Source organism: Pseudomonas sp. NPDC087626 (genome assembly GCF_044743405.1).
Classification (GTDB): domain Bacteria; phylum Pseudomonadota; class Gammaproteobacteria; order Pseudomonadales; family Pseudomonadaceae; genus Aquipseudomonas.
In genome coordinates this window covers 1-55,332 of the sequence record NZ_JBIUWJ010000038.1, presented here as the reverse complement: position 1 = coordinate 55,332, position 55,332 = coordinate 1, and the positions used below count along the sequence as shown (strand labels likewise).

The window sequence follows — 55,332 nt, the reverse complement described above, 5'->3', positions numbered from 1 at the left end:
GCCTTTTGCTTACTTTTGGGCTCCTCCAAAAGTGAGCCGCTGTAAAAGCGGAACCATAGGAGGCCGTTACCGCAAAAATGGATATGTACTCGGCCTAATCCAACACCCCGACTGCCCGCTCCCACAGGGGCTTGGCTAGAGGCGTTGTTCAGCCCTGGACCGACCAGGCGCTGACAAACTGCGACAGGTCGACCTTCTCGGCAACCCGCGGTTCTTTCTGCGGAGTGCCCAGGTACAGGAAGGCAATCACCTCCTCCCCCTCGGCCAGGCCCAGGCCCTTGGCCACGTGCGCCGAGTACGCCAGCTCGCCAGTGCGCCATACCGCGCCGATCCTCTGGGCATAGGCCGCCAGCAGAATCCCGTGGGCCGCGCAGCCCGCTGCCAGCAACTGTTCGGATTTCGGATACTTGGGGTGATCCTGCAAGCGCGCGATCACCACGACCACCAGCGGTGCTCGCAGCGGTCCGTTGCGGGCCTTGTCCACCACCGCCTGCGGGGCTTCGGCATCCTGCAACAGCGCGGCCTGGGCCAGGATCTCGCCCAATTGCTCGCGTGCCTCACCTTCGACCGTCAAGAAACGCCACGGCTGCAGATGCCCGTGATCCGGCGCGCGCATGGCGGCGCCAAACAGCACTTCGCGTTGTTCGGCAGTCGGTGCCGGATCAAGCAAACGCGGAACGGAAACACGGTTGAGCAAAGCGTCGAGAGCCTGCATCGGCCACCTCCTGAAAAAAAGTTTGGCTATTCTAGCGGTAAGTGCCCACCGGATGCCGGTTTACATGCCCCGCCCCGCAGGTAGAATGGCGCCCTCCCACATCAGCCCGAGCGGACTTCATGGCGTTGCCGACCTTACGGATCATTGGTTTCATCATCGGCATCTTCCTGATCACCCTGTCTATCAGCATGGTTGTGCCGATGGCGACGCTGGTGATCTACGAACGCACCAGCGACCTGCCCTCGTTCCTCTGGTCGAGCCTGATCACCTTTCTTGCCGGCCTGGCCCTGGTCATCCCCGGGCGCCCCGAGCATGTGCACCTGCGTCCGCGCGACATGTACCTGCTGACCGTCTCCAGCTGGGTGGTGGTGTGTATCTTTGCGGCGCTGCCGTTCCTGTTGACCCAGCACATCAGCTACACCGACTCGTTTTTCGAAAGCATGTCCGGCATCACCGCCACCGGCGCGACTGTGCTCAGTGGCCTGGACAACATGTCTCCGGGCATCCTGATGTGGCGCTCGCTGTTGCACTGGCTGGGCGGGATCGGCTTTATCGGCATGGCGGTGGCGATTCTGCCGCTGCTGCGCATTGGTGGCATGCGGCTGTTCCAGACCGAATCCTCGGACCGCTCGGAAAAGGTCATGCCGCGCTCGCACATGGTGGCGCGCCTGATCGTTGCCGCCTATGTCGGGATCACCATTCTTGGCAGCCTGGCGTTCTGGTGGGCTGGGATGACGCCGTTCGATGCCATCAACCACGCGATGTCGGCGATTTCCACCGGTGGTTTCTCCACCTCCGACCAGTCCCTGGCGAAATGGACCGCACCGGCGGTGCACTGGGTCGCAGTGGTGATCATGATTCTCGGCAGCCTGCCGTTCACCCTGTATGTGGCGACCTTGCGCGGCAATCGCCGGGCGCTGATCAAGGACCAACAGGTCCAGGGGCTGCTGGGCATGCTGCTGGTTACCTGGCTGGTCCTGGGGACCTGGTATTGGTGGACCACCAACCTGCACTGGCTCGACGCCTTGCGCCACGTGGCGCTGAACGTCACGTCCGTGGTCACTACCACCGGCTTTGCGCTGGGGGACTACAGCCTGTGGGGCAACTTCTCGCTGATGTTGTTCTTCTACCTGGGTTTTGTCGGCGGGTGCTCGGGCTCAACCGCCGGCGGGATCAAGATCTTTCGTTTCCAGGTCGCCTATATCCTGCTCAAGGCCAACCTTAACCAATTGATTCACCCGCGTGCGGTGATCAAACAGAAGTACAACGGCCATCGCCTCGATGAAGAGATCGTGCGTTCGATCCTGACCTTCTCGTTCTTTTTCGCCATCACCATCTGCGTCATTGCCCTGCTGCTGTCGCTGCTCGGCGTGGACTGGATGACCGCCCTGACCGGCGCGGCCAGCACCGTTTCCGGGGTTGGCCCAGGCCTGGGCGAAACCATTGGCCCGGCCGGCAACTTCGCCACCCTGCCCGATGCCGCCAAGTGGATTCTCTCGGTGGGCATGCTGCTCGGGCGGCTGGAGATCATCACCGTGTTTGTGCTGTGTATTCCGGCGTTCTGGCGTCACTGAGGACTTTTGGCGAGTCGACCAGGCGCAGCCGGTATTCACCGGGTGTGCTGTCGAACCAACGGCGGAAAGCACGGAAGAAGTTGCTCGGATCGGCGAACCCCAGCAGGTAGGCAATTTCCAGCAGGGTCATGCTCGGTTGCGCCAGGTACTGCTCGGCCAGTTCGCGGCGGGTATCGTCGAGCAGCGTCTGAAAGCTCGTGCCCTCTTCCTGCAGGCGCCGCTGCAAGGTGCGCTGGGACAGATGCAGGGTTTGCGCCACGGTGTCGCGCTTGGGTTCGCCCTGGGGCAACAGGCGACAGAGCACCTGCCGGGCCTTGTGGGTCACCCGGCTTTCGGAAAATCGCGCCAGGTATTCACCGGCAAACCGGTCATGCAGCACCGCCATCGCCTCATTGGCGGTAGGCAGCGGGGCCTCCATGTCTGCCCGTTCGAAGATCAACGCATCGTAGGGCGCATCAAATTCCAGCGGGGCATGGAAGGCTTCCTTGTAGGGCGCAAGGTTCAGCGGCAGCGCGCCCTGGAGCAACACCTTGCGCGGTTGCAGGGTACGTCCGGTCAGCCAGCCGCACAGGCCCAGGGCACAGGCCAGCGAGGCTTCGGCGCTTTGCCGGGTCGGTGGCAGATGGTCGCCGTGCACCGTCAGGATCAGTGCATAACCTTCGGGTAGCAGGCGAAAGCTCAGGTCAGCACTTTCGGCAATGATCCGCTGATAACGCACCAGGCGCTGAAATCCTTCGGCCAGGGTCTGGCTGGACATCAATGCATAGCCGGCGACATGAAAGGACGCCGGGCGCACCACCTTGCCCATGTTCAGGCCAATCGCCGGATTGCCGGACAGCTCGACCGCCAGCTGCCAGAGCCGGGTCATGGAGTCCTGTGGAAAACGCGCATCGGGATCGTCCAGCGCTGCAAAGTCCAGCCCCAGCTGCTGGAACAGGGCCCGGCAATCCAGGCCGTCCATTTCCAGTGCCTTGACAATCCCCATCGCCCAACTTGCAGAAGTCGTTCGTTCGCTCATGGGATTTTCTTACTTGATAAGTCGCGTTTCACGGCCGATTTCCCAAGGATACTAATGTGGCGCCTATTGTCACTGGCCGATGCCAATGATCACTCTAGACTCAATTAAGCTGCCCGTTGCACATCCGCTTGGCCATACCGTCCTTCACAGAGATTGCAGTCGTGGAAAACGTCAGACGATTCAACAGCTTCGCCGAGTTTTACCCCTATTACCTCGACGAACACAGCAACAGCACTTGCCGACGACTGCACTTTATCGGGACCACCCTGGTGATTTTCATTTTTGCCCTGGCCATTGCCAAGGGCGCTTTCCTGTTATTGCTGGCGCTGCCACTGGCCGGCTACAGCTTCGCCTGGGCGGGGCATTTCTTCTATGAGAAGAACCGTCCAGCAACCTTCCAGCACCCGCTCTACAGCCTGCTCGGCGATTTTGTCATGTACCGCGACATGATCGTCGGCAAGGTGCCGTTCTAGGCCCGCCGGGCCATCAAGCCGTCCTGCGCGGCCACTGTGCGCCCGCAGCCAGGCCTTACACTCAGACTCATCCCGGCAAGAGAACAAGAGGATAGCCGATGAATGCCCACGCCCGTTTCACCCACATGAAAGACGGTACGCAGGAAGACTGGAGCATCATCGCGGCCGACTTCAGCGCCTACGCCAAGCAGTTGCCAGGCCGGATCGTGGCGCACCTGAAATTGCTCGAGGGTGATTTTGGCGGTTTTCCCGTGGACCGCTTGACCCACTCCCTGCAAACCGCCAGCCGGGCCTGGCGCGACGGACGTGACGAGGAGTACGTGCTGTGCGCGCTGCTGCACGACATTGGCGACACCCTCGGCAGCTACAACCACCCGGACATTGCCGCGGCCATCCTCAAGCCTTTTGTCAGTGCCGAGAACCTGTGGATGGTGGAACAGCACGGGATCTTCCAGGGCTACTACTTCTTCCATCACCTGGGCATGGACCGACACCTGCGCGAGCAGTTCAGCGAACACCCGCAGTACCGCCAGACTATCGAGTTCTGCGCCAAATACGACGCCGCGGCGTTTGACCCCAGCTATGACACCCTGCCCCTGAGCTTCTTCGAGCCGATGATGGAGCGCTTGTTCGCACACCCAAAAAACTCCATCTACAGCGCGGCGATGGTGTAGGAGCGAGCTTGCTCCGGCGGCGTTCCGACGATAGCGGTGTGTCAGGCCCCCCGGTGATGAATGTGCCGGCCTCATCGCGGGCAAGCCCGCTCCCACAGGGTTTTGGAGGCTCGCGGATTTTTCATACACCCAATCCCGTAGGAGCGAGCTTGCTCCGGGCGGCGTTCCGACGATAGCGGTGTGTCAGGCCCCCTCGGTGGTGAATGTGCCGGCCTCATCGCGGGCAAGCCCGCTCCCACGGAGACTGGGTTGTTTACAGACAACGAGCGGGGTCAGGCCGGTTCGGCGACCTTGATGGCATTGAGTTGGGCCTCGCGCGCCTGGGCATCGGCCAGGCGGTACAGTTCGATCGTGCCGTCCCAGTGTTCGATCAGCGCGGTGCAGGACTCCACCCAATCGCCACAATTGAGGTAGTCCACCTCGCCCACCTTGCGAATCTCGGCGTGGTGGATATGCCCGCACACCACCCCGTGCAGCCCGCGCTTGACGCACTCGTGGGCAATCGCCTGTTCAAAATCGCTGATAAAGCTGACCGCCGTCTTGACCTTGTGCTTGAGGTACGCCGACAACGACCAGTAACCGTAGCCATAGCGGGCACGCCAGTGGTTGAGCCAGCGGTTGAGGGTCAGGGTGAGTTCGTAGGCCCAGTCCCCGAGGAACGCCAACCAGCGGTGATAACGGGTAATCACGTCGAACTGATCACCATGGATCACCAACAGATGCCGCCCATCGGCCGTGACGTGGATCGCCTCGTCCACCAACTGGATATTGCCCAGGATCAACCGGGAGTAGCGCCGCAGGAACTCGTCGTGATTGCCGGTGACATAGATCACCTCGGTCCCACGCTTGCTCATGGTCAGCAGGCGCCGGATTACGTTGGTGTGCGCCTGGGGCCAGTACATGCCACTGCGCAGCTTCCAGCCATCGATGATGTCGCCGACCAGGTACACCTTGTCGGCGTGATAGCCCTTGAGAAACTGCGACAGATGCTCGGCCTGACAATCCCGAGTGCCCAGGTGCACATCGGAGATCCATAAGGTGCGCACGCGTTGTTTACGGCTGGGCTTGGCGAGTTCGGCACGGGTCATGGGCAACCTCTGCGAGAGTTTTCGCAAGCTTGCACCGCAGCGATTAATGGCCCATGACACAAATACGCCAATCCGATGACAGCCCGGAACAGGACCCAGCCGGTGTAAACTGCGGTCCTGCCCAGGAGACCGTGATGAGACCGATCCTCACGCTACGCCAATACAGCCACGACCTGATCGTCCACAGCCACGACCACGCACAACTGGTGTTCGGCCTGTCGGGCGCACTCGATTTCGAGGTCGGCGGCCAGGGCAGCCAAGTGCAGCAACAGAGTTTTGTGGTGATCCCCCAAGGCGCCCACCATGCCTGCGGCAGCCCGAAAGGCAGCCGCTGCCTGGTGCTCGACGTGCCAAGTGAACAATGGCTGGTGCAATCGTTGGGTGAGCACGCCGAGGCCAGTCGGCGCCTGCTCGACACCCCGGGCCGGCTGCCGCTCGATGCCGGGCAGAGCCAACTGGTGAGCTGGCTGGCCAGCAGTCCGGTGCAGGATCCGCTGATTGCCCAGCAAGGCGCGATTTTGCTATTGGCCAGTCTCAACAGTGCGGCGCCACACCAGGTCGCCAGCAAACGCTTGCCCTACGCCGCCCTCAATGGGCACATCGACCAGTACGCCGCCTACCCGCTGCAAGTCGCTGACCTGGCCCGAATCGCAGGATTGTCCAGCGCCCGGCTGCATGCCCGGTTCGTCGCCGAGTGCGGGCAGACCCCGATGGACTATATCCGCAGTCGGCGCCTGCATATCGCGGTCAAGTTGCTGCGCGAAACCGCGCTGCCCATCGGTGAGGTCGCCTGCCGGGTCGGCTATGCCTCGCAAAGCGCGTTCGCCGCTGCGGTGCTGCGCGAATTCGGCTCATCCCCCGGCGCGTTGCGACGCACGGTGAACGAACGCTAGGCTGGCGCTAGAAAACGCGAGTCTGGCGACAGACAGCCCCGCACCTGGCGCGCTTCAATAGCACGACTGCGTTCTTCTGTTTAAGGATTGAAATGACTCCCCGTTCCGCCCTTGGCGCCCTGCACATCGGTGCACTGATGTTTGGCCTGACCGGTGTCCTCGGCAAACTCGCCGCCGCCTCCCCCGCCATCATCGTCTTCGGCCGCGCGACCTTTGCCGTGCTCGCCCTGGCATTTTTTGCGCGGTTCGCCAGCAGCACCGGCTGGCGCCAACTGCAGGCCCGGGATCTGCGCCGCCTGTTGCTCAGCGGCCTGTTGCTGGCCGGGCACTGGGTGAGTTTCTTCATTGCGGTCAAGGTTGCCGGCGTGGCGATTGCCACCCTGGGTTTCGCCAGCTTCCCGGCGTTTACCGTGATCCTCGAAGGGCTGATTTTCCGCGAACGGATTCGCCTCAACGAAATCCTCCTGGTGCTGCTGGTGAGCATCGGCCTGGTGTTGGTGACCCCGGATTTCGACCTGGCCAGCCAAGCCACCAGCGGCCTGCTCTGGTCGGTGGCATCCGGCTTGCTGTTCTCCTTGCTGTCGCTGACCAACCGCGCCAGCGCCGGGCGCATTCCGCCGGTGCAGGCGGCCCTGTGCCAGAACGTGGTGGTTGCGTTGTGCCTGTTGCCGGTGGCCGCGCCGGGGCTGAGCGAAGTTCGCGCCCTCGACTGGCTGTGGATCGGCCTGCTCGGGGTGTTCTGCACCGGCCTGGCCCATAGCCTGTTCGTCGCCAGCCTGGCGGTGATCAAGGCACGCACGGCGGCGGTGGTGTTTGCCCTGGAGCCGGTCTACGGGATCAGCGTGGCCTGGCTGCTGTTCAACGAAAACCCCAGCCTGCGCATGCTCCTGGGAGGCGCGCTGATCATTATCGCCATCGTCGCCTCCAGCCTGCTGGGCAGCCGCAGCACCGGCCCCAAGCCCCGCCAAGTGGCGAGTGCCCAGTGAGCGTCGCGCTCAACTGCGATCGTTGTGGCCCAGGTCGCGCTGCGGATCGATCTGGTCGCGCAGCCGCTGCTTTAGTACCTTGGCTTCGGGGAAACCGCCGTCAGCCTTGCGCTCCCAGATCTGCACGTCGTCACAGGTAATCTGGAACACCCCGCCGGTGCCGGGCACCAACGACACTTTGCCCAGCTCGTCACTGAAGGTGCTGAGCAGTTCCTGAGCCAGCCAGGCGGCGCGCAGCAGCCATTGGCATTGCGTGCAATAGGTGATGACCACTTCCGGTTTACGGGCAGACATGGTTTGCGAGACTCCTGAGTTCGATGGCGTCGCTATAATAGCCGCCTTTACCGCTCACCCGAGATACCCGATGCGCCGCCTGCTGTCCTGCCTGCTTCTGTGTTTACTGCCCTTGTGCGTCGTGGCGGCTGAAAACCCACGACCGAAAATCGGCCTGGTCCTGTCCGGCGGCGCTGCTCGCGGGCTGGCCCACATTGGGGTGCTCAAGGCGCTGGAAGAACAAGGTATCCATATTGATGCCATCGCCGGCACCAGCATGGGCGCGGTGATCGGTGGGCTGTATGCCTCAGGGTACAAGGTCGATGAGCTGGAAAAACTGGCGCTGGGGATTGACTGGCAACAGGCGCTGTCGGACGCCCCGCCGCGGGCCGACGTGCCGTTTCGACGCAAACAGGACGACCGCGATTTCCTGGTCAAACAGAAACTGAGCTTTCGCGACGACGGCAGCCTCGGCCTGCCTCTGGGCGTGATCCAGGGGCAGAACCTGGCACTGCTGCTGGAAAGCCTGCTGGCCCACGCCAGTGATACCCGTGACTTCGACAAGCTGCCGATTCCGTTCCGCGCCGTGGCCACCGACATTGCCAGTGGTGAAAAGGTGGTGTTCCGCAAGGGCCACCTGCCCCAGGTGATCCGCGCGAGCATGTCGATCCCGGCGGTGTTCGCCCCGGTCGAACTCGACGGCCGGCTGCTGGTGGACGGTGGCATGACCGACAATATCCCGCTGGACGTGGCCCGCGAGATGGGCGTCGATATCGCCATCGTGGTCGACATCGGCACCCCGCTGCGCAGCCGTAAACAACTGACAACCGTGGTCGATGTGCTGAACCAGTCGATCACCCTGATGACCCGCAGCAACTCCGAAGAACAACTGGCGACCCTGCACCCCGATGATGTGCTGGTCCAGCCGGCCCTGGCCAGCTTCGGCGTGACCGACTTCGGCAAGGCCCAGGAAATGATCGACGCCGGTTACCGCGCCACGCGCATCCTCGATGCCCGCCTGGCCCGCCTGCGCCCCACTGACACAGTGGATGCCGAACTGACGGCCGCCCGCGCACCCGGTCAGCGCACCCCGATCATTACCGCGATCAAGGTCGAAAACGATTCGAAAGTCGGCGATGACGTGATCCGCTACTACATCCGCCAGCACATCGGCGAACCACTGGACATGGGCCGGCTACAGACCGACATGGGCACCCTGTATGGCCTGGATTACTTCGAGCAGGTGCAGTACCGGGTGGTCCACAAGGGCGCGGACAACACCCTGGTGATCCGTGCGCGCGGCAAGCGCACCGGCACCGACTACCTGCGCCTGGGGCTGAACCTGTCCGACGACATGGAAGGCGACAGCGCCTTCAACATCGGCGCCAGTTACCGCATGAACGGCATCAACCGCCTCGGCGCCGAGTGGCTGACCCGGGTGCAGATCGGCGACCAGCAGGAGCTGTACAGTGAGTTCTATCAACCCCTGGACGTGGGCTCGCGCTACTTCATTGCGCCTTATGCGGCGATCGAGTCGCAGAACGTCGACGCCATCCTCGACAACGACCCGGTGGCCGAGTATCGCCTGGAGCGCTACGGCTTTGGCCTGAACGTGGGGCGGCAGATCGGCAACAGTGGCGAGATCCGCCTGGGGGTCGGCGAGGCCTGGGGCAAGGCGGACGTGCGTATCGGCGACCAGGACCTGCCCAGCGAAAGCTTCAATGAAGGGTTCTATGAGCTCAAGTACTCGTTCGACTCGCTGGATAATGTCTACTTCCCCCACGCGGGTGAAGACATCGGCCTGTCATTCCGTGAGTTCGAGCCGGAACTGGGCTCGGACCAGCGCTATCGCCAGTGGGAGTTCAAACTGGACAAGGCCTTGAGTTTCGGCCCGGACACCTACATCCTCGGCGGTCGCTACGGACGCACCCTGGACCAGGCCAATGTGGTGACTTCCAGCTTCCTGCTGGGCGGTGCGCGGCAACTGTCGGGCTTTCGCGAGGACTCGATCTCCGGCCAGAACGTCAGCCTGGCCCGGGCAGTCTATTACCGGCGCCTGACCCCGCGCGCCTACCTGCCACTGGACTTCCCGCTGTACGCCGGCGGCTCGCTGGAACGCGGCCGGGCGTGGAACAACGACAACGAGTTCGACAGCGGCTACATCAACGCCGTCAGCATATTCCTGGGGTTTGATACGCCACTGGGGCCGCTGAACTTCAGCTACGGGTTCAACGACGATGACGAACAGGCGATCTACATGAACCTGGGGCAGACCTTCTAATCAGGAGCGGGTGCCCCGGGCCTCAGGGTTTTTCCAGGTTTGCCAGGATGCGCCCGTGGACACGCATGCACAAAGCCAGATCGGCTTCGTCCACGCCCTCGAACAGTTCCTGGCGCAGTGCGTTGGCGATGGTTTCGATTTGTTCGATCAACGGGCGGGCGGTGTCACACAGGACAATTTTTTTCGCCCGGCGGTCTTCCACCACTGCCTGGCGCTGCACCAGCCCCTGGCTTTCCAGGCTGTCGAGCAGTCGGGCCAGGGTGGGACCTTCAACACCCACGCTTTGTGCCAATTCCCGCTGGGTCGGCGCGTCTTCGAAACGGGCCAGGTGCAGCAGCACCAACCAGCGCGCCTGGGACAGACCGAGCCCGGCAAGGCGGCGATCCAGTTCGGCGCGCCAGCCACGAGACATTTGCGCCAACTGCATGCCAAAACGGTGTTGTTCGGTTAACGACATAAAGAACTCATGATTAGACTGAAATAGGGTGAAACTAATTATTAGTCAGCTAAGCATGACCCTTGATACGAAGCAAGGGTGACTCTGTACTGAATCGTTACATCTTGCGAAGTGCTGCTCAGATCTCGAATTCCGACTGCAAGGCCGCCCGGACGCAGTACAGGACACCCTCAGGCACCCGACCGACAAACAACGGTGCGATCTCTGCCACCGGCGGCAATTCGCCCTCGCCGTCGAGGAACGCGTCCTGGATTTCGCCCAACAGGTCTTCGGGCAGATCCAGTGCCTGCTCCAGGGACAACTGCTGTTTGCCAATGGCTTCCGCCAGCAGGGTATAGACGTTTTTCTCCGAACATTGCAGTTGGCCGGCAATCTGCAGCGGGGTCATGCCCGCGCGTGCCAGGGTGATCAGTTCGTGGCGCAGGTCGGCCACCACTTTCGGCGCCTCCGCCTGGCCGCCGAGCACTTCGAGGAACGCCTCGCCATAACGCTCGAGCTTGCGGGCACCGACCCCGCTGACCCGGGCCATTTCCGCCAGGGTACCGGGCTGGCTGCGAAGCATTTCCAGCAGGGTCGAGTCCGGGAAGATGACATAGGGCGGCACGCCATGCTCTTCGGCGAGTTTGCGCCGCAGGGCGCGCAAGGCTTCCCACTGTTCGCGCTCTTCGCCGCGTACCAGTTGGCTGGCATGGCTGGAGCTGCTCTTGGCGGTGGTTTGCGGTTTCAGGTCGCGGCGCAGCTCCAGGGTCACTTCGCCCTTGAGCAGCGGTCGGCAACTGTCGCTCAGGCGCAGGCCGCCGTAGCCTTCGAGGTCGATGTCGGCCAGGCCACGGGCCACCAGTTGGCGGAACAACGAGCGCCACTCGCCTTCCGCCCGCCCCTTGCCGACGCCAAACACCGACAGGTGTTGATGCCCGGCGCCGCGGACCTTCTCGTTGTCCTTGCCCAGCAGCACCTCCACCAGATGGCCGACGCCATAACGCTGGCCAGTCCGGTAGATGGCCGACAGCGCCTGGCGCGCCGGTTCGGTGGCGTCCCAGGTTTGCACGCCGTCGACGCAGTTGTCGCAGTGACCGCAGGGTTGCGGCATGTCTTCGTCGAAGTAGGCCAACAGGGTCTGCCGGCGGCAGCGGGTCTCTTCACACAGCGAGAGCATGGCATCGAGCTTGTGCTGTTCCAGGCGCTTGTGACGCTCGTCGCCCTCGGAGTTCTGCAGCATTTGCTTGAGCATCACCACGTCCTGCAGGCCGTAGGCCATCCAGGCATCTGCCGGCAGGCCATCACGGCCGCCACGACCGGTTTCCTGGTAGTACGCTTCGAGGGACTTGGGCAAGTCCAGGTGCGCGACGAACCGCACGTTGGGCTTGTCGATACCCATGCCGAACGCCACGGTCGCGACCATGATCAGGCCTTCCTCGTTGAGGAAGCGCTTCTGGTTATGGGCTCGGGTTTCGTTGGGCAGGCCGGCGTGATACGGCAGCGCCGGGAAGCCCTGCTCACTGAGGAACACCGCCACTTCGTCGACTTTCTTGCGCGACAGGCAGTAGACGATGCCGGCATCGCTGCGGCGTTCAGCGAGGAACGCCAGCAACTGCTTGCGTGGCTGCTCCTTGGGGACGATGCGGTAGAAGATGTTCGGTCGGTCGAAGCTCGACAGGAATCGTTCGGCGTTCTGCAAATGCAGACGGTCGACGATTTCTTCGCGGGTGCGCTTGTCGGCGGTGGCCGTCAGGGCGATACGCGGGACGTTGGGGAACAGTTCGGCCAACTGGCCCAGCTGCAAGTACTCGCGGCGGAAGTCGTGGCCCCATTGCGACACACAGTGGGCTTCGTCGATAGCGAACAGGGCGATTTCCAGGCTCTGCAGGAAGGCCAGCATCCGCGGCTGGACCAGGCGTTCCGGCGCCAGGTAGAGCATCTTCACTTCGCCACGCTTGATCCGCGTCGCCAGGTCACGCTGCTGCTCGGCGCTCAAGGTGGAGTTGAGTGACGCCGCGGCCACACCCAGCTCTTCCAGGGTGGCGACTTGATCGTCCATCAGGGCGATCAACGGCGAAACCACCACTGCCAACCCTTCGCGCAACAGGGCCGGGACCTGGAAACACAAGGACTTGCCGCCACCGGTAGGCATCAGGACCAGGGCGTCGCCACCACTGGCCACGCGCTCAATAATGGCACCCTGGCGGCCACGGAAACTGTCGTAGCCGAAGATGTCCTTGAGGACGCGTTGAGCCTGTTCGAGCATGGAAAACTCCGATGGGTGCTGAATATCCCTGGATGCAGGCTGGATCAAAACACCGAGTAGTTCACGGACAGATCCGTTAGCGGATTTGTCCGCAGTGCGCGGGCAGCTGCAGGGCATGCAAAACGCGCGAGTATACCCGAGCCCTGCCCGGCAATGGACACCACTGACGAATAGCTGCCTTTGATCGCCCCGTATCCTTATCCAGCAGCTGCCGATTGTGGGCAAATCCGCCGCGCGGCTGGCCTGAGCGCTCAAGAACGCCTAGAATTGTTCATCGTATATTCCCAAGGTAGCCCCCCTAATGTCCTTCGCTGAGCAACTAACCCGCCTGCAAGCCTTCCTCGACGCCGACGAGCTGCATGACGAGGCGCTGGACTACGTGGCCGCCCACGGCTATCTGACCGCCCTGTCGATCTGTTCGGAAACCGTGCCGGACCGCGAATGGATCGACGCCCTGTTTGCCGAAGAACCGCACTACAGCAGCGACGCCCAGCGCGAAGAAATCGAAGCGACCTTGCTGGCCCTCAAGGCCCACATCGCTCGCCAGCTGGCGGCCGATGAAGAATTCGAGCTGCCGTGCGACCTCGACCTCGGCGAAGAGCCGGACGACTCCGACCTGCGCGGCTGGTGCATCGGTTTCATGGAAGGGGTGTTCCTGCGCGAAGAAGCCTGGTTCGAAACCGCCGAAGACGAAGTCAGCGAAATGCTCCTGCCAATCATGGTCGGTTCGGGTCTGTTCGACGAGCAGCCGGAGTTCTCCGACATCGCCGCCGACGCCAACCTGATGGACGACATGATCGTCCAGATCCCGGAAGCCCTGACCGCGCTGTACCTGCTGTGCAACGCCCCTGACGAAAAACCGGCGATCCTCAAGCCTCGTCACCACTGAGTCCCTGCCTGTGGCTGATCCCATAGGCAACCGCTCCCTGATGCTGCGCTACGTGCTCCTGGCCATCGGCTGGTTGAGCGTAGCGTTGGGAGTGATCGGCATCTTCCTGCCTGTCCTGCCCACCACCCCGTTCCTGCTGCTGGCGGCCGCCTGTTTTGCCCGCAGTTCGCCGCGTTTCTACCAGTGGCTGGTGCAGCACCCGCGCCTCGGCCCCTGGATCCGCGACTACCTGGACGGCAATGGTATTCCCCTCAAGGGCAAGGTCTACGCCATTGGCCTGATGTGGTTGAGCATCGGCCTGTCGTGCTACCTGGTGCCCCTGCCGTGGGCTCGTGGCTTCATGCTGACCAGCGCGGTGCTGGTGACGGTGTACATCCTGCGCCAGAAAACCCTGCCCAGGACCTGAGCCCGCCCCGCGGAAAATATCGCCTAGACTTCACCCATCTGCATTTGAGCAGCCAGACATGTCCCGCAGTCGGCGTCGCCCAGGATGGTCAACGCTCCGACTTTGGCTCGGCGGATGGCTGCTGTTGAGCGTTTTTTGGCTGACAGGGCCAGGCAATGTCCGGGCGAACTGGAATTTCGCCCAGATCCTGCAAACGGCCGAGCAACGCTACGGCCCTCTGGGCAGCGCCCAGGGACGGATCGAGGCATGGAACCAGATGCTGCAAGGCGAAACCCGACAACCCGAACGTGAGCAGCTGACCGCCGTCAATCGCTTCTTCAACCAGCAATTGAGCTTTCGCGACGACACTCGCATCTGGCGCCAGACTGATTATTGGGCAACCCCCATCGAATCCCTGGTCAAGGGTGCCGGCGACTGCGAAGACTACGCCCTGGCCAAGTATTTCAGCCTGCGCAACCTCGGCGTGCCCAGTGAAAAACTGCGCATTACCTACGTCAAGGCCCTGACCCGCAATCAGGCGCACATGGTGCTGACCTACTACGCCACCCCCAGCGCCGACCCGCTGGTGCTCGACAACCTGATCAGCGACATCCGCCCCGCCTCGAACCGCAAGGACCTGCTGCCGGTGTACGCCTTCAATGCCGAAGGCCTGTACATGCCGGGGGCGGACGGCGGCAAACGCAAAGGCGACGCCAAGCGCCTGTCACGCTGGCAGGATGTGCTGCAGAAGATGCAGGCCGAAGGTTTTGCCGTGGGCGACGGCTAACATCGCCGATCAACAAGGAGCGTCCTATGTCGCTACTCAAACAGTTGTTCCTGGCCATCTGCCTGTTCTTGCTGGTGGCCTTCAGCGGCAGTTTTTTTGTCAGCCTGGAGAGCTCGCGCGAGCAGATGCTCGGTCAATTGCGCTCCCACGCCCAGGACGCCGCCACGGCGCTCGGCCTGTCTCTGACCAGCCAGGTGGACGACCCGGCGATGATCGAGTTGATGGTCAGCTCGATTTTTGACAGCGGCTACTTCGCCAGTATCCGGGTGGTCAACATCGAGGACGAGCAACTGCTAGTCGAGCGCACCAGCGCGGCCACAACCCAAGGAGTGCCCCACTGGTTCGTCAGGCTGGTCGACCTGCGCCCCCAGGGCGGTGACGCGCTGATCATGCGCGGCTGGGAACAGGTAGCCCGGGTCGAAGTGCAGAGCAACCCGCAGTTTGCCCTGGCCAAACTCTGGGACAGCAGCCTCGGCAGCCTGCTCTGGTTGCTGCTGTGTGGCTTGCTCAGCGCGGTGTTCGGCGGCTGGCTGCTGCGCCGCCAATTGCGCCCGCTCGACACCCTGGTGACCCAGGCGCAGGCCATCAGTAACCGGGAGTTCCTCAGTACCGCCAGACTGCCCAGGACCCCGGAGCTCAAGCGCGTCATGCTGGCGATGAACCAGATGGTCGAGAAACTCAAGGGCCTGTTTGCCGAAGAAGCGGCGCGCAGTGAAAAACTGCGCGCCGAGTCCTATCAGGACAACCTCACCGGGCTGGCCAACCGACGCTTGCTCGACGAACAACTGGCCGAGCGCCTGCTGGTCACCGAGCAAAGCAGCGCCGGTCACCTGCTGATGTTCCGGATCAATGACCTGGCCGGTCTCAACCAACGCCTGGGCGGGCAGCACACCGATGCGCTGATCACCACCATCGGCCAACTGCTCAAACGCCTGACCCAGTCACCCGAGCGGCGGGCCTGGTTGGCCGCACGCAACCGTGGCGGCGAGTTCAGCCTGCTGACCCCAGGGCTGGACAGCCAGGAAGCGGCACGCCTGGCCGGGGAAATCAGTGCCACCCTGGAAAACCTGCGCCTCACGGGTGCCAGCGATTGCATGCCCGTCGCGCACCTGGGCGTGGTGCCCTTTGTCCCCGGCGAGCGCACCAACAGCGTGCTGATGCGCCTGGATCAGGCGCTGACCCAGGCGCAACTGCAACCGGAACGGCCGTGGGTGTACCTGGCACAGTCCAGCGCCCCGCAGCACCAGACCCAGCACGACTGGCGCAGCTGGATCGACGACGCCCTGAGCCACGGCAAGCTGCAACTGTACTTTCAACCGGTGGTGCAATGCGCCGACACCCGCCAGGTGTTGCATCACAAAGTCCTCGCGCGCCTGCTCGACCCGCAAGGCGAAGCCATTGCCGCCGGGCACTTCCTGCCCTGGATCGAACGCCTGGGCTGGGCCGCACGCTTTGACCTGGCGATGCTCGAACACACCCTCGAGCACCTTGCCGAACATCGCCAGCCGCTGGCCCTGAGCCTGTCCGGCAGCACCCTGCGCGACCCCGCACAGTTGCGCATCATCCAGGACACCCTCAATGCCCTGCCGGACCTGGCGCCGTTGCTGACCCTGGAAATCGACGAACACCAACTGCCACCGCCCGACGCCCTGCGCCAGTTGTGCCTGAGCCTGCGCGACACGGGTTATCGCATCGGCCTGCAGCACTTCGGCGGCAGCTTCAGCCAGATCGGCAACCTGACTCAACTGGGCCTGGCCTACCTGAAGGTCGACGGCAGCTACATCCGCGCCATCGATGAGCAAAGCGACAAGCGCCTGTTCATCGAAGCCATCTACCGCGCCACCCACAGCATCGACCTGCCGCTGATTGCCGAACGGGTCGAGACCCAAGGCGAACTGCAAGCGCTCAAGGAACTAGGGCTGTTTGGCGCGATGGGCCGATTGATCGGGCACCCGCAACCGTTGTGAGGGGGATCGAGAGCCCAGGAGTGCTCACTCCTGGACCCTCGCTTGCGCTCAGACCGTATCGACCTTCAACGAATGGTCGTTGAGCATGCCGTTGATGATGGTCGCCGTATCATGCCCACTGGCGATCACCCCGCCGGCCCCCGGCGTGACGCCATAATGCTCGGCCAGGTTGACGCCCGCCAGGTCGATGGTCTGGGTCGAAGGCGCACCGATCGTGGCCTTGACGTCGATGCTGGTGAGCAGTGACGCACCGCTGCCGGTGACGCTGAAGTGCAGGTAATCATCCAGCGAGGACGCGGTGGCGGCTTCACCTTGCAGCAGTTGCGACAGGTCGAGCTTGTCGGTGCCCAGGGTGAAGTCGGTGACCACGTCGTGCCCGCTGTTGCCGTGTAACCACTGGAAGGTATCGGCCCCTCCGCCGCCAGTCAGGGTGTTGTTGCCCAGGCCGCCGGTCAGGGTATTGGCGTTGCTGTTACCGATCAGGGTGTCGTCGAACGTCGAACCGATCAGGTTCTCGATCCCCGTCAGGGTATCCAGGCCCGCCCCGCCCGTGTTCTGCGCCCCGAGCAAGCCGAGGTTGACCACCACCCCGGCGCTGGCATGGGCGTAGCTGGCGGTGTCGATGCCATCACCGCCGTCCAGCAGGTCGCTGCCCAGGCCACTGAACAACAGGTCGTTGCCGGCCCCGCCATGCAACTGGTTATTGCCGTTGCCGGCGGTGAGCACATCATTGCCGTCGCCGGCATTCAGCAAGTTGTCGCCGCCACCGGCCAGCAGCACGTCGTCGCCGGCAGTGCCGGTCAGGGTATGCCCTGCCTGGTAGGAGATACCGACGGAGGCCGAGTCGCTACCGCCGTGGTTGTCGCTGGCGGTATAGCTACCGACAAAGTCCGGCGAACTTTCATGGGCGCCGGCGTAGTTGACCGTCAGGTCCAACTGATAGTTTTCCGCGGCATTGACGTGGCTGCCGCTGCTATTGCTGAGGTTGCTCACGTGGATGCGGTAGGTGCCGTCCTCGGCGGCGTTGAGGGTGCTGTGATTGTCGATGCCGAGGAACCCGCCACCGTTGAGCGAGTACTCCAGACTGATGTGCCCCGCCGCCAGGTTGTGGTCCAGGTTGAGGGTCTCGCCCTTTTTCAGGGTGACGGTGATGAAGTCCTCATCGTTGGCATTGCCGTTGCTGACCTGGCCCAGGTAACCACTGATCACCAGCAGTGCGGTCATCGCGGCGGTGTCCGCCGCGAAGGCACTGCGCACATCCGCCAGGTTCCGGTTGCCGAAGTTGTTCTGGTGGCCAGCGAAGTTGATCGCGCCGCTGCCGGTAAAGTCCTCGCCCTTGGCAATCCAGCCCGTATTGAACGTGGTGGGCGTGGCGCTCAGGCGGTCGCCATTGGCGTCCGTGTCATTGGCCAGCAAGCCTTCAACCGGTACCGCAAGGTGTTTCGACAGGACGTTGGTGATCACCTGGTCATCAACCGCCACCGGCGCCGCGTTCGGCAGGATGTTGATGGTCAGGGTGCGGCTGGCCAGGTCGCCTTCGTAGTCACTGGCGGTGAAGGCAATCTGCTCGGTGAGCACCACTGAGGTGGTGGTCTGCGAGGTGTAGGTGAACTCGCCCGTGTCGAGGTTGATCACCAGGGTGCCGCCCTTGGTGGTGGCAATGCTCAGGCTGTTGTCCAGGGTGTTGAAGGTGCCGCGATTGAAGCCTTCGAGCACCGTCAGCGCGCCCTTGTGGTTGTCGCCGGTGGGATCGAAGCTGTAGGTGGTGCCCTCGATGATGATGGTCTTGATAAAGCCGCCATCGGCGCCAAAACTACCGCCCTCACCCATCAGCAAGCCGCTGATCGGCGCACCACCCACGGTGCCGGACAGCACCGCGTTGAGCTGGTTGAGGTCAGTGACTACTTGCGCATTGGTGTTGACATGGTTGCTGCCGTCATAGGCCAGCGGGTTGAGGTTGCCACTGCTGACACCGTCGCCCAGGCCGATCGCATAGTTCTTGATCCCGTTGGCCTCGAGAAAAGCCTTCCAGGCGGCCTCGTCCGACGGATCGGTTTCCCAGCCTTCGTTGGGTTTACCGTCGGAGAAGAAGTAGCCGACGTTTTGTGCCCCGGCCAGTTTGCCTTCGGTGATGAACGCCAGCTTGGCCGCAGCCAGGGCGTCGTCGTAGTTGGTCCCGCCGTCGGCATGCAGGGTGGAAATGATCCATTTGGCGGTGGCCACGTCGACCCAGATCGAAGTCTGCTCGGTGGCGCTGCTGCTGAAGGTGACGATCTGCACTTTCACGTCACCCATGGCATCGTACTTGTCGAGCAAGGCGCTGATGGCCTGCTTGGCCAGGTCCATGCGCGACAGCCCCGAGACACCGGAGTGGTCGGCCATGCTGCCGGACACATCGATCACCAGCAGCAGGTTGGAGTCGATCCCCACCGCCGTAACCGAACGCTCGGAGTGCTGGGCCCGGGGCACGTCATCGACGATGTTGACCACCACGCTGCTGGTGGCGGTATTGCCCAGGGCATCGGTGACCTTGTAGGTGAAGCTTTCGGTGAGGATGTTCGGCCCGTCGTTGCCCCCGGCGGTTTTCGGAGCCGAAGTCAGGGTGTAGGTGTAGGTGCCATCGGGGTTGAGCAGGATTTGCCCATAGGTGCCGGTAGCGCTGCCCACCAGGGTGTAGGTGAGTGTCCCGCTGCCTCCGCTGACCGAGCCGACCAACGAACCGTGGGCGGTTTCGCCAGTTGACGTCGGGTCGCTGCCGATGACCAGGCCGGGGGCCAGGTCCTGGCCGTCCTGGCTGAGGTCCAGGGCTTTTTCGTAGACCGTCAGGCAGGCGTCGACGCAAGCGATCAACCCACTGTCGGTGACATTGATGGTGATCGTGGTGGTGCTTTCGTCGCCATCGCCATCGCGGATGGTGTAAGTGAACACGTCCGTTGCCCCGGGCGGGCAGACCCCGTTCGCGGTGCTGTGGTAGACCGCATTGCCGGCGGCATCCAGCGTCAAGTAGCCGTAGGCACCCTGGATCTGATCGCCCAGGCCACCGAGGGCCGAGGTCGCCGTATTGCCACCCGCCCGCACACCGATCACCGCACCGCCCGTGGCAGCTCCGTCGGCGCCATTGACGTCGTTGCCGAGCACCGAAATGTTCACTGTCGCGCCCTCGCCCACCGTGGCGCTATCGGGGCTGGCGGTTGGCAGGTCATCGACGATGTTGACGTCCAGCGTATCGCTGGCGGTGGTGCCATTGCTGTCGGTCACGGTCACCGTGAAGTGTTCGCTGAGGCTGTTGGCACCATTGGCCGTCGGGTGGTCCTCATTGTCGTTGAGGGTATAGCTGTAGCTCACCACGCCGCTCGCCGAATCGTAGCCGGTGATGGTCAGGGTGTTGCCCAGCAGGGTAGTGAAGGTTTGCGGGAAGCCAGCGATGAGGCCACCGCTCACCACATTGATCCCGCCCACGGTCAGGGTCTGCACGCCGTCCAGCGCGGTGACGGTGAAGGTGCCGCTTTGGGTCAGTGCCGGAGTGCCTGGAGTCGAGCCGTCGCTGAGGGCTTTTTCATAGACCGTAAGTTCTCCGCCGCACACGTTCAGGCCGTCGATCACTACCGGATCGTCATTGTTGTGCACGGTCAGGGTCAAGGTCGCGGTGCTGGTGTCGCCGTCGGCGTCGGTCAGGGTGTAGGTGAAGGTTTCGTGCGCATCGGCCTTGAGCGCCAGGAATGCCGGGCTGGTCGGGTCGACGGTGTAGGTATAGGAACCGTCCGCCGCCAAGACCAATTGGCCATAGGCGCCTGCCAACGTGCCGGCCGTCACCGGACCAGTGATCACTCGGTCGGCGCCTTGCACGTCGTTGTCCAGCACATTGCCGGTGAGGACCGTGTGCAGTTCCGTGGCGGTCACGGCGTTGCCGTCATCCTTGGCCTGCGGCACGTCGTCGACGATGTTGACGTCCAATGAGTCGCTGGCGGTGGTGCCATTGCTGTCGGTGACCGTGACGGTGAACGACTCGCTGAGGCTGTTGGTGCCGTTGGCGGTGGGATGAGCTTCGTTGTCGTTGAGAGTGTAGCTGTAGCTCACCACCCCGCTCGCCGCGTCATAGCCGGTGATGGTCAGGGTGTTGCCCAGCGCAGTGGTGAAGGTTTGTGGGAAGCCGACGGTGACGCCCGCGGTCACCACGTTGATCCCGCCCACGGTCAGGGTCTGCACGCCGTCCAGCGCGGTGACGGTGAAAGTGCCGCTTTGGGTCAGTGCCGGTGTGCCTGGGGTCGAGCCGTCGCTGAGGGCTTTTTCATAAACCGTCAGCTCCCCGCCCAGGACCTTGAGGCCGTCGATCAATATTGGGTCGTCGTTGTTGTGCACGGTCAGGGTCAAGGTCGCGGTGCTGGTGTCGCCGTCGGCGTCGGTCAGGGTGTAGGTGAAGGTTTCGTGCGCATCGGCCTTGAGCGCCAGGAATGCCGGGCTGGTCGGGTCGACGGTGTAGGTATAGGAACCGTCCGCCGCCAAGACCAATTGGCCATAGGCGCCTGCCAACGTGCCGGCCGTCACCGGACCAGTGATCACTCGGTCGGCGCCCTGCACATCGTTGTCCAGCACATTGCCGGAGAGGACCGTGTGCAGTTCAGTGGCGGTCACGGCGTTGCCGTCATCCTTGGCCTGCGGCACGTCGTCGACGATGTTGACGTCCAATGAGTCGCTGGCGGTGGTGCCATTGCTGTCGGTGACCGTGACGGTGAACGACTCGCTGAGGCTGTTGGTGCCGTTGGCGGTTGGGTGGTTTTCGTTGTCGTTGAGGGTGTAGCTGTAGCTCACCACCCCGCTCGCCGCGTCATAGCCGGTGATGGTCAGGGTGTTGCCCAGCGCAGTGGTGAAGGTTTGCGGGAAGCCGGCGGTGACGCCCGCGGTCACCACGTTGATCCCGCCCACGGTGAGGGTCTGCACGCCGTCCAGCGCGGTGACGGTAAAGGTGCCGCTTTGGGTCAGTGCCGGTGTGCCTGGGGTCGAGCCGTCGCTGAGGGCTTTTTCATAGACCGTCAGCTCCCCGCCCAGGACCTTGAGGCCATCGATCAATACTGGGTCGTCGTTGTTGTGCACGGTCAGGGTCAAGGTCGCGGTGCTGGTGTCGCCGTCGGCGTCGGTGAGGGTGTAGGTGAAGGTTTCGTGGGCATCGGCCTTGAGCGCCAGGAATGCCGGGCTGGTCGGGTCGACGGTGTAGGTATAGGAACCGTCCGCCGCCAAGACCAATTGGCCATAGGCGCCTGCCAACGTGCCAGCCGTCACCGGACCAGTGATCACTCGGTCGGCGCCCTGAACATCGTTGTCCAGCACATTGCCGGTGAGGACCGTGTGCAGTTCAGTGGCGGTCACGGCGTTGCCGTCATCCTTGGCCTGCGGCACGTCGTCGACGATGTTGACGTCCAGCGAGTCGCTGGCGGTGGTGCCATTGCTGTCAGTGACCGTGACGGTGAACGACTCGCTGAGGCTGTTGGTGCCGTTGGCGGTGGGGTGAGCTTCGTTGTCGTTGAGGGTGTAGCTGTAGCTCACCACCCCGCTCGCCGCGTCATAGCCGGTGATGGTCAGGGTGTTGCCCAGCGCAGTGGTGAAGGTTTGCGGGAAGCCGGCGGTGGCGCCCGCGGTCACCACGTTGATCCCGCCCACGGTCAGGGTCTGTACGCCGTCCAGCGCGGTGACGGTGAAGGTGCCGCTTTGGGTCAGTGCCGGTGTGCCTGGGGTCGAGCCGTCGCTGAGGGCTTTTTCATAGACCGTCAGCTCCCCGCCCAGGACCTTGAGGCCATCGATCAATACCGGATCGTCGTTGTTGTGAACGTTGAGCACCAGGTTGGCGCTGCTGCTGTCGCCATCAGCGTCGGTCAGGGTGTAGTTGAAGGTCTCGGTGACGTCGCCCTTGAGCGCGAGAAAAGCCGGATCGCTGCTGTGCAGGGTGTAGCTGTAGCTGCCGTCGGCGGCCAGCACCAGAGTGCCGTAAGTACCGGTGAAGGTCCCAGGGGTGATCGGCCCAGTCACGACCCGGTCGGCCCCTTGCACATCGTTGTCGAGTACGTTGCCGGTCAGGATCAAATGCGCTTCGGACGCGGCAACGCCATTGCCGTCGTCAAACGCGTGGGGCACGTCGTCGGTGATATTGATGTCCAGGGTGTTGCTGGCCGTATCGCCATTGACGTCGCTGGCGACCACGGTGAAATGCTCACTGAGGTTGTTGCTGCCATCCCCGGCCGAGTGGGTTTCATTCCCCACCAGGGTGTAGCTGTAACTGACCACGCCGGTGGCCGGGTCATAACCGATGATGGTCAGGGTGTTGCCCAGGGCCGAGGTGATCGTCTGTGGGAAACCCACCGCCACGCCGCCACTGATGATGCTGACTCCACCGATGCTCAGGCTCTGCAAGCCATCCGGCGCGGAAATGCTGAAGGTCCCGTTCTGGGTCAAGGCCCCCGGGTTGCTGGCCGAGCCCTTGGCCAGGTTGGCTTCAAACAAGGTCAGCTCACCGCCCGCCACCGACAGGCCGGACAAGGTCACCGGCTGGTTCTCCGGCAACTGCGGGGTCACCGGTAATTCGGGGTTGATGGGCGTCACGGGAGTCAACGGGTTGATCGAAGGCCCAGTGCCCGTGTCGTCACCACCGTCCTCAGGCGAACCCGCCACACGTTCCGGGACAAACTCGGGAATGCCGTTGAAACCGGCGGTCGGGAATCCGATGACCGGGTCGACCCGCCCCGCCACCTCTTCGAGCAGGACAAACGAGTGACCGCCGCCGGCAGTTCCGGGCGCCCCTGTACTGCCCGGCCCGGCAGCAGTGGCTTCAGCGACCTGGGTCGGGTCGGCACCGGCAGCGATGGCTTGCTGCACTTGCTCGACATCGCTCAATTGCGCCTGGCTGGGCGTCAGCGCTTCGGCGGAGTCGACATGTGCCGGTTGATTGGCCAGCAGTTGCGGGCTCAGAAGCATGCTGCTGCCGCGTCCCAGCGTCAGTTCCTGGCCGTTTTGCAGGTGCGCCGCGACGGCGCCCTCGGCCCCGGTCACCAGTTGTTCACCGGCAAACAGCCGATCCCCTTCGACCAGGGCGCGTCGGGTTCCATCACCCGCTACAGCGAACACCTGACCTACGACCTTGCTGACGGTTGCGATGAGCGTTGCCATGAGCCTTCCTCCGCTGCCGACGTCCATCGGCATCTGGGTTGTGCAGAGAAAGCATGCAGGGCCTTGCCGGGGTGCGGGACGGACCTTCTGCCCGGCAGCACTCGCACTTCAAGGTGCAAGCCCTTGCCTGACGTTGATCTCGCCTCGCGTGCCTACGCAGGCGGGCTGATGATCGCGGGACAAAACTGAATGAAATCATTCACTCAGCGCCGCCTAGCCGTTCTACGAGGGTGGCTGACGATGGATCTTCGGCAACATGCCAATATTTTGTCGCCTAAAAACCGTTCAGCCTCCATCCCCTCCAGCGCTTCTCCACCCTATGTTGCAAAAGTGTTGGAACCTTTTCCAGCCTCGCCAAGCTCCCTAGAGCTCATAAATACAAGGCTTGTGCAGGGAACAATGTGCCGGTTTTTTCGAGGCGCATAAGTTTTTTTCGACATATGCGTTATGAGAAATCCTTCTTAGCTTCTGCCTAGGATGTTCTTAGCTCTGTTGTTACATGCTTGATACGGTTTTTGCCGAAAATAACGCCAAATTATTGGCGACAGTCAAGCACCATTAGTCACAGGGAGAGGCACCCCATGCGCGTATTTACCCCGCTCTGCAGTGCGATTCTGATCGCCATGGCCTGCGCACAACAGGCCCAGGCCATGTCGCTGACCGAGGCGATTCAAAGCACCCTGGACAACCACCCGGAGCTGCACGCCAGTGAGAACAATCGTCTGTCTGCGGATGAAGACGTAAAAGTCGCCAAGGGCGGTTTTTATCCTTCACTCGATCTGAACGCCGGTTATGGCCGTGGCTACAGCGACAACACCAACACCCGCGCGCAGGGCAATCACCACACAGAAATCGATTGGTACACCCAGTCGGAGCTGCGCCTGCGGCAAATGCTGTTTGACGGGTTCAACACCGCCAACGAAGTCGGGCGCACCCAGGCCATCGTCAACTCCCGGGCCTACTACACCCGCGGCACCGCCGAGAGCCTGGCCCTGCGCACCATCGAGGTGTACCTGGAAGTACTCAAGCGCCGGGAACTGGTGACCCTGGCCACCAACAACCTGCAGGCGCACTTGCGGGTCAACGACCAGATCGGCCTGCGCACCGAGCGCGGCGTCGGCAGCAATGCCGACCTCGATCAATCCAAGGCGCGTCGCGCCCTGGCGGAAAACAACCTGGACACCGCCCAGGTCGATCTCGCCGATGCCGAAGCCAACTTCTTCAGCGCCGTGGGGCGCATGCCCGACGAACTGGAAAGCCTGCCCTCGATTCGCGGCGAGGTTCCGCAGAGCCTGCCGGATGCCCGCCAGGCAATGATGGAAAACAACCCCTACCTCAAGTCCGCCCAGGCCGACGTGAACTCCGCCGAGAGCCAGTACGAAGTCGCCAAGTCGCCGTTCTACCCGCGCTTCGATGCAGAGGCGGCGGTGGGTGCCAACAACAACATCCAGGGCGACCAGGGGCACGACAACGAGTGGCGCGTCGGTGTGATCATGAACTACAACCTGTTCCGCGGCGGCAGTGACAAGGCCCGCCTGCAATCGGATGCGCACAAGATCAACCAGGCCATGGACATCCGCAACAACGCCCTGCGCATGCTCAACGAGAACATCACCCTGGCCTGGAACGCCATGGTCAATGCCAAGAAACAAACCCCCACCGCCCGCGAATACGCCGATACCACCATGCGCGTGCGCGCCGCCTACCAGGATCAATTCGGCCTCGGCCAGCGCACCCTGCTCGACCTGCTGGACAGTGAAAACGAGCTGTACAACGCCAATCGCCGCTACACCGAAGTGCGCTACACCGAGGAGTTTTCCATGTACCGGATCCTGGCGAACATGGGCGAGCTGTTGAGCAAAGCCAAGGTGGTGGTGCCGGCCGAGGCGATTGCGCAAAGCGAAGTGAAAAGCCAGGCCCGTCTGCCAGAGATGCGCTAGCGAACCGGGGTACCCGAATTGACCAGCATGCAACCCGGCAACACTGGCGCCGACCCACGCCTGAGCTTTGATGATCCGTTGCTCGATGGCTTGCTGATCCTGTGCAAGCTGCACGGCTGCAATGTCAGCCGGGCCAGCCTGAGCGCCGGTCTGCCGCTGGACAAGCAACGCCTGAGCCTCGACCTGCTGCCCCGCGCCGCCGCCCGGGCCAGCCTGCAAGCGCGCTTGCTGCGCCGTGAACTGGGGTCGCTGTCGGCGCTCAACCTGCCGGTCCTGCTGATTCTCAAGGACCGCCGCTGCGCGGTCTTGCGCCGCTGGGGCGAAGATGGCCAGGCCCTGATCCTGCCCAGCGAGGCCGAAGGTGGCGAACAATGGGTCAGCCGCGAAGAACTGGCCGAAGCCTACAGTGGCCAGGCGCTGTTCGCCCGCCCCCGGCATGAACTCGAAGAGCTGCGTTCACCCCTGGTGCCACGGGTCGACGCTTGGTTTCGCGACACCCTCAAGCTGTCCCGCTGGCTGTACAGCGACGCGATCCTGGCAAGTTTCCTGATCAACCTGCTGGGCTTGATGGTACCGCTGTTCGTCATGCAGACCTACGACCGGGTGGTGCCGAACCAGGCCACCTCGACCCTGTGGGTGTTGGCCATCGGCCTGTTGATCGGCACTGGTTTCGAACTGGTGCTGCGGGTGGTGCGCGCGCACTTGCTGGACACCGCAGGGCGCAAGACCGACGTGATCCTGTCCGCGACCCTGTTCGAGCGCATCACCGGCATGGCGATGAAAGCCCGGCCAGCGACCATCGGCGGCTTTGCCCAGAGCATCCACGACTTCCAGGGCCTGCGTGAATTTCTCACGGCGGTGACCCTCACCAGCCTGATCGACCTGCCGTTCGCCGTGCTGATGCTGGTGGTGATCGGCCTGCTCGGCGGCTGGCTGGTGGTGATCCCGATGCTCGCGTTTCCCATCACCATCATCTTCGCCCTGCTGATCCAGTCCCGCCTGCGCGACACCGTGCACAAGAGCCTGGCCTTGGGCGCCGAACGCCAGGCGCTACTGATCGAAACCCTCGGCGGCCTGGAAACCCTCAAGGCCTGCAGCGCCGAGAGCGAACGCCAGCACCGCTGGGAAAGCACCCACGGCGCCCTGACCCGCCTCGACAGCCACGCGCGCAACCTCGCGGCGCTGGCCACCAACGGCACCCTGTTCATCCAGCAATTCTCCGGTATGGCGACCATCGTCGCCGGGGTCTACAGCATCATCGCCGGCAACCTCAGCGTCGGCGCACTGGTGGCGACCTACATGCTCGGCAGCCGGGTGCTCGCGCCGCTGGGGCAGATTGCCGGGTTGATCACCCGCTACCAGCAAGCCCAACTGACGATGAAGAGCACCGATGCGCTGATGTCCCTGCCCCAGGAACGCGACGCCGGCCAGCGGCCCCTGGAGCGTACGCAACTGCAAGGGGCGCTGGACGTCAGCGGCGTGACCTTCCACTACCAGGGGCAAAGCGCCCCGGCGCTGGCCACGGTCAGTTTCAGCCTCAAGCCTGGCGAGCGGATCGGCATCATCGGTCGCAGCGGATCGGGCAAAAGCACCCTGGCGCGCCTGGTGATGGGCTTCTATGCCCCGGACGAAGGCCAGTTGCTGCTCGATGGCCTGGACCTGCGGCAACTGGATGTCGCCGACCTGCGCCAGCAGATCGGCTATGTCGCGCACGACCTGCCGCTGCTGGCCGGCAGCCTGCGCGATAACCTGACCCTCGGCGCACGCTACATCAGCGATGCGCGCATGCTCGAGGTCGCCGAACTGACCGGCGTCACCGACCTGGCCCGCCAGCATCCCCAGGGCTTTGACCGCCCCGTGGGCGAACGCGGCCAACTGCTGTCCGGCGGTCAGCGCCAGGCGGTCCTGCTGGCCCGGGCCCTGTTGCTCGACCCGCCGATCCTGGTGCTCGACGAACCTACCAGCGCCATGGACAACAGCAGCGAAGACGTCCTGCGCCAGAAACTGCAGACCTGGGTCCAGGGCAAGACCTTGCTGCTGGTGACCCACCGCACCTCGATGCTCAGCCTGGTGGACCGGCTGCTGGTGCTGGACAACGGCCGCATCGTCGCCGACGGTCCGAAAGAAGCGGTTATCGATGCACTGCGCAAGGGCCGTGTCGGCTCTGCGGCCGTCTAGGAGTGGCACATGTCCGGGCCTACAGGTGATCGCGGCTACTTTGGCAGCTTCGGTAAAAGTGCCGAAAGCGAGTTCATGCCGGAAACCGCCAGCGCCTCGCTGCAGGATTCGCCGCGCTGGTCGCGGGTCACCGTGTGGCTCGCCGCCGCGCTGATCATCAGCGCCGTGGTCTGGGCCAGGTTCGCGGTGCTGCAGGAAGTCACCATGGGCGAAGGCAAAGCGATTCCCTCGAGCAAAGTGCAGGTGATCCAGAACCTCGAAGGCGGGATTGTCACCGAGATCTTCGTGCGTGAAGGCCAAATGGTGAACAAGGGCGACACGTTGCTGCGCCTCGACGACACACGGTTCCTGTCGAACAAGGGCGAAAGCGAGGCCGATCGGTATGCCTTGACCGCCCAAGTCGAGCGTCTGTCCGCCGAAGCCGAGGGGCGGCCGTTCAAACTCTCCCCCGAGGTGATCGCCAAGGCCCCGCAAGTCGCCGAAGACGAACGCTCGCTGTTCGAACAACGGCAACGGCGCCTGGCCAGCGAACAGCGGACCCTCAGCGAGCAACTTCGGCAAAAAACCCAGGAGCTGGCGGAGTTTCGCTCCAAGCAGGGGCAATACAGTTCGAGCCTGGCACTGCTCAACCAGGAAATGAATATGTCTGCGCCGCTGGTCGGCACCGGTGCGGTGTCGCCGGTGGAGATCCTGCGGCTCAAGCGCAGTGCGGTGGAAATTCGTGGCTCGCTGAACGCCACCACCCTGGCCATTCCCCGCGCCGAGTCAGCCATCGACGAGATCAAGAGCAAGCTCGACGAATCGGTACAGAGCTTTCGCTCGGACGCGGCCAAGGAGCTCAACGAGAAGCGCACCGAACTGTCGAAAATCACCGCCACCAGCATCGCCATCGACGATCGGGTCACCCGCACCACCGTGGTCTCGCCGGTGCACGGGATCATCAAGGTGCTCAAGGTCAACACCATCGGCGGCGTGGTCCAGCCCGGCAGCGACATGCTGGAAATCGTGCCCCTGGAAGACAACCTGCTGATCGAGGCCAAGGTCCGCCCGCAGGACGTGGCCTTCCTGCATCCAGGACAGAAAGCCATGGTCAAGTTCAGCGCCTACGACTACACCATCTACGGCGGGCTGAGCGCCAAACTAGAACTGATCGGCGCCGACACCATCACCGACGACAAGGGCAACAGCTTCTACCTGATCCAGGTGCGCACCGACAAAAATCACCTGGGGGGCGACGTCAAGCCGCTGCTGATCATTCCGGGGATGGTGGCGACCGTGGACATCATTACCGGCGAGAAGAGCGTGCTGGACTACCTGCTCAAGCCGGTGCTCAAAGCCCGCACCGAAGCAATGCGCGAGCGCTAGAAACCCCGCTGCAAGCCCCCTCTAATAATGTGGGAGCGGGCTTGCCCGCGATGGTCGTCAACGATGATGCATACGGTCTGACACCCAGCAGCGCCCTCAGGCTTTTCGCGAGCAGGGCTCGCTCCTACAATGGAGACGGTCAACCGCTTCGTCTGTGGTGCCTCGGTTCTCTTTGTAGAAGCGAGCGCCCGCTTCTACGGTGACAGGTGGTTCTTCTGGTAGGTTTCCAGCCCCATCGCCGCAATCTGCCCCTCGATCAACGCTTCGAAGGGTTTTAGCAGCGGCTCGAACGAGCTCGGGGCCTCCAGCACCTGCAACGCCTGGACAATCGCCTCCACCGTCGACAAGGCGCCCGGTCCCGGGGCTTTGCGCAAGCGATAGCGCGACACTCCACCCTCAGCCAGGGTCACCCGTGGCAACGCCGCCAGCAGCGGATTGAGGTGGAGCATTTTGCGCGCCTTGCGCCATGTGCCATCCGGCACCACCAGCAACATTGGCTCCTGCGAGGACCCGTAAGTCTGCAGCGGCTGTGCGTCGTCCGCCGGAAACAACAGGCGCGCGCAATAGCCCGGCTGATTAAGCAACTCGGACAAATCCTCGAACACCTCACCGACCACCAATTGCGCATTGTTCAAGCCCAACGCCGCCAGCCGCGCGGTGTTCAAGGCGTGGTTGACCTCGCTGGGATGCTGCAGCAGCAGCACCCGGGTGCGGCTGTCGAGGCTGGGGATCAGCGGGCACAGGCAATGGGTTTGCGGGCGCAGGCAGCGCGGACATTGAATTCTGGACATGGTCTTCAGGCCTGATTCAGTTGGGCTTTAAGCAAGTCACGGAAGGTCTGGATCAGCGGTTCGCGACTGCGGCCACGCCGCACAATCATCGAAAACGGCGCCTGGTAGCCGAAGGTGGCCGGCAGCAACACCCGCAGATCGCCCTTGTCGGCCCAGGCCTGGGCGTAGTGCTCCGGCAGGTAACCGATGTAGGCGCCGGACAGCACCAGAATCAACTGCGCCTCCATACTGTCCACGGTCGCGGCGCTGTGCTTGAAGCCGTGGCGGGCCAGTTCGGCCTGGCTCCAGTAGCCACGCCCGACCATGCGTTGCTGGGTAATCAACTGTTCGGGTATGCGCCGCTCGGTGAACAGCGGGTGGCGGTTGCTGCAATACAACCAGTGCTGCTCACGATAGAGCGGCATGTAGACCAGGCCGCTCATGCGGGTCGAGAACGCGCCGATAGCCAGGTCCAGGCGGTTGTCCTGCACCCCGAGTTGCAATTCGTAGGGGCTCATTACCGACAGGTGCAAATGCACCGCCGGGTGCTCCAGGGTGTAGGCGCCGATGGCTTCGGCGAACGGCAAGGCCTTGTCGCTGACGGTGGAGTCGATCACCCCCAGGTTGAGCGTACCGCGCAACTCGCCCTTGAGCGCGGCGGCGTATTGCTCGAAGCCTTCGAGCTCGCCGAGCAGGCGCAAGGTCTCCTGGTGAAACAGCTCGCCCTTGCTGGTCAGGCTGAACCCGCCCCGCCCACGATGGCAGAGCACCAGGCCCAACGCGGCTTCGAGCTGGCTCATGTAGGTGCTGATGGCCGAGGTCGACAGGTTGAGCTCGTGCTGGGCATTGGCGAACCCCTGATGACGGACCACGCTGACGAAGATGCGCAATAGTTTCAGGTCGGGTAAAGCGTTGGCCATGGCAGAGCTCCGAGTGACGTCGCGACACAGTCCCTGTAGCAGCTGGTGCAGCCTGCGTTCGGCTGCGAAGTCTATCGCCCCCGTCAGCATTAGTTTAGAAAAATCTGAACTAAGTATTTGCCGGTAGCGATTCTTCTACGCAACTACATTTCGCAGAATCCGCCCAACAGGTGCCCGTGCATTCCCGATGCGCTGCGCAACCCCATAAATAAAACAAAGACGATGAGGCCATACCCGTGGACAAAATTCTTCACCAACCACTGGGCGGCAACGAAATGCCGCGCTTCGGCGGCATCGCCACCATGATGCGACTCCCCCACTTGCAAACCGCTGCCGGCCTGGACGCTGCCTTCATTGGCATCCCGCTGGACATCGGCACCTCGCTGCGCGCCGGCACCCGCTTCGGGCCCCGGGAGATCCGCGCTGAATCGGTGATGATCCGCCCGTACAACATGGCCACCGGTGCCGCGCCGTTCGACTCGCTGTCGGTTGCCGACATCGGTGACGTGGCGATCAACACCTTCAACCTGCTGGATGCCGTGCGCATCATCGAAGAGTCCTACGACGAGATCCTCGAACACGACGTGATCCCGCTGACCCTCGGTGGCGACCACACCATCACCCTGCCGATCCTGCGGGCCATCCACAAGAAGCACGGCAAGGTCGGCCTGGTGCACATCGACGCTCACGCCGATGTCAACGATCACATGTTCGGCGAGAAGATCGCCCATGGCACCACCTTCCGCCGCGCCGTCGAAGAAGGCCTGCTGGACTGCGACCGTGTGGTGCAGATCGGCCTGCGCGCCCAGGGCTACACCGCGGAAGACTTCAACTGGAGCCGCAAACAGGGGTTCCGTGTGGTCCAGGCCGAAGAGTGCTGGCACAAATCCCTGGCGCCGCTGATGGCTGAAGTGCGCGAGAAAGTCGGCGGTGGCCCGGTGTACCTGAGCTTCGACATCGATGGCATCGATCCGGCCTGGGCCCCTGGCACCGGCACCCCGGAAATCGGTGGCCTGACCACCATCCAGGCGATTGAAATCGTCCGTGGCTGCCAGGGTCTCGACCTGATTGGCTGCGACCTGGTAGAAGTCTCGCCGCCGTACGACACCACCGGCAACACCTCGCTGCTGGGCGCCAACCTGCTGTACGAAATGCTCTGCGTACTGCCGGGTGTGACCCACCGCTGAGGGTCCCCACAGGATCAGTTGCTCAAGGCTGGCGCCGACCGGATGACAGCCTTGGCCTGAACCGGTCGCGGGGCCTGGAGCAACGCATTAGCCAGGCGGGCGAAACCATCGTGTTTCGCCAGCAACCAAAGGCCATTGGCTGGCCTGCAACGAACACTTATCCGCCATGCCGCAAGGGCATGGCGTTGCGGGTTACACCGGTCATGCGCCAAACCGCCTGGCTAACGCACTCCCTTGCGCCGACAGATTGATTATTGCCTCACCATAAAAAAGACAATCGGAGACACGCCATCATGGCTTTAGATTTATTCGTCGTACTCATCTACGCCGCCGCGATGCTGATACTCGGCTACTACGGCATGCGCAAAGCCAAGACCAACGAGGACTTCCTGGTCGCCGGCCGCAACCTCGGCCCGAGCCTGTACATGGGCACCATGGCCGCCACCGTCCTGGGCGGCGCGTCCACCGTGGGCACCGTGCGCCTGGGCTACGTGCATGGCATCTCCGGTTTCTGGCTGTGCGCCGCACTGGGCTGCGGGATCGTGGCGCTGAACCTGTTCCTCGCCAAACCGCTGCTCAAGCTGAAGATCTACACCGTTACCCAGGTCCTGGAAAAACGCTACAACCCGATGGCCCGCTCCGCGAGCGCGATCATCATGCTGGCGTATGCGCTGATGATCGGCGTGACCTCGATCCTGGCGATCGGCACTGTGCTGCAAGTGCTGTTCGGCCTGCCGTTCTGGATCTCGGTACTGCTGGGTGGTGGCGTGGTGGTGATTTACTCGGCCATCGGCGGCATGTGGTCGCTGACCCTGACCGACATCGTCCAGTTCGTGATCAAGACCGTGGGCCTGATGTTCATCCTGCTGCCGATCTGCCTGTACCGCGTCGGCGGCTGGGACGAACTGGTGTTGAAACTGCCGGCGTCGAACTTCAGCTTCACGACCATCGGTTGGGACACCATCATCACCTACTTCATGATCTACTTCTTCGGCATCCTGATCGGCCAGGATATCTGGCAACGGGTGTTCACCGTGCGCACTGCCAAAGTGGCCCAGTACGCCGGAACATTCGCCGGGTTCTATTGCATTCTCTACGGCCTGGCCTGTGCCCTGATCGGCATGGCGGCACACGTGCTGATTCCGGACCTGGACAACGTCAACAACGCCTTCGCCGCCATCGTCAAACTGTCGCTGCCTGACGGTATCCGTGGCCTGGTGATTGCCGCAGCCCTGGCTGCCATGATGTCCACCGCTAGCGCCGGCCTGCTTGCCGCCGCCACGACCCTGACCGAAGACCTGCTGCCGAAACTGCGTGGTGGCAAACAGTCGAGCCTGAGAATCAACCGCCTGTTCACCGCACTGACCGGGATTGCCGTACTGGGCATCGCCCTGGTGGTGAACGACGTGATCAGCGCCCTGACCCTGGCCTACAACCTGTTGGTGGGCGGCATGCTGGTACCGCTGATCGGGGCAATTTTCTGGAAACGCGCGACCACCGCCGGTGCCATCGCCAGCATGGGCCTGGGCTTCGTCACCGCCCTGGTGTTCATGTTCAAGGATGGCCTGGATGCCAATACGCCGATCTACTACAGCCTGGCGGTCGGCCTGGTGAGCTTCATCGTGGTCAGCCTGGCGTCCCGTCGCCCGGCCTCCCTGGCCAACGCGATCTGACCTCAGGTCAGACGCCGTACACCTTTCTTCGGCGGGTGCAGCGTCGGTCGCTGCATCCGTTTTTTTTCGTCTGGGGAAAAGTAAGTCAGAAGAAAGTGGAGGCTTTCGAGCGGCGGAAAATGGGCCGCAGATGGAGGATCTGCGGCATAGTGATTACGCCTGCTGCGCAGGCGGACGCAGCCTGCGGCAGCTGCTACGACAACATGCGCTTTACCGGCGGCGCGGTTGGCGGCGGCGTTGTTCGTCGTCAGTGCGAATAGGCACGGGTTGCAGAGGTGGTTCGATCAAACCTAGCGCGACACCGAGGTCATGGAGCCAGTTTTGCAATTTCTCTTTCATGGTGCCCCCCTTCAGGGTAATGCCCAGCGACCGGGTTCTGTAAACGCTTCATACAGATAGTAGTCCGAACTCCTACGCAATGCTCGCCTCAGTACGCAAAGATCTGTTACCGAATTGATCCAAATCAACTTGCGCCCGGTCAGTGTTGCCCAAGGGCTTTGCGTAAACGACGGCGAACCCACTGTTCGGCGCTGACAAAGGTGATGCCCAGCAACACCAGCACTGCGCCGATGACAAAGTTGAGGGTTAGTTGTTCGCCGAGCAACAGCACGCCGAACGTGACACCGAACAGCGGCGTCATGAACGAAAACACCGCCAGGTTGGCGGCCAGATAGCGGCGCAACAACCAGAACCAGATCAGGTAACTGCAGAACGACACCACCAACCCCTGGAACAGCACGCTGGTGACCGCCACGGCGCTCAGGTGTACGTGGGTCACCTGGCCGCTGAGTATGGCGATCAGCAACAGGCCGACAAAGCCGACGATCAACTGATAGAACAGGGTCAGGGTCACTGGCGCTTCCGACAGGCGCGAAGCCCGCACCACCACCGTGGTCGCCCCCCAGGCGGCTCCGGCCAATACACCGAGCGCATCGCCCAGCAGCATGCGCCGGTCCAGGTTGTCCCAGGACACGCCCCCGGCAAACGCCACGCCGATGCCAATGAAGGCCAGCAGGATCCCCAGCCATTGCACCGCCCGTAAACGCTCGCTGGGCAATAGCCAGTGCACGCCCAGCGCGGTGAAGATCGGCGCGGTGTAGAGGAACACCGACATGTGCGCCGCGGTGGTCAGTTGCAGGCCTTCGGAAATGAACAGGAACTCCAGGCCGAACAGACTGCCGGCCAGCAAGCCGCCACGCCAGGTCGCACTGACCTGATTCCAGCCGCCTTTCCAGCAGATCAGCAACCCCACCAGCAACGCCGAGATCCCCGAGCGACCGGCCGCCTGCATCACCGGCGCGATGTCCGCCGCCGCCCACTTGATCATCACCTGCTGGATGCCCCACACCAGGCACAGGCCAAACATCACTTGCAGGGCAAAGCCATCGACACTGCGCCGAGTGGCAATCATCAGGCAACCTCACACAGGGTCGAGGACATGGCAGTTACTCAAAAACCAATGGTGCAATGAACCCATGGAGACATGTAGGAGCGAGCTTGCTCGCGATGGTCGTCAACGAATACGCAATACTTCCTGAAACTTCGCGCAATATTTGAGTTCATCGCGAGCGAGCTCGCTCCTACATCATCAAGCCATCACCCAGTTTGAGGGTCAGCTCAGTTCAATGCGGTCCGGGTGAATGACGATCTGGCCGTTCTTGTAGAGCGCGCCGATGGCCTTCTTGAAGTTGCCCTTGCTGACACCGAACAGGCTGCTGATCAGTGCCGGGTCGCTCTTGTCGCTGACCGGCAAGGTGCCGTTGTTGTCACGCAACTTGGCGAGGATCTTCGAGTTCAGGCTGGTGGCGGCCTCTTCTCCGACCGGCTGCAGGCTCAGGCTGATCTTGCCGTCGGCCCGCACTTCCTTGATGAAACCCTTCTCTTCCTTGCCGGCGCGCATGAACTTGAAGATTTCGTTCTTGTGGATCAGGCCCCAGTGCTTGTTGTTGATGATCGCCTTGAAGCCCATGTCGGTCGCTTCGGCCACCAGCAGGTCAACTTCCTGGCCGGGCGTGTAGTTGGCCGGGGTTTTATCCAGGTAACGGTCCAGGCGCGCGGTCGCGGTGATACGACGGGTGTGCTTGTCGAGATAGACATGCACCACGCAGTATTCACCGGCGGTCATCTGGCGTTTTTCTTCGGAATACGGCAGCAGCAGGTCCTTGGGCAGGCCCCAGTCGAGAAACACGCCGATGCTGTTGACTTCAACCACTTTCAGGCTGGCAAATTCACCGACCTGAACTTTCGGTTTTTCTGTGGTGGCAATGAGTTTGTCATCGCTGTCCAGATAAACAAATACGTTGAGCCAGTCTTCATCTTCGCTGGGAATATCTTTTGGAATATAACGATTGGGCAACAGGATTTCGCCATCCGCGCCGCCGTCCAGATATAAACCGAAGTTAGTGTGTTTAACCACTTGCAAACTGTTGTAGCGCCCGACTAAAGCCATTTCCAATACCCTCATTGCGTGGGCGGCATTCTACCCGTTTTTGCCGCCGCCGTTGGGTGGCCGCAGGACCGGCTGTGAATTTTCCGCTGCAAGGTGCGATTTTCCTGGGTTTGGCCTGGCCGCTCGACCCCGCTCGTCAGGCCAGTTAACCCTCCGTCACGCCTGACAAGGTGCCAGACTGACCTTCTTGCACACCCAGGTTGTTATTTAAAACAGTGGCTTAGGGGAATATTTACAACTGCAACTTGGTATTGACCAAGCTTTCCCCCTGGTTATTCCAGAGGATATTTACCAAGCAATTGTCAAGTATTTCCTGTACGATGCCTGGCCAAGTTAATTTTCTACAGGTTAATGGCCGCCATGCGCGTAAAAGCATCCAACAGCAAAGCAAAGCCAGCTCCAGCCGTTGAAACCAGCGAATCGATCAACGACCAGATTGCTGCTTTCCTCAAGTCCGGTGGCGAGATCCAGCAAATTGCCAAAGGCGTCAGCGGCCAGACATTCGGCCCATCCAAGCAGATCACCCTGGGCAAAAAGTAATACCCCCGCGCGTTACCCTGGTCCCTAAGCGCTTTGGCTATCGAAGCGCTAGGACTGGAACACTCCCCGCAGTACCCGTAACCTCCCCCGTATGTTCAAACCGACGATTTTCCTGATCAGCCTGCTGGCTTGCATGCACGCCGACGCGCAGATATTCCAGCGCGAACTCGGTGACTACGACCTCAAGCTAGGCACCAGCCCGAGCCGCAGCATGGCCCAGGGCCTGGTCAAGCCGTCCAGCAGCGGGTCCTTCCATGGCGGCCTGGACCTGAGTCATGACAGCGGCTGGTATGTCGGCCAGTGGGCGCCGAGCATGGGCCTGTCGCCAGCCAGCAACCTGGAGGTCGACTCCTACCTGGGCTTCAAACACCCCTTCGACGAGACCCTGGGCTATGAAGTGGGCATGATCCACTACAGCTACCCGCAACTGGACACCCTCGACAGCCAGGAGTTTTTCGGCGGCCTGACCCTGCTCGGCAGCCGCTTCGGCGCCGCCTTCAGCAACGATCCCGACCGACGCAATAGCACGCTGTTCGCCAATCTCAGTGGTAACGAACCCTTCGGCATCGGGCTCAGCCTCAAGTACACCAGCCACCGGCTAAACAGCCCGGTGTCGATCGCCGACGGCGGTTACATCTCCACCTTCAACGACTGGTCGGTCAAGCTTTCGCGACCGTGGTTGGGCATCGACCTGAACCTGATCTACAGTGATTCAAACCTCAATGGCAACGGGTGCAGCGCCTATTCCGGGCACAACAGCCAATGCGACGGCCTGCTCACCTTCAAGGCTGAACGCTCGTTCTATTGAAGGGCTGAACTGCCACCCGGTTTACGCGTTCAGATACCAGGACAACACCTTCGCAAGGATTGGCCCATGACGCGCTGGTTGCACCACCTGAGTCTGCTCCTGAGCCTGTGCCTGGCACTGACGGCCTGCAACCGTGTGGACCTGGCCTATCGCAACCTCGACGTGCTGATTCCCTGGACGCTCGACGACTACCTGGACATGAACAGCCAGCAGAAGGACTGGCTCGGCACACGCCTCAAGCAAACGCTAAGCTGGCACTGCTCGACCCAGATGCCGGGTTACCTCGAATGGCTGGGCCAGCTGCAGCAGATGGTCGCCAGCAACCAGGTCAGCGACAGCGCGTTGCAAAGTCGCACCCTGGAAGCCAGGCAGGCAATCGCCCTGACCGCCCGGCAAATCACCCCCTCGGCGGTTGAGCTGTTGCAGGGCATGAGTGATCAACAGGTCAAGGAGATGAACCAGGCCTTCGCCAAAGACTTGCGTGAACGCCAGGACAAATACCTCAAGCCACCGCTGGCCCAGCAAATCCGTCAACGCGGCGCACGCATGGACAAGCGCCTGAGCGACTGGCTAGGGCCTCTCAATCAAGCGCAGAAAGCACGCGTGGTGGCCTGGTCCACCGCGCTCGGTGAGCAGAACCAGCAATGGATCGCCAACCGCGCCCATTGGCAAGCGCAGTTCAGCGCCGCCATGGCGCAACGCCAGAGCGCCGATTTTGCCCCGCGGATCGAAACCCTGCTGGTGGACCGCGAAAGCCTGTGGACCCCCGCCTACCGCCAGGCCTTCAGCGACACCGAAGCCCAGGCGCGCAGCCTGCTCGTCGACCTCATGGACCAGAGCACAGCCGAGCAGCGCCAGCACCTGGTGCAAAAGATTGAAAAACTGCGCAGCGACTTGAAAGCCCTGAAATGCCTCAAAGCCTGAGCGCAGCCATGACCCTGTGACCGCTAGCCGGTCAGGCGATCTGCGCCTTGCCCGCCACTTCATCAAAGGTCAGCGGATCCAGCCCATCGGCCTGTTCATCCAGCACTTGGCGAGGGTGCTCGTTGCCCGGGATGCTACTGTCGAGCAGGCTCAGCAAGCTTGAACCGCGGGGTGTCAGGATGAAGTTTTCACCATTGCCACCCTGATCCTCAGGGCGCGATTCGATGAAGCCACGGTCCAGCAGCAGCTTTTCATACTCGGTGGCCGTCACCTTCAACTCGTCCAGATTGCCGGTCGACTCACCTTCGGCAGCCTTGGCTGCGGCGTGCTGTTCGGCGTAGGGGCGCGGGGTAAAGCTGTGGCCAGCGCTATTCTGCACTTCGTGCAACAGCCGTTCGATCAAGTCCCAGTTATAAGTCGTCATCCTGATTCAACCTCCAAAACTGCAAGTGAGAGGGTCTGCATAGGTTGTGACCGGTGCGATCGGTAGCCGTTCAGCCGGGATTTTTGCCGCTCCCGACCGACGGTATGTCGAATCTTGCGCGACCAGACGACTAGATGATGCAGGACGGTGCAACCGCGCAGCGCGGATCGACTTTCACCTCAGCAGGCAGGAGAACACAGCATGCACATTCACGATCACCCGGTGGTGTCCCGGGAGCAATGGCTGGCTGCCCGCCGCCAACACCTGGCACACGAAAAAGCCTTCACCCGCGAACGGGACAAGCTCAGCGCCGAGCGCCGCGCCCTGCCCTGGGTGAAAATCGACAAGGGTTATCGCTTCCAGGGCGCAACGGGGGAACTGGGCCTGGGCGACCTGTTTGGCGGTCGCAGCCAACTGGTCATCTACCACTTCATGTATGGCGACGGCTGGGACGAAGGTTGCCCGGGCTGCTCCTTCCTCGCGGACCACATCGACGGCGCCAACCAGCACCTGTCTCACCATGACGTGGCCCTGGTGGCGGTGTCCCACGCGCCGCTGGCGCAGTTACAGGCCTTCAAACAGCGCATGGGCTGGAAGTTCGACTGGCTGTCGTCAGAAGGTTGCGATTTCAACTACGACTTCGGCGTCTCGGCCCGCGCGGAAGAGCTGGCGGCCGGCTCCGCAACCTACAACTACGAAAAGTCCGACAGCGCCGAAGAAGAACTCCCCGGCCTCAGTGTGTTTTATCGCAACGAAACCGGCGAGATTTTCCATACCTACTCCACCTACGCCCGCGGCCTGGACTTGCTGGTGGGTGCCTACAACTACCTGGACCTGACGCCCAAGGGGCGTAATGAAGAGCAGATCATGGAATGGGTGCGCCATCACGACCGCTACGAGGAGACGGCTGGCGCCAGTTGCTGCCACTCATGACAACCGGCTGAACTTTTCCCCGAGGCCGGCCCTCAACCGGGTACCCAAGAACGGCACCGGAGGCCCACCCGATGAACAGCCTGCTGAAATTGACCCTTGTCGCCACACTGTGCAGCGCCCTGCCCGCCTGGGCCTGCACCCCGGAAGAAGCCACGGCCAAGCGTGAGCAACTGGCCCAACGCGTGGCCACGCTCACCGAGCAGAACCCGACCAAGGCCAAGGAAATCAACGACGAGTTGCAGAAAATGGACCTGGGCACCGCTGCCGCGGACCTACCGGACAAGTGCCAGTTGATTGACCAGCGGCTCAAGGAGCTGGATAGCGCAGAGAAGAAGGCCGACGGTTGATCGCGGGGCAGATTCTGAGGCTGATCAGTCAGGGAGATACGGCCAGCCCCTGTGGGAGCGAGCCTGCTCGCGATGGACGTGAACGATAACGCGGGGTTTCAGTCACCACGCGGCGCTCTCAAGTTCATCGCGAGCAGGCTCGCTCCTACACCAGAGCGCCCGGTCCGGGTTTTTATCGTCTCAGCGCAGCGCGTTATTCCGCCGCTGGAGCTTCTGGCTTGCGGCGCTTGAGCGGGGCCATGCCGTCCTTGCTGACCAGCGACAGGGCGTCGGTCTTCGGCCGGTTGGCGATCTTGCGCTTGGTTGGTGCCTTGGCGGCTGACTTCTTCTTGTCACCCTTGGCGTCAGTCTTTTTCTTCTTCACGCCAACGGCCTTGCCCGAAGCCTTGACCTTTTTCGGTCCGCCGTAGGTGCCTTTGACTTCCTTGATGGTGCGGCGCTCGAAGCTCTGCTTGAGGTAGCGCTCAATGCTCGACATCAGGTTCCAGTCGCCGTGGCAGATCAGCGAGATCGCCAGGCCATCGTTACCGGCACGCCCGGTACGACCGATACGGTGCACGTATTCGTCGCCGCTGCGTGGCATGTCGAAGTTGATCACCAGGTCCAGGCCGTCCACGTCCAGGCCGCGAGCGGCTACGTCGGTAGCCACCAGGATCTTCACCCCACCCTGCTTCAGACGGTCGATCGCCAGCTTGCGGTCCTTCTGGTCTTTCTCACCGTGCAAGACAAACGCCTTGTACTCCTGCGCCACCAGGCGGCCGTAGATACGGTCGGCCATGGCCCGGGTGTTGGTGAAGACGATGGCCTTCTGGTAGGTCTCGTTGGCCAGCAGCCAGTTGACGATCTGTTCTTTGTGTTGGTTGTGGTCAGCGGTGATGATTTGCTGGCGAGTGGTCGCATTCAGCTGGCTGACCGCATTGAGCTGCAGGTGCTCAGGGTTGTTCAGCACCTTGGCGATCATCTCGCGCAGACCCGAACCGCCGGTGGTGGCGGAGAACAGCATGGTCTGCTGACGGTTGGTGCACTCGTCGACCAGGCGCTGGACATCTTCGGAGAAACCCATGTCGAGCATACGGTCGGCTTCGTCGAGCACCAGCACTTCAACTTCTTTCAAGTCGAGGTTGCCGGCGTTCAGTTGCTCGATCATCCGCCCCGGCGTACCGATCAGGATGTCCGGCACCTTGCGCAGCATGGCGGCCTGGACCTTGAAGTCTTCACCGCCGGTGATCAGGCCGGACTTGATGAAGGTGAACTGCGAAAAGCGTTCCACTTCCTTCAGGGTCTGCTGGGCCAGCTCACGGGTCGGCAACAGGATCAGAGTCTTGATGCTGACACGGACTTTCGCCGGGCCGATCAAGCGGTTGAGGATCGGCAGGACAAATGCAGCGGTCTTGCCGCTACCGGTTTGCGCCGTCACCCGCAGGTCACGCCCTTGCAGCGCGAGCGGGATAGCCGCTGCCTGCACAGGCGTTGGCTCGACAAATTTAAGCTCGGCCACGGCTTTGAGCAGGCGTTCGTGCAGGGCGAATTGGGAAAACACGGGTGCTACCTCGAAGAAATACAAAAAATCAGCTGCATAGGGTAACGGTTTCGAGCGCTCAGGCCGAGTTTCTTTATGCAAACGGTCGCAAACAGTGGGTATTTTATTAGCTGATTTGTCGTAAAACCGAACCCGACTCCGCTTAAATGCTCTAATCGACCCCGTCCTGACCTACAGAAGAATCGTTTTAGCTTATGGATCTCCAACAGCTCTGGCTCAATACCCAAGAACTCTGGACCGCGCTGGAGCAACACCCGCGCGTGTACTCCGGCCTGGCATTGCTGATGTTGCTGGCGGTGGCGCTGGTCGTCGGACGAGTGGCGCGCTACCTGATCCTGCACGCCGTCAAGTTGCTCGGCCGGCAGCCGGCCATGCATTGGCTCAATGACTTGCTCAACAACAAGGTGTTCCACCGCCTGGCCCAGATGACCCCGTCGCTGGTGGTTCAGTTCGGCCTCAACCTGATCCCCGAACTGAACAAGATCACCCGCAATTTTCTCGACAACGTGGCCCTGGCGTTCACCATCCTGTTCCTGGTGCTGGCCATCAGCGCCCTGCTAAACGCGCTGCTGGACATCTACGCGCGCACCGAGCACGCCCGGACCCGCTCGATCAAAGGGTATGTGCAACTGGCGAAGATGGTGCTGTTCGTGTTCGGTGCGATCATCATCGTCGCGACCCTGATCGACCGCTCGCCATTACTCCTGCTGTCGGGCCTGGGCGCCATGTCGGCGGTGATCTTGTTGGTCTACAAGGACACCCTGCTGTCGTTCGTCGCCAGCGTGCAACTGACCAGCAACGACATGCTGCGGGTCGGCGACTGGATCGAAATGCCCCAGGTGGGCGCCGATGGCGATGTGGTGGACATCACCCTGCACACGGTCAAGGTGCAGAACTTCGACAAGACCATCGTCTCGATCCCGACCTGGCGCCTGATGTCAGAGTCATTCAAGAACTGGCGCGGCATGCAGGCCTCCGGGGGGCGGCGGATCAAGCGCAGCCTGTTCATCGATGCCAGCGGCGTGCGTTTCATTACCGATGATGAAGAACAGCGCTTGACCCGTATCCACCTACTCACCGACTACATGACGCGCAAACAGGCCGAACTCAAGGCCTGGAACGAGGCCCAGGGCAACGTCGCGGCGATGTCCGCCAACCGCCGACGGATGACCAACATCGGCACTTTCCGCGCCTACGCGCTGGCCTATCTGAAGAGCCATGCGCAGATCCAGCCGAACATGACCTGCATGGTCCGCCAGATGCAGACCACTGCCCAGGGCGTGCCGCTGGAAATCTATTGCTTTACCAGCACCACCGCCTGGGCCGACTACGAGCGCATCCAAGGCGACATCTTCGACTACCTGTTGGCGGTGCTGCCGGAGTTTGGCCTGAGCCTGTACCAGCAACCGAGCGGCAACGACCTGCGGGCCGGGATCCTGCCGGCGGTGCTGGGGGCCAGTCACATCACGCCGCAGGAACAACAGCGCGGCTAAATGCCCAACCTCAGGTGGCGGTGGCCGGTTGGCGAATGCCCAACCGGCTGATCCACACCGCCGCCAGTATCACCAACCCGCCCAACAGCAGCCGTCCCAGTTCTTCGTGCTGGTTCCAGATCAGCAGGTTGAGCAGCAAGCCCACCGGCACGTGCAGGTTGTTCATTACCGCCAGGGTCCCGCCGTTGACCAGGCAGGCGCCCTTGTTCCACCAGTACAGGCCCAGCGCCGTCGACACCAGCCCGAGAAACAGCAGCACGGCCCATTGCAGCGGGGCTTCGGGCAGGAAGTTGCTTTTGCCGAACATCAGGAACGCTGGCAACACCACCAGCAAGGCGCCCAGGTAGAAATAGCCAAATCGTCGGTAGTGCGGCAGGTCACTGGGGTGCCGCGCCACCAGGTGCTTGTACATCACCTGCCCCGCGGCGTAGGTGAAGTTGGCCAGTTGCAGCAGCAGGAAGCCCATGAGGAAGTCCGGGCTGATGCGGTCGTAGCGGATCACCGCGGCACCCAGCACCGCCACCAGCGCTGCCACCAGTGCCCAGGGGTTGAAGCGGCGGTTCAGCGCATCTTCGATCAAGGTCACGTGCAGGGGAGTAAGGATAGTGAACAGCAGCACTTCCGGCACCGTCAGCACACGAAAGCTCAGGTACAGGCAGACGTAGGTCACGCCGAACTGCAAGGCGCCGATCACCAGCATCCCGCGCATGAACGCCGGTTCCACCGAGCGCCAGCGGGTCAGCGGAATGAACACCAGCCCGGCCAGGACCACCCGCACCAGCACCGCAAAGTAGCTGTCGACGTGACCGGCCAGGTATTCGCCGATCAAGCTGAAGGAAAACGCCTGGATCAGCGTGACAAAAAGTAGATAGCCCATGTTCGCCTCATTTTTCAATGGCGGCGACGATAACGGGTTTTGGACCTGATCGCGAACACCCAACCAACACAAACCTTGTGGGACAAACCGGCTTGCACAGCTGGTACACGCTGGCCAGCCGGCAAATTCCAGGCAAAAAAAAGCCCGATCTCGCTAAAGCGTGCAATCGGGCGGGAGCACTCAGGAGCAACAAGTGCAAAGGGAGGTTCGATGCGCATGCAACCTTGAAGGGGTACGCCAGTTCACTAGACCATCCAGCGATTATCTGGCGATTAACATATCAAGCCACTTTGGCCAGCTTGGCGTTAGCCTGGTCCAGGCCCTTGGCCTGGAAGTCGCCACCCAGGTTCATGCCTTCGGCATGAATAAAAGTGACGTCGTGGATACCGATGAAGGCCATGACCTGACGCAGGTAGGGTTCCTGGTGATCGCTGTTGCTGCCAGCGTAGATCCCGCCGCGAGCGGTCAGCACATAGGCACGCTTGCCGCTGAGCAAGCCTTGCGGGCCGGTGGCGGTGTACTTGAAGGTAACCCCGGCACGCAGCACATGGTCGAGCCAGGCCTTGAGGGTGCTGGGGATCGCGAAGTTGTACATCGGCGCGGCCATTACCAGGACATCGGCGGCCAACAGTTCGTCGGTCAGCAGGTTGGAGCGCTCCAGCGAAGCCTGTTCGCTGTCAGTGCGCTGCTCGGCAGGCTTCATCCAGCCACCCAGCAGGTTGGCATCCAGGTGCGGGACCGGCTGGCTTGCCAAGTCGCGGACGCTGATCGAGTCGGCCGGATGTGCGGCCTGCCACTGCTCGATGAAGGTCTGGGTCAGTTGACGGGATACCGAGTCTTGCTGGCGGGCACTGCTTTCGATGATCAGAACGCGGGACATGGGATGTAGCCTCCATCGGTGAATGCTGTAAGTCGATGGAGTGGAGATTAAACAGAGTCATATCGATGAAAAAGCGCAAATAACTGCTATAACCCATCAATAAATTCGTTTATAAGCACGTATGCTCAACCACAACGTCCCGCTGCCCATCATTTCGGGGTACAGGTCACCGTGAGGTAGAGCTTGATGATCTTGCGGCTGAACTTGGCCGACAGCTCGGCGCTGCGCCCCGGCTCGACACTGACTCGGCGGGTGCGTGGAGACTCCGGGCCATTGCGGAAGATCACCTTGCAGTCGGCAGCTTTATCGCCGTAGTTGTTCAGGGTAATGGAGCCCATGTCGTAGTCGGTGGCGTAGGTGGTGTAGTCAATCTTCAGATCATTGAGGTGTTTTTCAACATCGATGGGATAGGCAAACGCACTCAACGGCAACATCGCCAGCAGCACACAACAGATTTTTTTCATTCGGCAGCCTCCAATGGAAGCCGCCAGCTTAGGACAAGAGGAGCCCATCATGAAAGCGCCCCGCGTGACCCTTGATCAATGGCGCACGCTGCAGGCCGTGGTCGACCACGGCGGATTCGCTCAGGCGGCCGAAGTGCTGCACCGCTCGCAATCGTCCGTCAGCTATACCGTAGCGCGCATGCAGGATCAGCTCGGCGTGCCGCTGCTGCGCATCGACGGGCGCAAAGCGGTGCTGACCGAGGCCGGTGGCGTGCTGTTGCGGCGTTCGCGGCAACTGGTCAAGCAGGCCAGCCAGCTGGAAGACCTGGCCCACCACATGGAGCAAGGCTGGGAGGCTGAGGTGCGGCTGGTGGTCGACGCTGCCTACCCCAGTGCCCGGCTGGTCCGCGCGCTCACCGCGTTCATGCCGCAAAGCCGAGGTTGCCGCGTGCGCTTGCGCGAAGAAGTACTGTCCGGGGTCGAAGAGGTGCTGCTCGAAGGCGTGGCCGACCTGGCCATCTGTGGGTTCAGCATTCCCGGCTACCTCGGGGCAGAGCTGAGCGATGTCGAATTTGTCGCCGTGGCCCACCCCGAGCACTCCTTGCACCGACTCAATCGCGAGTTGAACTTCCAGGACCTGGAAAGCCAGTTGCAAGTAGTGATCCGCGACTCCGGCCGGCAGCAGCCACGCGACGTCGGCTGGCTGGGTGCCGAGCAGCGCTGGACCGTCGGCAGCCTGGCCACCGCAGCCACCTTCGTCAGCAGCGGCCTGGGGTTTGCCTGGCTGCCGCGACACATGATCGAGCGTGAACTCAAGGAAGGCGTGCTCAAGCTGCTACCGTTGGACCAGGGTGGCAGCCGCAACCCCAGTTTCTATCTCTACTCAAACAAGGACAAACCCTTGGGTCCGGCCACGCAGATCCTCATCGAACTGCTGCGCACCTTCGACACCGCGCCGCTGGATGCCCCGTTCGCCGCCCCAGAACAAGCCTGACAAGGAGTTGCGCCATGGCCTATTTCGAGCATGAAGGTTGCACCCTGCACTACGAGGAGTATGGCCACGGCACACCGTTGCTGCTGGTGCACGGACTGGGCTCGAGCACCCTGGACTGGGAGCAGCAGATTCCCCAGCTCGCGGCACACTATCGGGTGATCGTCCCCGATGTGCGCGGCCATGGCCGTTCCGACAAACCCCGCGAGCGCTACAGCATTGCCGGCTTCAGCGCCGACCTGGTGGCCTTGATCGAACACCTCAACCTTGGCCCGGCCCACCTGGTGGGACTGTCCATGGGCGGGATGATCGGTTTTCAGTTGGCGGTAGATCAACCGGCGTTGCTCAAGAGCCTGTCTATCGTCAACAGCGCACCCCAGGTCAAGCTGCGCAGTGCCGATGATTACTGGCAATGGTTCAAGCGCTGGAGCCTGATGCACGTGCTGAGCCTGGGCACCATCGGCAAAGCCCTGGGCGCCAAGCTGTTCCCCAAGCCAGAACAGGCTGGGCTGCGGCAAAAGATGGCCGAGCGCTGGGCAAAAAACGACAAACGTGCTTATCTCGCCAGCTTCAACGCCATTGTTGGCTGGGGGGTTGAGGAACGACTGTCACGAGTGACCTGTCCAACCCTGGTCATCAGCGCCGACCGCGACTACACCCCGGTGGCGCTCAAGGCGGCCTATGTCAAACTGCTGCCCGATGCGCGTCTGGTGGTGATCGACGATTCCCGCCACGCCACCCCGCTGGATCAGCCACACCGCTTCAACCAAACCCTGCTTGAGTTTTTAACCACAGTCGACACCACTACCCAGGATCACTGACCCATGCTGAAAAAAATCGCCCTCGTGGCCGGCTCCGTACTGTTCGCCGCCAACCTGATGGCCGCCGAAGCAGCCAAGGCTCCCCATGTACTGCTGGAGACCACCAACGGTCAGATCGAAATCGAACTGGACCCGGTCAAGGCGCCGATCAGTACCAAGAACTTCCTTGAGTACGTCGACAGCGGCTTCTACACCAACACCATTTTCCACCGGGTGATCCCGGGCTTCATGGTCCAGGGCGGTGGCTTCACCCCACAGATGGCGCAGAAAGACACCAAGGCACCAATCAAGAACGAAGCCAGCAACGGCCTGCACAACGTGCGTGGCACCCTGTCGATGGCCCGTACGTCCAATCCGGACTCGGCCACCAGCCAGTTCTTCATCAACGTCGCCGACAATGATTTCCTCAATCCGGGCCGCGATGCCGGCTACGCGGTCTTCGCCAAAGTGGTCAAGGGCATGGACGTCGTCGACATCATCGTCAACTCGCAAACCACCACCAAACAAGGCATGCAGAACGTGCCGATCGACCCGGTGCTGATCAAGTCGGCCAAGCGCATCGACTAAGCTGTACAGGGCGTCCTGAGCGGCAGCGGATGGTTGATCGCGCCGCTCGCATCAAAAAAAGGAGAGCCCGTACGCGGGCGTTTGACTGATGCTCTATCGCCGCTTCGAAAAACTCATCGATATCTTCCGTGAAGCCCCGACGGCGGCCCCGCCCGACCAGGTGCTGCCCTTCTATACCTACTACCTGCGCCAGGTCTGGCCCAGCTTCGTCGCGCTGCTGGTGGTGGGCCTGTTTGCCGCGTTGGTCGAAGTGGCGCTGTTCAGCTACCTGAGCCGGATCATCGACCTCGCCCAGGGCACACCGAATGCCGACTTCTTCAAGGTGCACGGTGCCGAGCTGGCCTGGATGGCCGTGGTTGCCCTGATTCTGCGGCCAGTGTTTGTCGGCCTGCACGACCTGCTGGTGCACCAGACCCTGAGCCCCGGCATGACCAGCATGATCCGCTGGCAGAACCACAGCTACGTGCTCAAGCAGAGCCTGAATTTCTTCCAGAACGACTTCGCCGGGCGCATCGCCCAGCGCATCATGCAAACCGGCAACTCGCTGCGCGACTCCGCGGTGCAAGCCGTGGATGCGTTGTGGCACGTGCTGATCTATGCCATCAGCTCTCTGGTGCTGTTCGCCGAGGCCGACTGGCGCCTGATGATCCCGCTGCTGACCTGGATCGCCGCCTACATCGCCGCCCTTTGCTACTTCGTGCCCCGGGTCAAGGAGCGCTCGGTGGTGTCGTCCGATGCCCGCTCCAAACTCATGGGGCGGATCGTCGACGGCTACACCAACATCACCACCCTCAAACTGTTCGCCCACACCAACTTCGAACAGCAGTACGCCCGCGAGGCAATCGCGGAACAGACCGAAAAATCCCAGTTGGCCGGTCGTGTGGTCACCAGCATGGACGTGGTCATCACCACCATGAACGGCTTGTTGATCGTCGGCACCACCGGCCTGGCGTTGTGGCTGTGGACACAGTCGCTGATCTCGGTGGGGGCGATTGCCCTGGCCACCGGCCTGGTGATCCGCATCGTCAACATGTCGGGCTGGATAATGTGGGTGGTTAACGGCATTTTCGAAAACATCGGCATGGTCCAGGACGGCCTGCAGACTATCGCCCAGCCGATCAGCGTGACCGACCGCGAACCGGCGCCCCGCCTGGAAGTGACTCGTGGCGAAGTGCGCTTCGAGCACGTGGCGTTCCACTATGGAAAAAAAAGCGGAATCATCAGCGACCTCAACCTGGTCATCAAGCCCGGTGAGAAGATCGGCTTGATCGGCCCATCGGGCGCTGGCAAATCGACCCTGGTCAACCTGCTGCTGCGCCTGTACGACGTGCAGGCCGGGCAGATCCTGATCGACGGCCAGAACATCGCCCACGTCGCCCAGGAAAGCCTGCGCGAGCGGATTGGCATGATCACCCAGGACACCTCGCTGCTGCACCGCTCGATCCGCGACAACTTGCTGTACGGCAAACCCGACGCCAGCGATGCCGAACTCTGGGAGGCGGCGCACAAGGCCCGCGCCGATGAATTCATCCCGCTGCTGTCGGACGCCGAAGGGCGGAGCGGCTTCGATGCCCACGTTGGGGAACGCGGGGTGAAACTGTCCGGCGGCCAGCGCCAACGGATCGCCATCGCCCGGGTGCTACTCAAGGATGCGCCGATCCTGATCATGGACGAAGCGACCTCGGCCCTCGACTCGGAAGTCGAAGCAGCAATCCAGGAAAGCCTGGAAACCCTGATGCAGGGCAAAACGGTGATCGCCATCGCCCACCGCCTCTCCACCATCGCCCGCATGGACCGCCTGGTAGTCCTGGAAAACGGCCAGATCGCCGAAAGCGGCACCCACGCCGAACTGCTCGCCCACGGCGGCTTGTATGCACGGCTGTGGCAGCACCAGACCGGAGGATTTGTCGGCATCGATTGAAATCGTAGCGAGCTGGCTTGCCCGCGATGGCGCCAGCACAGCCAACATCAATGACGCCTGACACACTGCCATCGCGAGCAGGCTCGCTCCCACAAACGCTGCTCGATATGCCCCCACAACCCACCAAAGCCCTTTACTCAGAGCCTCTGGGGTTTTTCCTCACACTGGCATTCCAGAAAAACCCTGCTTCACTCAGCAAAGGTTCTGGAGATGGTTCTGTAGTCCATCTGCGGAGGCACAAGGCAGCGTTAACTCGAAAGGGCACACTCTCATGTCTCTGTTAAAACGTTCGGCTACAGAGTTGGTAGGTACGTTCTGGCTGGTTTTGGGTGGTTGCGGCAGTGCGGTGCTGGCGGCGGGTTTTCCCGAGGTGGGCATCGGCCTGCTGGGGGTGTCACTGGCGTTTGGCCTGACGGTGCTGACCATGGCCTTTGCCATCGGCCACATCTCCGGTTGCCACCTCAACCCGGCAGTATCCCTCGGGCTGGTGGTCGGCGGGCGTTTCCCGGCCAAGGAACTGCCGGCCTACGTCATCGCCCAGGTGCTCGGTGGGATCATCGCTGCCGCCCTGCTCTACTTCATCGCCAGCGGCAAACCCGGCTTCGAACTGGCCAGCGGCCTGGCTTCCAACGGCTACGGTGAACACTCCCCCGGCGGCTACTCGATGGCCGCAGGTTTTGTCACTGAGCTGGTGATGACCGCGATGTTCATCCTGATCATCCTCGGTGCCACCGACAAGCGTGCACCCGCAGGCTTTGCCCCGATCGCCATCGGCCTGGCACTGACCCTGATTCACCTGATCTCGATCCCGGTCACCAACACCTCGGTCAACCCGGCACGCAGCACCGGACCGGCGCTGATTGTCGGCGGCTGGGCGATCCAGCAACTGTGGCTGTTCTGGCTGGCACCACTGCTGGGCGCGGTGATTGGCGGCGTGGTCTATCGCTGGCTGGGCAAAGAGGACAACTGAGCGGCGCGCTGACGCGAGGATCAGCCTTGTCGATAAGGCAAGGCGCTCCTCGCTTCCTCGGCATACCCCAGCACCCCGACGCGCTCACGCGCCAGGAAGTCCTGCACCGCCGACTTGAGTCCAGGGTGACGCAAGTAATGCCAGGAATGGGTGATCACCGGTTCAAAACCACGAATCAGCTTGTGCTCGCCCTGGGCACCGGCATCAAAGCGCTGGAACCCATTGGCAATCGCATAGTCCATGCCCTGATAAAAGCAGGTCTCGAAGTGCAGGCGGTCGAACTCCGCCAGGCAGCCCCAGTAACGACCATAAAAACTATCGCCGCCCACCAGACTGAAAGCCATGGCCACCGGCCGTGAACCTTGCTTGGCCAACACCACACGAATGGCTTGCGGCATACGCTCGGCCAGCAGGCTGAAAAACTCCCGGGTCAGGTAGGGTGTCTGCCGGCGCACGGCGTAAGTATTGGCGTAGCAGGCATAGACAAAATCCCACTGTGCCTGATCCAGTTGCCTCCCCTCCAGCCATTCAAACTCGATGCCCAGCCCCGCCACCTGCTCACGCTCCTTGCGCATCTGCTTGCGCTTGCGCGAACTGAGCACATCGAGAAAGTCCTGGAAGTCCCGGTAGCCGCGATTCTGCCAGTGATACTGGCAGCCGATGCGCTGCAACCAGCCCGGTTGCTGGGCCAGGGCGTCGTCGGTAAAGGCATCGGTGAAATTGATATGGGCGCTGGAGAGATCTTCGATCTCCAGATACCCCGGCAAGCTCTTGAGTAACTCGACACCATCCTGCCCATCGGCCGCGAGCAAGCGCGGGCCACTGACCGGACTGAACGGCACGGCGCTCAGCAGCTTGGGGTAATAGGCGATTCCCGCACGCTCACAGGCATCGGCCCAGGCATGGTCGAACACGTACTCGCCATAGGAGTGCCATTTGCGGTAACTGGGCAACGCTGCCAGCAAGCGACCGTCTTCGATGTGCAGCAGGTGTTCCGGCTGCCAGCCCGAGTGCGGGCCGAGGCTGGCACTGTCTTCCAGGCTGCTGAGAAAAGCATGCCGCAGGAACGGCTGAGTGTCGGGTACCAGGGCGTCCCACTCTGTCGGCGCAATGGCGGACAGACTGTCCAAAACATGTAACGGCATTCTGTTCCCCGCAGGCACAACCCCAAGACCTGCCGAGTATCGCCCATCCCTGAGGCTTGCCGAAATAAAAAAAACCCCGCCGAGGCGGGGGAAACGAAAGGAGCTTTAACGGATGAAGTAAGAGCTCGTGCTGCGGGTGCTGCGATTTAGAACACGTATTGCGCGCGGACCACGAAACCGTCGCCGTTGTCATCGCCAGTGCGCTGTGCCGGGGTCGTACCGCTGGCTGCGGTGGCGTTGGTGACCTTCTCGGTCTTGGCGTTGAGGTAGGCCGCGGAGATCTTCACTGCTTCGTTGGCGTACCAGTTGACACCCAGGGTGTGCACCTTGGCTTCGGCATCGCCGACGTCTCGGGTCAGGGTGGCAGTGGTGATGTTGTCGTCTTCGACGGTCAGGCTGTCGTAGCGATAGAACACTTCCCAGGCACCAATCGACTTGTTGGCCGGCTTGATTGCGTCGAACTTGCCGACTTTATAGCCGCGCGATTCGCCAGTCAGGGTGTAGGCGCCCTGTACGTAGAAGCCGTGGCCCTTGATGTCTTCATAGGCGCTGTCGTCGGCCTTGGTCTTGCGGGTAACGTATTCACCCTGGATCGAGGCCGGGCCCATGGCGAAGGCCGCTTCCAGACCCAATGCGTCGTCGCGGTCGAAAGAACCGGCTGGCGACGAGGAGCTGCCACCCAGCACCGGACGGTTGCCGTTGCTGCCCGCATCGTTGCCGCCCAGGGTTTCCACGCCACGCATGCCCATCCGGGTGCGATAACGGGAGTCGAAGGCCGTATCCGAGACATCGCGCGACGCCAGGTTCAGACCGAAGTGCAGGACATTGCCGGCATCGTGCATCGGGGCGAAGACAAAACGTCCGTTGACTTGCTTGACGCTGTTGCCGTCGGTGTCGTCGGTGTCCTTGCTGAACACGCCGGCGGAGGCATAGAACGACTCGGCAAAGGTGCTCGAGGCTTGCAGGCCCAGGCCATTCTGGTGACCGTTGGCCCAGTCGACCATGTCATAGGCCATGTTGCGCTCTGGCGCGGTGACCCACTTGGAGCTGGTGGCTTTTTCCAGGCCGAAGTCCGGGTCAAAACGACCGACCTTGATCGACACCGGCTTGAAGCCGTTGTAGGCCAGGGACGCTTCGTCGAAGTAGCCGTTGTCGGAGTCGCCGCTGTTGTGGGAGAAGTCGTAGCTGACGGTGTAGGCCCAGTCGGTGTAGAGCACACCGGACAGTTCCAGGAACGCGCGACGCAGGTAGGCCGCATCCGCAGTGTCACCATTCTTGGTGTAGATGCCGTCGAACTGGCTGTAGTCCGCCTGCACGCGGCCGCCCAGTTTGAAGCTGAATTCTTTATCGGTGGTTGCGACCTCGAGGCCGCCCTTGGTCTTGACTACGATATCGGCGCCGTCAGAGGTGACGGTGCCAGCGAAAGCCTGGGCGGTCACTGCCATGGCCAGTGCGCTGGCAGCAAAACCGGCGAAGTGCTTACGGATCATCGAAGAGTTCCCCTAATTGGTGGTCTAAAGCTGGAAACACGCGGTTCAGGCCCGCTTGTGTTGGGAGGGAATCTTGGCGAGGACGTATTGCAGGCAAGTTGCCATTAGATAAAGATTTGATGACAACGGAACTTTTTTACTTCGAATCGAAATAAATCTGCTACGCGTCGTCGAGCGGGCTGAAAGCCGTGAGATAGGGGGATTACGAGGGAGGCAAAGCGACAGCCTGCGGTGCGACCGCAGGCTGTGGGGGGCATTTTGCTAACGCAGGATCAGCGTTTGCGCAGAATCACGCTGCCGATCGAGTAACCGGCGCCAAACGAGCTGAGCACCGCCAGGGAGCCGGCAGGCAGATCATCCTGATGCTTGTGAAAAGCAATCACCGAACCGGCCGAGCTGGTGTTGGCGTAAGTGTCGAGGATCACCGGTGCCTCTTCTTCCGTGGCTTCACGGCCCAGCAGCTTCTTGACGATCAGGTGGTTCATGCTGAGGTTGGCCTGGTGCAGCCAGAAACGCTTGACGTCGCTGACGTTCAGGTTGTTCTCCTGCAGGTGGCTGCCCACCAGCTCCGCGACCATCGGGCAAACGTCACGGAACACCTTGCGGCCTTCCTGGACGAACAGCTTGTCGCGGGCACCGATGCCCTCTTCTGCTGCGCGGTTGAGGAAGCCGAAGTTGTTGCGGATGTTGTTGGAGAACTTGGTCAACAGCTTGGTGCTGACCACATCGAACTGGTACGGGGAGGTCGCCAGGTCCGCACGTTCGATGATCACCGCCGTGGCGGCATCGCCGAAGATGAAGTGGCTGTCGCGGTCACGGAAGTTCAGGTGACCGGTGCAGACTTCCGGGTTGACCATCAGGATGGCCCGGGCCTGGCCCAGTTGCACGCTGTTGGCCGCGGCCTGGATGCCGAAGGTGGCCGAGGAACAGGCCACGTTCATATCAAACCCGAACCCCTGGATGCCCAGCGCTTCCTGGACTTCGATCGCGATGGCCGGATAGGCGCGCTGCAGGTTGGAACAGGCGACGATCACCCCGTCGATGTCCGCGGCGGTCTTGCCGGCACGTTGCAGGGCTTGTTCGGCAGCGCCGATGGCCATCTGGCAGAGCACCGACCATTCGTCGTTGGAGCGCTCAGGCAGGCGTGGCGCCATGCGCGCGGGATCGAGAATGCCTTCCTTGTCCATGACAAAGCGGCTCTTGATCCCGGAAGCTTTTTCGATAAAGGCAGCGCTGGACTCGGTCAGCGCCTCGACTTCGCCACGCTCGATGGCCTGGGCGTTTTCGGCGTTGAACTGGGCGACGTAAGTATTGAAAGACTGCACCAGCTCTTCGTTGGAGATGCTGTTGGCCGGGGTATACAGGCCGGTGCCGCTGATGACGACGTTATGCATGCTCGTTTCTCTAATCTGTTCAGGCAGAAAGCATTGGCACCGACGTACCAATACATAAAGGGTCGTATCCCGTCAGTGGGCATCGACCTGGCGTCGCTTTATTCCGATCCGTCCTGGCCTGCAGACACGCAAAACCGCGGGACCGGCGTTTATAGGCGCGAAGTTTGCCATAAACCTCGGGGTTTGGCCCTATTGGCTGGATCAAACGGCCATCGACCCAACACTTTGCCGGTGGGAGCGGGCTTGCCCGCGATGGGCATAGGTATCTACGTGGACTTGCTCCCGTGGCGGCCTCTGGGCCGACCGGGGTGTGGGATTAGGCCGAGTACATATCCATTCTTGCGGTAACGGCCACCTATGGTTCCGCTCTTACAGCGGCTCACTTTTGGAGCCCAAAAGTAAGCAAAAGGCTCTTGCCCCACCACTCGGCACCTCGCTTGGGCTCGGTGTGCCCTCACTCCGGCTTGAATCCGTGGGCCGCC

Annotated in this window: 46 protein-coding genes; 26 read left to right on the top strand and 20 right to left on the bottom strand. The window is 62.2% G+C overall.

Features of this window, described 5'->3' with window-relative positions; genetic code table 11:
* Positions 1-148 precede the first annotated feature (148 nt).
* The gene (locus ACIOVD_RS24500) at positions 149-715 is read right to left on the bottom strand and encodes a nitroreductase family protein (RefSeq protein ID WP_401130702.1); all 567 of its coding nucleotides are present in this window, start codon (positions 713-715) and stop codon (positions 149-151) included.
* A 119-nt stretch (positions 716-834) separates the two neighbouring features.
* Between ACIOVD_RS24500 and ACIOVD_RS24495 the strand changes: the two genes are divergently transcribed.
* A complete protein-coding gene (locus tag ACIOVD_RS24495; RefSeq protein ID WP_159994336.1) occupies positions 835-2,289 on the top strand; it encodes a TrkH family potassium uptake protein in 1,455 nt (484 codons plus the stop codon).
* On the opposite strand, the gene ACIOVD_RS24490 is transcribed toward ACIOVD_RS24495, so the two are convergent.
* Positions 2,246-3,307 (bottom strand): AraC family transcriptional regulator, encoded by a 1,062-nt coding sequence (locus ACIOVD_RS24490; protein WP_401130700.1) that lies wholly within the window; start codon positions 3,305-3,307, stop codon positions 2,246-2,248. The two genes, ACIOVD_RS24495 and ACIOVD_RS24490, sit on opposite strands and share 44 nt — an antisense overlap.
* A gap of 161 nt (positions 3,308-3,468) precedes the next feature.
* On the opposite strand from ACIOVD_RS24490, the gene ACIOVD_RS24485 reads away from it, so the two are divergent.
* Together ACIOVD_RS24485 and ACIOVD_RS24480 are read left to right on the top strand one after the other, a co-directional pair.
* Positions 3,469-3,780 (top strand): DUF962 domain-containing protein, encoded by a 312-nt coding sequence (locus tag ACIOVD_RS24485; RefSeq protein WP_159994334.1) that lies wholly within the window; start codon positions 3,469-3,471, stop codon positions 3,778-3,780.
* Positions 3,781-3,878: 98 nt separating this feature from the next.
* The gene (locus ACIOVD_RS24480; protein WP_095170969.1) at positions 3,879-4,454 is read left to right on the top strand and encodes an HD domain-containing protein; all 576 of its coding nucleotides are present in this window, start codon (positions 3,879-3,881) and stop codon (positions 4,452-4,454) included.
* A gap of 272 nt (positions 4,455-4,726) precedes the next feature.
* On the opposite strand, the gene ACIOVD_RS24475 is transcribed toward ACIOVD_RS24480, so the two are convergent.
* Positions 4,727-5,542 carry a UDP-2,3-diacylglucosamine diphosphatase gene (locus tag ACIOVD_RS24475; RefSeq protein ID WP_095170967.1) on the bottom strand — a complete coding sequence of 272 codons (816 nt, stop codon included), beginning with the start codon at positions 5,540-5,542 and terminating at the stop codon, positions 4,727-4,729.
* Between the two features lie 134 nt (positions 5,543-5,676).
* Between ACIOVD_RS24475 and ACIOVD_RS24470 the strand changes: the two genes are divergently transcribed.
* Both ACIOVD_RS24470 and ACIOVD_RS24465 read left to right on the top strand, forming a co-directional pair.
* A complete protein-coding gene (locus ACIOVD_RS24470; protein WP_095170965.1) occupies positions 5,677-6,435 on the top strand; it encodes an AraC family transcriptional regulator in 759 nt (252 codons plus the stop codon).
* 92 nt (positions 6,436-6,527) lie between these two features.
* Positions 6,528-7,421: a DMT family transporter gene (locus ACIOVD_RS24465; protein ID WP_401130697.1), complete on the top strand. Its 894-nt coding sequence runs from the start codon at positions 6,528-6,530 to the stop codon at positions 7,419-7,421.
* Between the two features lie 9 nt (positions 7,422-7,430).
* Here ACIOVD_RS24465 and ACIOVD_RS24460 read toward each other — a convergent pair whose 3' ends face one another.
* Positions 7,431-7,715: a SelT/SelW/SelH family protein gene (locus ACIOVD_RS24460; RefSeq protein ID WP_095170962.1), complete on the bottom strand. Its 285-nt coding sequence runs from the start codon at positions 7,713-7,715 to the stop codon at positions 7,431-7,433.
* 70 nt (positions 7,716-7,785) lie between these two features.
* On the opposite strand from ACIOVD_RS24460, the gene ACIOVD_RS24455 reads away from it, so the two are divergent.
* On the top strand, positions 7,786-9,975 hold the full coding sequence (locus ACIOVD_RS24455) for a patatin-like phospholipase family protein (RefSeq protein ID WP_095170960.1): 2,190 nt from the start codon (positions 7,786-7,788) through the stop codon (positions 9,973-9,975).
* 22 nt (positions 9,976-9,997) lie between these two features.
* On the opposite strand, the gene ACIOVD_RS24450 is transcribed toward ACIOVD_RS24455, so the two are convergent.
* Positions 9,998-10,432, bottom strand: a complete 435-nt coding sequence (locus tag ACIOVD_RS24450) for a MarR family transcriptional regulator (RefSeq protein WP_320333886.1) — start codon at positions 10,430-10,432, stop codon at positions 9,998-10,000.
* Positions 10,433-10,550: 118 nt separating this feature from the next.
* On the bottom strand, positions 10,551-12,677 hold the full coding sequence (gene recQ / locus ACIOVD_RS24445; protein ID WP_401130694.1) for a DNA helicase RecQ: 2,127 nt from the start codon (positions 12,675-12,677) through the stop codon (positions 10,551-10,553).
* A gap of 301 nt (positions 12,678-12,978) precedes the next feature.
* Here recQ and ACIOVD_RS24440 point away from each other — a divergent pair, with 301 nt between their 5' ends.
* The 4 genes from ACIOVD_RS24440 to lapD are packed head-to-tail and all read left to right on the top strand — an operon-like array spanning position 12,979 to position 16,705.
* The gene (locus tag ACIOVD_RS24440) at positions 12,979-13,566 is read left to right on the top strand and encodes a YecA family protein (RefSeq protein WP_095170955.1); all 588 of its coding nucleotides are present in this window, start codon (positions 12,979-12,981) and stop codon (positions 13,564-13,566) included.
* Between the two features lie 40 nt (positions 13,567-13,606).
* On the top strand, positions 13,607-13,972 hold the full coding sequence (locus ACIOVD_RS24435; protein ID WP_162530221.1) for a YbaN family protein: 366 nt from the start codon (positions 13,607-13,609) through the stop codon (positions 13,970-13,972).
* 58 nt (positions 13,973-14,030) lie between these two features.
* The gene (gene lapG / locus ACIOVD_RS24430) at positions 14,031-14,738 is read left to right on the top strand and encodes a cysteine protease LapG (RefSeq protein ID WP_095170951.1); all 708 of its coding nucleotides are present in this window, start codon (positions 14,031-14,033) and stop codon (positions 14,736-14,738) included.
* A 26-nt stretch (positions 14,739-14,764) separates the two neighbouring features.
* A complete protein-coding gene (lapD, locus tag ACIOVD_RS24425; RefSeq protein WP_401130691.1) occupies positions 14,765-16,705 on the top strand; it encodes a cyclic di-GMP receptor LapD in 1,941 nt (646 codons plus the stop codon).
* Positions 16,706-16,753: 48 nt separating this feature from the next.
* Here lapD and ACIOVD_RS24420 read toward each other — a convergent pair whose 3' ends face one another.
* The gene (locus ACIOVD_RS24420; protein WP_401130689.1) at positions 16,754-23,860 is read right to left on the bottom strand and encodes a retention module-containing protein; all 7,107 of its coding nucleotides are present in this window, start codon (positions 23,858-23,860) and stop codon (positions 16,754-16,756) included.
* Between the two features lie 581 nt (positions 23,861-24,441).
* Here ACIOVD_RS24420 and ACIOVD_RS24415 point away from each other — a divergent pair.
* The 3 genes from ACIOVD_RS24415 to ACIOVD_RS24405 are packed head-to-tail and all read left to right on the top strand — an operon-like array spanning position 24,442 to position 29,343.
* A complete protein-coding gene (locus tag ACIOVD_RS24415) occupies positions 24,442-25,800 on the top strand; it encodes a TolC family outer membrane protein (protein ID WP_095170947.1) in 1,359 nt (452 codons plus the stop codon).
* Between the two features lie 18 nt (positions 25,801-25,818).
* Positions 25,819-27,978, top strand: a complete 2,160-nt coding sequence (locus ACIOVD_RS24410) for a type I secretion system permease/ATPase (protein WP_095170946.1) — start codon at positions 25,819-25,821, stop codon at positions 27,976-27,978.
* 9 nt (positions 27,979-27,987) lie between these two features.
* Positions 27,988-29,343 carry an HlyD family type I secretion periplasmic adaptor subunit gene (locus tag ACIOVD_RS24405; protein WP_095170944.1) on the top strand — a complete coding sequence of 452 codons (1,356 nt, stop codon included), beginning with the start codon at positions 27,988-27,990 and terminating at the stop codon, positions 29,341-29,343.
* Between the two features lie 194 nt (positions 29,344-29,537).
* On the opposite strand, the gene ACIOVD_RS24400 is transcribed toward ACIOVD_RS24405, so the two are convergent.
* Positions 29,538-30,134 (bottom strand): tRNA-uridine aminocarboxypropyltransferase, encoded by a 597-nt coding sequence (locus ACIOVD_RS24400; RefSeq protein ID WP_401130686.1) that lies wholly within the window; start codon positions 30,132-30,134, stop codon positions 29,538-29,540.
* Positions 30,135-30,139: 5 nt separating this feature from the next.
* Positions 30,140-31,033 carry a LysR family transcriptional regulator gene (locus ACIOVD_RS24395; protein ID WP_095170940.1) on the bottom strand — a complete coding sequence of 298 codons (894 nt, stop codon included), beginning with the start codon at positions 31,031-31,033 and terminating at the stop codon, positions 30,140-30,142.
* A 236-nt stretch (positions 31,034-31,269) separates the two neighbouring features.
* On the opposite strand from ACIOVD_RS24395, the gene speB reads away from it, so the two are divergent.
* Positions 31,270-32,220 (top strand): agmatinase, encoded by a 951-nt coding sequence (gene speB, locus ACIOVD_RS24390; protein WP_159994318.1) that lies wholly within the window; start codon positions 31,270-31,272, stop codon positions 32,218-32,220.
* 293 nt (positions 32,221-32,513) lie between these two features.
* The gene (locus ACIOVD_RS24385; protein ID WP_095170936.1) at positions 32,514-33,893 is read left to right on the top strand and encodes a sodium:solute symporter; all 1,380 of its coding nucleotides are present in this window, start codon (positions 32,514-32,516) and stop codon (positions 33,891-33,893) included.
* Positions 33,894-34,103: 210 nt separating this feature from the next.
* On the opposite strand, the gene ACIOVD_RS24380 is transcribed toward ACIOVD_RS24385, so the two are convergent.
* The 3 genes from ACIOVD_RS24380 to ACIOVD_RS24370 form a co-directional block, all read right to left on the bottom strand.
* Complete coding sequence (locus ACIOVD_RS24380; protein ID WP_256562504.1) at positions 34,104-34,232, bottom strand: PA1414 family protein; 129 nt, start codon at positions 34,230-34,232, stop codon at positions 34,104-34,106.
* Positions 34,233-34,371: 139 nt separating this feature from the next.
* A complete protein-coding gene (locus ACIOVD_RS24375; protein ID WP_095170934.1) occupies positions 34,372-35,304 on the bottom strand; it encodes a DMT family transporter in 933 nt (310 codons plus the stop codon).
* A 201-nt stretch (positions 35,305-35,505) separates the two neighbouring features.
* Positions 35,506-36,342 (bottom strand): S1 RNA-binding domain-containing protein, encoded by an 837-nt coding sequence (locus tag ACIOVD_RS24370; RefSeq protein ID WP_095170932.1) that lies wholly within the window; start codon positions 36,340-36,342, stop codon positions 35,506-35,508.
* Positions 36,343-36,693: 351 nt separating this feature from the next.
* Between ACIOVD_RS24370 and ACIOVD_RS24365 the strand changes: the two genes are divergently transcribed.
* The 3 genes from ACIOVD_RS24365 (at position 36,694) to ACIOVD_RS24355 (ending at position 38,614) form a co-directional block, all read left to right on the top strand.
* Positions 36,694-36,882: a hypothetical protein gene (locus ACIOVD_RS24365; RefSeq protein WP_030131898.1), complete on the top strand. Its 189-nt coding sequence runs from the start codon at positions 36,694-36,696 to the stop codon at positions 36,880-36,882.
* Positions 36,883-36,973: 91 nt separating this feature from the next.
* A complete protein-coding gene (locus tag ACIOVD_RS24360) occupies positions 36,974-37,690 on the top strand; it encodes a TorF family putative porin (RefSeq protein WP_159994314.1) in 717 nt (238 codons plus the stop codon).
* Positions 37,691-37,756: 66 nt separating this feature from the next.
* A complete protein-coding gene (locus ACIOVD_RS24355; RefSeq protein WP_095170928.1) occupies positions 37,757-38,614 on the top strand; it encodes a DUF6279 family lipoprotein in 858 nt (285 codons plus the stop codon).
* A 31-nt stretch (positions 38,615-38,645) separates the two neighbouring features.
* Here ACIOVD_RS24355 and ACIOVD_RS24350 read toward each other — a convergent pair whose 3' ends face one another.
* Positions 38,646-39,038, bottom strand: coding sequence for a transcriptional regulator (locus ACIOVD_RS24350; RefSeq protein ID WP_095170926.1), 393 nt, complete (start codon positions 39,036-39,038; stop codon positions 38,646-38,648).
* Positions 39,039-39,239: 201 nt separating this feature from the next.
* On the opposite strand from ACIOVD_RS24350, the gene ACIOVD_RS24345 reads away from it, so the two are divergent.
* Together ACIOVD_RS24345 and ACIOVD_RS24340 are read left to right on the top strand one after the other, a co-directional pair.
* Positions 39,240-39,971 (top strand): thioredoxin family protein, encoded by a 732-nt coding sequence (locus ACIOVD_RS24345; RefSeq protein ID WP_095170925.1) that lies wholly within the window; start codon positions 39,240-39,242, stop codon positions 39,969-39,971.
* A gap of 71 nt (positions 39,972-40,042) precedes the next feature.
* Positions 40,043-40,318, top strand: coding sequence for a hypothetical protein (locus tag ACIOVD_RS24340; RefSeq protein ID WP_095170923.1), 276 nt, complete (start codon positions 40,043-40,045; stop codon positions 40,316-40,318).
* A gap of 193 nt (positions 40,319-40,511) precedes the next feature.
* On the opposite strand, the gene ACIOVD_RS24335 is transcribed toward ACIOVD_RS24340, so the two are convergent.
* Positions 40,512-41,858, bottom strand: coding sequence for a DEAD/DEAH box helicase (locus ACIOVD_RS24335; RefSeq protein WP_095080400.1), 1,347 nt, complete (start codon positions 41,856-41,858; stop codon positions 40,512-40,514).
* Positions 41,859-42,052: 194 nt separating this feature from the next.
* On the opposite strand from ACIOVD_RS24335, the gene ACIOVD_RS24330 reads away from it, so the two are divergent.
* Positions 42,053-43,351 carry a mechanosensitive ion channel family protein gene (locus tag ACIOVD_RS24330; protein WP_401130680.1) on the top strand — a complete coding sequence of 433 codons (1,299 nt, stop codon included), beginning with the start codon at positions 42,053-42,055 and terminating at the stop codon, positions 43,349-43,351.
* A 10-nt stretch (positions 43,352-43,361) separates the two neighbouring features.
* Here ACIOVD_RS24330 and ACIOVD_RS24325 read toward each other — a convergent pair whose 3' ends face one another.
* The 3 genes from ACIOVD_RS24325 to ACIOVD_RS24315 form a co-directional block, all read right to left on the bottom strand.
* Positions 43,362-44,228 carry a carboxylate/amino acid/amine transporter gene (locus ACIOVD_RS24325; protein ID WP_159994308.1) on the bottom strand — a complete coding sequence of 289 codons (867 nt, stop codon included), beginning with the start codon at positions 44,226-44,228 and terminating at the stop codon, positions 43,362-43,364.
* Between the two features lie 280 nt (positions 44,229-44,508).
* On the bottom strand, positions 44,509-45,108 hold the full coding sequence (locus ACIOVD_RS24320; protein WP_095170916.1) for an FMN-dependent NADH-azoreductase: 600 nt from the start codon (positions 45,106-45,108) through the stop codon (positions 44,509-44,511).
* Positions 45,109-45,257: 149 nt separating this feature from the next.
* Positions 45,258-45,572, bottom strand: coding sequence for a 3-phosphoglycerate kinase (locus ACIOVD_RS24315; RefSeq protein ID WP_095170914.1), 315 nt, complete (start codon positions 45,570-45,572; stop codon positions 45,258-45,260).
* A gap of 49 nt (positions 45,573-45,621) precedes the next feature.
* Here ACIOVD_RS24315 and ACIOVD_RS24310 point away from each other — a divergent pair, with 49 nt between their 5' ends.
* The 5 genes from ACIOVD_RS24310 to aqpZ all read left to right on the top strand — a co-directional run bounded on the left by ACIOVD_RS24310 (position 45,622) and on the right by aqpZ (position 50,821).
* Positions 45,622-46,545 (top strand): LysR family transcriptional regulator, encoded by a 924-nt coding sequence (locus tag ACIOVD_RS24310; protein WP_095170913.1) that lies wholly within the window; start codon positions 45,622-45,624, stop codon positions 46,543-46,545.
* A 14-nt stretch (positions 46,546-46,559) separates the two neighbouring features.
* Complete coding sequence (locus ACIOVD_RS24305) at positions 46,560-47,363, top strand: alpha/beta fold hydrolase (protein WP_095170911.1); 804 nt, start codon at positions 46,560-46,562, stop codon at positions 47,361-47,363.
* Positions 47,364-47,366: 3 nt separating this feature from the next.
* Positions 47,367-47,930 (top strand): peptidylprolyl isomerase, encoded by a 564-nt coding sequence (locus ACIOVD_RS24300; protein ID WP_095170909.1) that lies wholly within the window; start codon positions 47,367-47,369, stop codon positions 47,928-47,930.
* A gap of 88 nt (positions 47,931-48,018) precedes the next feature.
* Positions 48,019-49,851: an ABC transporter ATP-binding protein gene (locus tag ACIOVD_RS24295; protein WP_095170907.1), complete on the top strand. Its 1,833-nt coding sequence runs from the start codon at positions 48,019-48,021 to the stop codon at positions 49,849-49,851.
* A 271-nt stretch (positions 49,852-50,122) separates the two neighbouring features.
* Positions 50,123-50,821: an aquaporin Z gene (gene aqpZ, locus ACIOVD_RS24290; RefSeq protein WP_095170905.1), complete on the top strand. Its 699-nt coding sequence runs from the start codon at positions 50,123-50,125 to the stop codon at positions 50,819-50,821.
* Positions 50,822-50,841: 20 nt separating this feature from the next.
* Here the strand turns inward: aqpZ and ACIOVD_RS24285 are convergent, their stop codons facing one another.
* The 3 genes from ACIOVD_RS24285 to ACIOVD_RS24275 form a co-directional block, all read right to left on the bottom strand.
* The gene (locus tag ACIOVD_RS24285; RefSeq protein ID WP_401130675.1) at positions 50,842-51,966 is read right to left on the bottom strand and encodes a GNAT family N-acetyltransferase; all 1,125 of its coding nucleotides are present in this window, start codon (positions 51,964-51,966) and stop codon (positions 50,842-50,844) included.
* Between the two features lie 146 nt (positions 51,967-52,112).
* On the bottom strand, positions 52,113-53,456 hold the full coding sequence (locus ACIOVD_RS24280) for an OprO/OprP family phosphate-selective porin (RefSeq protein WP_095170900.1): 1,344 nt from the start codon (positions 53,454-53,456) through the stop codon (positions 52,113-52,115).
* Positions 53,457-53,728: 272 nt separating this feature from the next.
* Positions 53,729-54,850, bottom strand: a complete 1,122-nt coding sequence (locus ACIOVD_RS24275; RefSeq protein ID WP_159994302.1) for a beta-ketoacyl-ACP synthase III — start codon at positions 54,848-54,850, stop codon at positions 53,729-53,731.
* Between the last annotated feature and the right edge of the window lie 482 nt (positions 54,851-55,332).

Coding starts and splice junctions, on each gene's coding strand:
- ACIOVD_RS24500 (WP_401130702.1), bottom strand. CDS start 715: ATGCAGGCTCTCGACGCTTTGCTCAACCGTGTTTCCGTTCCGCGTTTG.
- ACIOVD_RS24495 (WP_159994336.1), top strand. CDS start 835: ATGGCGTTGCCGACCTTACGGATCATTGGTTTCATCATCGGCATCTTC.
- ACIOVD_RS24490 (WP_401130700.1), bottom strand. CDS start 3,307: ATGAGCGAACGAACGACTTCTGCAAGTTGGGCGATGGGGATTGTCAAG.
- ACIOVD_RS24480 (WP_095170969.1), top strand. CDS start 3,879: ATGAATGCCCACGCCCGTTTCACCCACATGAAAGACGGTACGCAGGAA.
- ACIOVD_RS24475 (WP_095170967.1), bottom strand. CDS start 5,542: ATGACCCGTGCCGAACTCGCCAAGCCCAGCCGTAAACAACGCGTGCGC.
- ACIOVD_RS24470 (WP_095170965.1), top strand. CDS start 5,677: ATGAGACCGATCCTCACGCTACGCCAATACAGCCACGACCTGATCGTC.
- ACIOVD_RS24465 (WP_401130697.1), top strand. CDS start 6,528: ATGACTCCCCGTTCCGCCCTTGGCGCCCTGCACATCGGTGCACTGATG.
- ACIOVD_RS24460 (WP_095170962.1), bottom strand. CDS start 7,715: ATGTCTGCCCGTAAACCGGAAGTGGTCATCACCTATTGCACGCAATGC.
- ACIOVD_RS24455 (WP_095170960.1), top strand. CDS start 7,786: ATGCGCCGCCTGCTGTCCTGCCTGCTTCTGTGTTTACTGCCCTTGTGC.
- ACIOVD_RS24450 (WP_320333886.1), bottom strand. CDS start 10,432: ATGTCGTTAACCGAACAACACCGTTTTGGCATGCAGTTGGCGCAAATG.
- recQ (WP_401130694.1), bottom strand. CDS start 12,677: ATGCTCGAACAGGCTCAACGCGTCCTCAAGGACATCTTCGGCTACGAC.
- ACIOVD_RS24440 (WP_095170955.1), top strand. CDS start 12,979: ATGTCCTTCGCTGAGCAACTAACCCGCCTGCAAGCCTTCCTCGACGCC.
- ACIOVD_RS24435 (WP_162530221.1), top strand. CDS start 13,607: ATGCTGCGCTACGTGCTCCTGGCCATCGGCTGGTTGAGCGTAGCGTTG.
- lapG (WP_095170951.1), top strand. CDS start 14,031: ATGTCCCGCAGTCGGCGTCGCCCAGGATGGTCAACGCTCCGACTTTGG.
- lapD (WP_401130691.1), top strand. CDS start 14,765: ATGTCGCTACTCAAACAGTTGTTCCTGGCCATCTGCCTGTTCTTGCTG.
- ACIOVD_RS24420 (WP_401130689.1), bottom strand. CDS start 23,860: ATGGCAACGCTCATCGCAACCGTCAGCAAGGTCGTAGGTCAGGTGTTC.
- ACIOVD_RS24415 (WP_095170947.1), top strand. CDS start 24,442: ATGCGCGTATTTACCCCGCTCTGCAGTGCGATTCTGATCGCCATGGCC.
- ACIOVD_RS24405 (WP_095170944.1), top strand. CDS start 27,988: ATGTCCGGGCCTACAGGTGATCGCGGCTACTTTGGCAGCTTCGGTAAA.
- ACIOVD_RS24400 (WP_401130686.1), bottom strand. CDS start 30,134: ATGTCCAGAATTCAATGTCCGCGCTGCCTGCGCCCGCAAACCCATTGC.
- ACIOVD_RS24395 (WP_095170940.1), bottom strand. CDS start 31,033: ATGGCCAACGCTTTACCCGACCTGAAACTATTGCGCATCTTCGTCAGC.
- ACIOVD_RS24385 (WP_095170936.1), top strand. CDS start 32,514: ATGGCTTTAGATTTATTCGTCGTACTCATCTACGCCGCCGCGATGCTG.
- ACIOVD_RS24380 (WP_256562504.1), bottom strand. CDS start 34,232: ATGAAAGAGAAATTGCAAAACTGGCTCCATGACCTCGGTGTCGCGCTA.
- ACIOVD_RS24375 (WP_095170934.1), bottom strand. CDS start 35,304: ATGATTGCCACTCGGCGCAGTGTCGATGGCTTTGCCCTGCAAGTGATG.
- ACIOVD_RS24370 (WP_095170932.1), bottom strand. CDS start 36,342: ATGGCTTTAGTCGGGCGCTACAACAGTTTGCAAGTGGTTAAACACACT.
- ACIOVD_RS24365 (WP_030131898.1), top strand. CDS start 36,694: ATGGCCGCCATGCGCGTAAAAGCATCCAACAGCAAAGCAAAGCCAGCT.
- ACIOVD_RS24360 (WP_159994314.1), top strand. CDS start 36,974: ATGTTCAAACCGACGATTTTCCTGATCAGCCTGCTGGCTTGCATGCAC.
- ACIOVD_RS24355 (WP_095170928.1), top strand. CDS start 37,757: ATGACGCGCTGGTTGCACCACCTGAGTCTGCTCCTGAGCCTGTGCCTG.
- ACIOVD_RS24350 (WP_095170926.1), bottom strand. CDS start 39,038: ATGACGACTTATAACTGGGACTTGATCGAACGGCTGTTGCACGAAGTG.
- ACIOVD_RS24345 (WP_095170925.1), top strand. CDS start 39,240: ATGCACATTCACGATCACCCGGTGGTGTCCCGGGAGCAATGGCTGGCT.
- ACIOVD_RS24340 (WP_095170923.1), top strand. CDS start 40,043: ATGAACAGCCTGCTGAAATTGACCCTTGTCGCCACACTGTGCAGCGCC.
- ACIOVD_RS24330 (WP_401130680.1), top strand. CDS start 42,053: ATGGATCTCCAACAGCTCTGGCTCAATACCCAAGAACTCTGGACCGCG.
- ACIOVD_RS24325 (WP_159994308.1), bottom strand. CDS start 44,228: ATGGGCTATCTACTTTTTGTCACGCTGATCCAGGCGTTTTCCTTCAGC.
- ACIOVD_RS24320 (WP_095170916.1), bottom strand. CDS start 45,108: ATGTCCCGCGTTCTGATCATCGAAAGCAGTGCCCGCCAGCAAGACTCG.
- ACIOVD_RS24315 (WP_095170914.1), bottom strand. CDS start 45,572: ATGAAAAAAATCTGTTGTGTGCTGCTGGCGATGTTGCCGTTGAGTGCG.
- ACIOVD_RS24310 (WP_095170913.1), top strand. CDS start 45,622: ATGAAAGCGCCCCGCGTGACCCTTGATCAATGGCGCACGCTGCAGGCC.
- ACIOVD_RS24305 (WP_095170911.1), top strand. CDS start 46,560: ATGGCCTATTTCGAGCATGAAGGTTGCACCCTGCACTACGAGGAGTAT.
- ACIOVD_RS24300 (WP_095170909.1), top strand. CDS start 47,367: ATGCTGAAAAAAATCGCCCTCGTGGCCGGCTCCGTACTGTTCGCCGCC.
- ACIOVD_RS24295 (WP_095170907.1), top strand. CDS start 48,019: ATGCTCTATCGCCGCTTCGAAAAACTCATCGATATCTTCCGTGAAGCC.
- aqpZ (WP_095170905.1), top strand. CDS start 50,123: ATGTCTCTGTTAAAACGTTCGGCTACAGAGTTGGTAGGTACGTTCTGG.
- ACIOVD_RS24285 (WP_401130675.1), bottom strand. CDS start 51,966: ATGCCGTTACATGTTTTGGACAGTCTGTCCGCCATTGCGCCGACAGAG.
- ACIOVD_RS24280 (WP_095170900.1), bottom strand. CDS start 53,456: ATGATCCGTAAGCACTTCGCCGGTTTTGCTGCCAGCGCACTGGCCATG.
- ACIOVD_RS24275 (WP_159994302.1), bottom strand. CDS start 54,850: ATGCATAACGTCGTCATCAGCGGCACCGGCCTGTATACCCCGGCCAAC.